Source organism: Gammaproteobacteria bacterium (assembly GCA_016716465.1).
Taxonomy (GTDB): Bacteria; Pseudomonadota; Gammaproteobacteria; order SZUA-140; family SZUA-140; genus JADJWH01.
The window spans coordinates 914,476-971,328 of record JADJWH010000001.1 but is presented as its reverse complement, the minus strand read 5'-3'; the positions used below and the strand labels follow the sequence as shown (position 1 = coordinate 971,328).

The following is a 56,853-nucleotide window of genomic DNA, read 5'->3' as shown; positions in this document are numbered from 1 at the left end:
CTAAAATCGCCGGCTTTCGTCGTCCACTAGCAGGGGAAGAAACCGGAGTTGATATGACCAAGAAGATTGAATTTGCCCAGTGGCGCCCGCATCCCTGGCACGGCCTGGAGACCTGGGCCGGAAAGAAGGGCACCGTGCTTGCCTATATCGAGATCACGCCCTTCGATACCATCAAATACGAAGTGGACAAGACCAACGGCTACCTGCGCGTCGATCGTCCCCAGCGCACGTCCTCGCTGCCGCCCACACTGTACGGATTCGTCCCGCGTACGTATTGCGGGCGGCGTGTTGCCGGATTGGCGAGCAGCGTCACCGAGGGCGACGGTGATCCGCTCGACGTCTGCGTCATCAGCGAACGGCCGATCAGCCGGTCCGAAGTCATCATGAGCGCCAAGGTGATCGGTGGCATGTGCACCATCGACGGCGGCGAGGCCGACGACAAGATCATCGCCGTGCTGGAAAACGACTGTCTGTGGGACAAGATCGACAATGTCGACAATCTGCCGAGCCGCATGGTTGAGCGGCTGCGGCATTACTTCACCACTTACAAGTATGATCCGACCAAGCACGACCGCAGCCCGGTGGTGGTGGAGAATATCTACGGCCGCGATCACGCCATCAAAGTGGTTGAAGCCGCCGTGCAGGATTACAACGAGATCTACGCATAACAACCCGCGCGGGTGCACCGCTGGCGGCGGTGCGCCCGCATATCAATCTGTCCAGCCATGCTTGTGCGGGCGGGATAGTGTGCATAAAATTTCCTCTTTGTAGATCTTAAGATTCGCTTAAGTCGCACGCTCTAGAATTGCCCGTTTGGCAGCTTTGCATGATGCAGGCTGGGGGGGGGATGGAGCTGTCCGTAGTCATTCCGGTTTTTAACGAGCACGAGAGCATCAGGCTGCTGCTCGAGGAAGTCGGGCGGGCGATTGATCCGGGCGTGCATTATGAAATCATCGTGGTCGATGATGGCAGCACCGATGCGACCGCGGCTACCCTGGAAAAACTCGCTGCTGAGAACCCGCGCTTGCGCGTCCTGCGGCACCGGAGCAATCACGGCCAGAGCGCCGCGCTGGTGACGGGGATTGCCGCTGCCCGTTCACCCTGGGTGGTGACCTTGGACGGGGATGGACAGAATGACCCGCAGGATATCGGTCTCCTGCTGGAGGAGTGCGCCCAGGACGGGTTTCTCAAGCAGGATCGGCTCATCACCGGTCTGCGCCGGTACCGCAACGACAATCTTGTCCGCCGCGCCTCCTCCCGCGTCGCCAACGCGATCCGCGCCCGCCTGTTGCGTGATGACTGCCCGGATACTGGCTGCGGTCTCAAGTTGTTCCCGCGCGATGTCTTTCTGGCCCTGCCGCGTTTTGATCATATGCATCGCTTTCTGCCTGCGCTCTTCCGCAGCTACGGTTGCCGCGTGGTTTCTGTCGATGTTAGCCACCGGCCCCGTCTGCATGGGGTGTCGAAATACGGCTTGTTCGACCGTTTGTGGGTCGGTATCGTGGATATGCTGGGAGTGATGTGGCTGCAGCGTCGCTCGTGCCGTGCTGAAACACGGGAGGTCGCACAATGAGCAGAATGGAAATCGTGTGGCTCGGAATCGGGCTTTTCGGTCAGGCGCTCTTCTCGATGCGCTTTATCGTGCAGTGGTTTCACAGTGAGCGAGAAAAAAGGTCTGTTGTTCCGGTTCAGTTCTGGTACTTCAGCCTCGCAGGCGGGATCACCCTGCTGTGTTACGCCATCTACAAGCAAGATCCGGTATTCATCATCGGGCAGCTCTCCGGACTCTTCATCTACGGCAGAAATCTGTATTTCATCCACCGCGCCGAGGCACTAAGCGACAAATACGACCACCTTACGCGCTCCGGATGAGCGATCGTTTTCATTACTTCTTCTGGATCGGTCTGTGGCTGATCCTCACAGTATGCTCGCTGCTTTCCCGGCCGCTGTTGCCACTGGACGAGAGTCGATATGTGGGCGTGGCATGGGAAATGTGGACGCACGGGGATTTTCTCGTCCCGCATCTGAATGGGGAGCCCTACAGTCACAAGGCCCCGCTGCTGTTCTGGCTGGTTCATGTCGGTTGGTTCGCTCTGGGCGTCAACGACTGGTGGCCAAGGCTGATGCCGGCGCTGTCCGCACTGGGATCGCTATTTCTTGCCGCGCATATCGCCCGTCACCTTTGGCCCCATCGACCTGATGTGGCGCAACTGGTTCCGATCGTGCTGCTCGGTACCTCGATCTGGATCATTTACACCCCAGCGATGATGTTCGACATGATCCTGGTATTCTGGGTGCTGGCGGCGCTGGCAGGCCTGCTGGCGGCTGCGCAGTCAAGACGCACACGAGGCTGGATCGTCTTTTCGCTTGCGATGGCACTCGGCATTCTGACCAAAGGCCCGGTCATGCTGCTGCATGTGCTGGTGCCGGCGCTCTTGTTGCCGTTCCTGCTGCCCGAGTTTCGGCGCCGTGGCTGGTATATCAGGCTGACCGTCGCCACCGGCGCCGCGGTACTGCTTGTTCTGCTGTGGGCGGTTCCGGCGGCATTGGAAGGCGGCGCGGAATACGCCCGCGCGATTTTCTGGGGCCAGACCAGCGGACGCGTGGTCGATTCCTTTGCGCATCAGGCGCCATGGTGGTGGTATCTGGCATATCTGCCTGTAGTGCTGTTTCCCTGGCTGTATTGGCCGCGCTTGTGGTCGGCGCTACGCCAACTCTGGCGGCAGGATCATGATCGCGCCGCAGCGTTCTGTGTTGTCTGGTTCGTTATTGTTCTGGCCGTCTTCAGCCTGATCAGCGGAAAGCGCCTGCATTATCTGTTGCCGGCGTTTCCGGCGCTCGCGCTGCTTGCGGCCCGCGCGCTGGCGGCACTGCAGACGCGGACCAAGTCGGGCGGGGGGGTGTGGCCGGTCGTTTTTATGTTCGTTTCACTCGGTCTCGGTCTGATGGTCGCGCCGGAGTTTCTCCCGCGGCATGAAACGCCAGACTGGCAGGGGCTATTGATGACAAGATTGGGGGTCATCATGCTCGGCGCGGCTGTCGTGCTGACAGTGTTGGGCAAAAGGCAATCCGTCCCGAAGACACGTGCGCTGCAGCTGAGTACAGTCACGGTCATCACATTAAGCGTGGTGGAAGCAACGCTGATGTCCTCGGCCTTACCGTATTACGACCTGCGACCGGTAAGCCAATATCTGCACGAACAGCAGGAAAAAGGCGTTTCTCTGGCAACCGTTGGAAAGTATCACGACCAGTTTCAGTTCTATGGACGTCTCACGAGACCGCTGGACGCAGTGATGGAGAAAGATGCGCAGGATTGGGGGCAATCCAATCCCGAAGGATTGATCGTGTCCTATTACGACGCCGAAGTTCCCGCAGCTTCCGTGGAGCCTGTGCTTCGCGCCCATTATCGCGGCGGGTGGCTGGCCGTTTGGCGGGGGGCGGACCTCGCCGGCTACCCGGAGTTGGCGCGCGCCGATTGAATTCCACGGCGCATTGCCCGCGCCGTCAGACAGGAGTTGGGATAGTTTTCAATGGCCGAGCATCCAGGGCCGCTTGACCCCGCTTTGGGCCTTCAGGGCCGTACCGGTACTGGTGGCAGCGTTGTGGCTGCATCCGGGACCGCACTGGTGGCGTCGCGAGACCCGTGGTTCGTGAGCACTGCGCTCGTTTATCTGGTGAGCCTTGCGCACACCCGGATCCATCATGCTGAGGCGGGGCGCGGACAGCAGGCGCCCGGCGGTGCCGCCGCATCCAGGGCAGGCTGCGCCAGCCTTGTGTTCCGACATCGGGCGGAGCTGGGTGAATTCGTGATTGCATTCATGGCAGAAGTATTCGTAGACCGGCATGGAAGATTCTCCTCGATGACCGGCGGACGGCCATCGCCGTCCGCCGGTATGCGTTCAGGTTGATATCGGCTGTTCAACGATCCTTCCAATAGGACACCGGGATGTCCGCGCCGCCGGAGATGTACTTCTTTGGCCCTTCCTTGCACGGATTGATGTCGAACTCGAAGATTTCGGTAGGCAGCATCAGTGTGGCGCAGACATTGGGGATGTCGACGATGCCGCTGATGTGGCCCTCGACCGGCGCGCAGCCGAGAATGGCGTAGGCCTGGGCCCCGCTGTAGCCGAATTTCTTCAGGTACTCGATCGCGTTCAGGCAGGCCTGGCGGTAGGAGATGTGGGCGTCCAGGTAGTGCTGCTTGCCCGATTCGTCGACCGAGATGCCTTCGAAGATCAGGTGCTGCTTGTATTCGGGCTTGAGCGGGCTGGGCTTGAAGATCGGATTCTTCACGCCGTACTTCGCCACGCCATCCTTGATGATGTCGACCTTGATGTGGATCCAGCCGGCCATCTCGATGGCGCCGCAGAAGGTGATCTCGCCGTCGCCCTGCGAGAAGTGCAGGTCACCCATCGAGAGTCCGCCGCCCTTGACGTAGACCGGGAAATAGACCTTCGACCCGCGCGTGAGATCCTTGATGTCACAGTTCCCGCCGTGCTCACGCGGCGGAACCGTACGCGCGGCCTCCATCGCTGCGGTCTTCGCGGCATCCGGTTTCATACTGCCCATATGCGCCGTTTCGGGCGCTGTCGGAGCGATCAGCGGCGGCACGCGATCCGGGTTGGTGGCGAGCAGGGCGCCTTCGCGCTTGTTCCAGGTATCCAGCAGCGCCTTCGAGGGCAGGCAGCCGATCAGGCCGGGGTGAATGATGCCGGCGAACTTGACCCCCGGGACATGACGGGAGTGGGCGTAGATACCGCTGTATTCCCAGATCGATTTGCGCGCATCGGGGAAATGCTCGGTGAGGAAGCCGCCGCCGTTCTCGCGCGCGAAGAAGCCATTGAAGCCCCATTCCGAATTGGGCACGGTACCGATGTCGAGGATGTCGACCACCAGGAGGTCGCCCGGTTCCGCCCCTTCCACCCCGATGGGTCCGGACAGGTAGTGGACCTTGGTCAGGTCCACATCGCGCACATCGTCCGCGCTGTCGTCATTATGAATCTGCCCGCCGGTCCAGTCGACGCACTCGACCTTGAAGTCGTCCCCCGGCTTTACCCAGGCGATGATCGGTATGTCGGGATGCCAGCGGTTGTGTATACAGGGGTGCTGCTCGGGGGTTTTGGAAAAATCGATCTTGATCAGCGTATCTGTCATGTCCGTCTCCAGAATATATGTGGATCGAGCGCATCGGCTCCGCGTACCGCCGTGACTCACGGAAGCAAATGCCAGTGTGTGAAGCCCGCAGGATTGCGTGTTCCAATCAGCTATCAGCACAGACCGTGCCAGAGGTTGTCTGCTCTATTGATGGGCAGGGAAATGCACTGAAAACGGGGATTTTTGTTCATTCGCGCTCCATTCTGGTTGGCTGAGTCCGCGCGGGTCGATAATTGTCAGATGACAAAGATGACAATGTCATTTGACATTTCGCGCAATGACAGATCGGAACAATATGCTGGAACGTTCTGCTGCACAAAAAATCACCACGCCGATTGATCGCACGATCCCTATCGCCACCGGATTTCATGCGTAGAAATTTTCTCTGGAAATATTTATAGACGATTTCGATCAACAAGTTGTCACGTGCTTCTCGAAGTCATCGAGGAATCATCCGGAGAGTTCACGCACGACTCCGCCAGTGCGAATTCCGGGTGTGGCATGGTCGTTGCTCTTCAGGATTTAACGCGCTGTGCTTTCACGATTCAGAGACACGCGTTCAAGGCAGCATCGGTAATTTGAGACTCATAAATAGCTAAAGCAGAGCGGAGGAATGGCAACGATGTATTTTCTAGATAAGGCGAGAGATGTACTCAAGAAGAAGCGGCTGGTGGCGGCGCTGGGCGCTTCCATGCTGCTGGGCGCAGTATCAGCGGTGTCCGCGGCGACACTGCCCACGGCCCAGGTGAATACCACCGGTCTGGCGGTAACGGACACCACGGTCAAAGTCGGTATCCTGCATTCAACCACCGGCACCATGGCCATCAGTGAAACCGGTTCCGTCGAGGCGGAGATGCTTGCCATTGAGCAGATCAACGCAATGGGCGGTATCCTCGGACGCAAGATCGAGGTGATCCAGGAAGACGGCGCCAGTGACTGGCCGACCTTCGCCGAAAAGGCGAAGAAGCTCCTGGAAAAGGACAAAGTAGCCGCGGTTATGGGCTGCTGGACCTCGGCCTCACGCAAGGCGGTGCTTCCGGTATTCGAGAAGGACAACGGTCTGCTCTACTACCCGACTTTCTATGAAGGTCTGGAAGAGTCCAAGAACGTGTTCTACACCGGACAGGAAGCGACACAGCAGATCCTGGCGGGTCTCGACTGGGCGAGCAAGGAACTCGGCGCCAAGACCTTCTATCTCGTCGGTTCGGACTACATCTGGCCGCGCACTTCGATGAAGATTGCGCGCAAGCACATCGAGAATGTCCTGAAGGGTACCGTAGTGGGTGAGGAGTATTACCCATTGGGCAGCACCCAGTTCGGTTCGCTCATCAACAAAATCAAGCTGAAGAAACCTGACCTGGTCTTCGGCGCGGTGGTGGGCGGAAGCAACGTGGCCTGGTTCAAGCAGCTCAACGCGGCCGGATTGACCTTCAAGAAGCAGCCCATGCTGACCATTTCGGTGACCGAGGATGAAGTGCTCGGCATCGGTGGCGAGAACGTCGAAGGCCTGTATTCCTCGATGAAGTATTTCCAGGCCCTGGATCTGCCGGGAAACAAGAAGTTCATCGACGCGTTCAAGAAGAGGTGGGGTGATGACTCGGTCATCGGCGACGTGACGGAATCCGCCTATCTGGGTCCGTGGCTGTGGCTACGCGCGGTTGAAGCGGCCAAGAGCTTCGATGTCGACAAGGTCGTGGCGGCTTCTCCTGGTATCGAGTGGGAGGACTCCCCGCATGGTTACCTCAAGGTCGACAAGAACCACCATCTGTGGATGAAGACCCGCATCGGTGAGTGGCAGAAGGATGGTCAGGTCAAGATCGTGTATGAGTCCGACGTGATCAAGCCGGATCCGTTCCCGGCGGGCTATCAATAACTGTGTAATGGCTGCGGCGGCGTAGTGCCGCCGCAGCATCACTCGGCGCGTAGGGTCTGAACAGGGCACAAACTGGGGGTCGTGATGGACGGATATTCAGCTTCAGAACTTCTAAATATTTTCGCAATGCAGGCCTTCGCGGGCGTCAGTCTGTTCTCGGTGTTCGTGCTGATGGCCCTGGGTCTGGCGATCATCTTCGGTCAAATGGGCGTGATCAACATGGCGCATGGCGAGTTTCTCACCATCGGCGCCTACAGCACGGTGATGATGTCGATTCTGGCCGAAAAATACATGCCGGAATTCCTGCCTTACTACTTTATTTTCGCGGTTATCGCAGCGTTTATCGTGGCATTTACTATCGGATATCTGGTCGAGTTCCTGATGATCCGGCATTTATATCGGCGGCCGCTCGACACGCTGCTGGCGACCTGGGGCCTCAGCCTGATCATGCAGCAGATCTTCCGTTCATCATTCGGCGCGCGAGAGGTCAGTGCTACCTTGCCGGATTGGCTGATGGGATCGTGGCAGCCGGTCGAGGGCGTGGATATCCCGCTCAATGGATTGTTTGTACTTGGACTGACATTACTGCTGTCACTTGCCGTATTTATTTTCCTGTTTAAGTCGCGCTGGGGACTCAAGGTGCGTGCCACCACGCAAAACCGCCTGATGGCCGGTGCGGTGGGCATAAGTACCCCCATGGTCGACCGGCTTACCTTTGCGATCGGCTGCGGGATCGCGGGCGTGGCCGGTGCGGCGTTCACGACCATTGCCTCGACCGGGCCGACCAGCGGATCCCTCTATATCGTCGATACCTTCCTGGTGGTGGTGTTCGGCGGCGCTGGAAGCCTGCTTGGTACCTTTGCCTCGGCATTCACCATTGCTCAGGCACAATCGGTAATGGAATTCTTCATGAGCGGTTCGATGGCCAAGGTCCTGACCTTGCTGACGGTGATCATCATCCTGATGATTCGCCCGGAAGGCCTGTTCTCGGTCAAGGTTCGTAAATAGTCGGGGAGAGGTGATATATCATGCAAGTCGCAATGGATAAACTGTTCGGCGGACGCGAGGGCCTGGTGGGCCTCGTGATTCTCGCGGCCGTGATCTTCATCATCATGCCGCTTACCTTCGATATCTTCCGGCTCAACCTCGTCGGCAAGTACTTGACCTATGCCTTCGTCGCGATCGGTCTGGTGCTGTGCTGGGGTTATGGTGGAATCCTCAGTCTGGGACAGGGAATATTCTTCGGGCTGGGCGGTTACTGCATGGCCATGTTCCTCAAGCTCGAGGCTTCGGACCCGGAAAGCACGAAGATCCAGTCCACCCCCGGGATACCGGACTTCATGGACTGGAACCAGCTGACGTCCTTGCCGTGGTTCTGGGAGCCCTTCCATAGTCTGTCGTTCAGCCTGGTAGCCGTAATCGCGATACCCTGTATCTTCGCCTTTATCATCAGCGTAGCGATGTTCAAACGGCGAGTGGGCGGAGTCTACTTCGCCATCATCACCCAGGCGATCGCGCTGATCCTGACCATCCTGATCGTTGGACAGCAGGGCTATACCGGCGGAATCAATGGTATGACCGACCTGCGTACCCTGAAGGGATGGGACATCCGGACCGATGAAGCGAAGTACATACTTTACTTCTTCAACGGCGCGCTCCTCATCGGCTGTATCCTGATCGGTCGGCTGATCATCACGTCGAAACTGGGCAGGCTTCTGCTGGCGATGCGTGACCGGGAGGATCGCGTGCGGTTTTCCGGCTACGATGTTTCCAGCTTCAAGGTCTTCGTGTTCTGCGTGGGCGCGATGATGTCGGCGATCGGTGGCGCGATGTTCACCCTGCAGGTGGGTTTCATGTCGCCTTCTTTCGTCGGCATCGTGCCGTCGATCGAGATGGTGATATTCGCCGCGGTCGGCGGGCGCATGTCCCTGATCGGAGCGGTGTACGGGGCCCTGATCGTGAACTTCGCCAAGACCTTCTTCTCGGAGAGCTTCCCGGCCTTGTGGCTGTTCCTGATGGGCGGTCTGTTCATCGCGGTGGTCATGCTGTTCCCGAACGGACTGGCCGGTATCTACACCAGCTATATCAGACCGAGGATCGAGGCATGGAGACAGTCGAAACGTGGAGGCGGTGGCCTGCCGCCGACTGTGCCGGCAGAACCCCAGGCGCCGGTCCCGCCCAAACCGGTGGAGCGGGCGCCGGCATCCGCGGTGCCCCGTTCGCTCGCGGCCGGGATCCAGTCTGAACCGTCCCGTTCATAAACTCGGAGGATGACATGAGCAGCAATACAGACTTCGTGCTGTCGATAGAAGACCTGACCGTCTCCTTCGATGGATTCAAGGCAGTGGACAAGCTCAATCTGTACGTGGACAAGAACGAGATCCGTGTCGTGATCGGCCCGAACGGGGCAGGAAAGACCACGGTGCTTGATCTGATCTGTGGAAGGACCAAGGCCACCTCGGGGAGTATCAAGTTCAAGGGTCTGGAGCTTACCAGGATGTCCGAGCACCAGATCGTCCGCGCGGGTGTAGGGAGGAAATTCCAGAATCCCTCGATCTACGAGAACCTCACCGTGTTCGAGAACCTGGAAATCTCCTATCCCAAGGGGCGCTCGGTGTTCGGCGCCCTGGCATTCAAGCGGACCGCCGAGGTAATTGCCCGGGTTCAGGAGATTGCCAGAGAGATCATGCTGGAGGAGTTTCTCGGTACCGAGGCCGGCCTGCTCAGCCATGGCCAGAAGCAATGGCTGGAGATCGGCATGCTGCTGATCCAGGACCCCGAACTGCTAATGCTGGACGAGCCGGTGGCGGGAATGAGCGCCCGCGAACGCGAGCTGACGGGACAGCTGCTCAAGCGCATTTGCAACAATCGTTCCGTTCTGGTGATCGAGCATGACATGGAGTTCGTCAAGAACATCGCGCACAAGGTGACGGTTCTGCATCAAGGCAAGATCCTCAAGGAGGGGTCGATGGATATGGTGCAAAGCGATCCCAAAGTCATCGAAGTCTATCTGGGGCATTGATCATGAGCGCAAACCTGAAATACAGCGAAGAAATCCCTCCGACGAGTACGGCAGAAGGTGAATCCATGCTGAAGGTCGAGGATCTGGTGGTCTGCTATGGCCAGAGCGAGATCATTCACGGCCTCTCCTTCCAGGCCAGACCCAAGGAGACGCTTGCCATCATGGGCCGCAACGGCATGGGAAAGACCACCCTGTTCAAGTCACTGATGGGCGTGATCCCGAGCAAGAGCGGCAAGGTATCGGTGGCGGGCAAGGACATCAGTGGTCTGCCCAGCTACAAGCGCGTGGCAGGCGGCATCGCCTACGTGCCCCAGGGACGCATGATATTTCCAACCCTGACAGTGAAGGAGAATATCGAGACCGGTCTGGAAACAAACAAGAACAAGACCGTTCCTGACGAGATCTATGAGTTGTTTCCCGTGCTATGGGAGATGCGCGGTCGCAAGGGTGGCAATCTCTCCGGCGGCCAGCAGCAGCAGCTCGCCATCGCCCGGGCCCTGGCCTCGGATCCGAAGGTCCTGTTGCTGGACGAGCCTACCGAGGGCATCCAGCCGTCCATCATCAAGGACATCGCCAAGATCCTGAATGAGATCCGCCGCATGCGCGATATCACCATCATCGTCTCGGAACAGGTGCTGAGCTTCACCCTGGAGATCGCCGATCGCCTGCTGGTGATCGAGCGCGGCAGTTTCGTGCATGAGGACCTGCGCGCCAACGTCGACGCCAAGAAGATCACCGCCTACCTGTCGGTATGATCGGATCCTTTCCCTTCCTTTCCCTCCCTCTGCGCCTTACCGGCGAAGGGGGAGGGTTTTGCCGCTCCGAATCCTGTCCAGTGGCGGTGGAGCCACCGCGATACGGGCCGGAACCCTGCGGCTGGTGGCGAGATCCGGGACAAAACAGGGGTTCCCCGGCTCGAGCTGCGCATGTTCCGGGCGCCATGACGGACGTTGTCCTTGATGCGCCAGAAGGCTGCAGCGAGACACGGGTATCAGGTGACCGGTCCGGACTCCAGCTTGGCCAGACGGTAGCGGAACTGGCGCAGCGTCATGCCGAGCAGTTCGGCGGCGCGGGTCTGGTTCCCGCCGGTACGCTTCAGTGCCTCCATCAGGCGGGAGCGCTGCTTGATATCGACGCGCTCATAGGGCCGGTAGCGGATATCCGTCTCGGGCGTTGCTGGAAGCGGCGGAGATTTTGCGGCGACTGCGGCTGGTATGGACATCGCAGGCGGCGGCGTTTCCTCGGCGTGGTGAAGTGAACCCATGCCGGCTTCCTCCACCAGCATGGCGGCGATCTGTCCCTCGGTGATGAGAGAATCTTCGGCCTGGAGCACGGCGCGTTCCACCACGTTCTGCAACTGGCGGATATTGCCATGCCAGTAGAATGCCTGCAGCCGCTCCATGACGCCGGCCGAGAAGCTCACATGGCGCCGGTACATGGATTGGTAGCGGTTGAGGAAGTGTTCCGCCAGCAGCGGGATATCGCTGCGACGTTCGCGCAGCGGTGGTAGATAGACCGGCAACACGTTGAGGCGGAAGAACAGGTCGAGACGGAACTCACCCTGTTCCACGGCCCGTTTCAGATTAATGTGCGTCGCGGTGATGATGCGGAAATCGACCTCGACGGGGCGCTCCCCGCCCACCGGCTCCACCTGGCGGTCCTGCAGAACGCGCAACAGCTTGGTCTGCAGGTCGGTCTGCAGATCGCCGATCTCGTCCAGGAACAGGGTGCCGCCCTCGGCCTGCTGGAGCTTTCCCTTCTTGTTCTTGTGCGCCCCCGTGAAGCTGCCTTTCTCGTGACCGAACAGCTCCGATTCCAGCAGCTGTTCCGGGATGGCGGCGCAGTTGAGCGCGATGTAGGGACCGTTACGGCGATGGCTCAGTTTGTGCATCATCGCCGCGAACATCTCCTTGCCGGTGCCGGACTCGCCGAGCAGCAGTACAGGTGCATCGCTGTGCTTGGCATTGTCGAGCTGTTTCACTGCAGCGAGCAGCACCGGGCTGTTGCCGATGATGCCGTGTTCCTCGCACAGCTTCTGCAGGCGATCGCTGCGATTGTCGAGTGTTTCCATATAGGCCTGGAAGTGATCCTGCTGGCGCATCATGACGAGAATGAATCCGATCATCGAGGCGATGATGCGCATCAGGTCAACGTCCTGCGTGTAGAGCCGCTGCGTATTCGTTTCGCGTTGCGCGGACAATACCCCGATCGGCCTGCCCTCGATCACGATCGGTACCGAGATAAAGCCCACGCCTTCCTTCTTGCCGTCGATCGGTTCCGCGATCCGCGTGAGGAAGATCGGCTCGTCGGTGACATCGGTGACCAGCGCGAGCTGACCGGAGCGCCAGACGGCGCCGGTCAGGCCCTGGTCGAAAGGCACGTTGTAATCACCCTGCAGCAAGCGCTCGCGGATCAGCCCGTAGGAGTAGGTGATCTGTAATTCATTGGTGGTGTAATTCGGCAGCAGTACGCGGCCATAGTGCAGGCTGGCCCACTCGGACAGCAGGCGCAGCACCCCGGTGATCTTCTGCTCCGGTGGAACGGAACGCGTCAGGAGCCGGGTAGCCTCCAGAATCAGGGCGTCGTTGATTTGAAATTTCGAATGCATTGTGGTCATGGCACTATCCGCTTTGATTTATTGAGCTGCTCGATCCGCGGTCAAACGGTGCCGGCATGGGGCGCATATTTGTATCATCTCCCCATGTGATAGGTAGCAAGCCACATACCATTCGGAACTAAATAATAAAAATGTATTTAAAATAGTCAGTTGGTTTAGTAATAGAAGGTTTATTCTCAATTATTCGGGCGCTGACTCGCACCATTTTGGGCGGCTTGCCTGACCAGACCGGCAAATAGAGTGCAGATAACGGGAGTCCAGACGGACAGAATATACGATCTTCGGTGAGATCAATTCCCGCCGGACTCCTTGTTTCCGTTACTTCCGCCAGTACACCGGAGAAAACAGCACCAGTAGCGTGAAGATCTCGAGGCGTCCGAGCAGCATGGCCAGGGTGCAGAGCCACTTGGCGACGGGGTTGACATCGTGGAAGGTGGTGGCGACATCGCCCAGGCCGGGGCCGATATTGGTGAGGGTGGCGGTGACGGCGCCGAAGGCGGTCACCTGGTCTACGCCGGTGGCCATCACCAGGATCATCAGACCGATGAATACAGCGACGTAGACCGAGAAAAAGCTCCATACCGCATCGAGCACCGGTTTGGGTACGACACGGCCGCTGATCTTGATCGGGCGGACCATGCTCGGGTGGATGAGCCGCAGCATTTCACGGATGCCCACCTTGCCCAGCACCATCGCGCGGATGACCTTGATGCCGCCCGAGGTCGAGCCGGCGCAGCCGCCCAGATGGCCGGCGAACATCAGCAGCAAGGGCAGGGCGAACGGCCAGAGCGAGAAGTCGGTCGTGGTGTAGCCGGTGGTGGTGATGATGGAGACCACCTGGAACGCGCCATATCGCAGGGCTTCGAGCAGGCTGCCATAGCTGCCACCAAGGTATAACAGCATGGCGGTGGTCGCGATCAGGCACGCGATGACGATAAAGAACGTCCTGACCTGCGGATCACGCCAGTAGCACGAAATACCCCTGCCATGAAAGAACAGGAAATGCACGTTGAAGCTGATGCCGCCCAGGACCATGAATATGATCGCGACAGTTTCGACGGCCGGATTGTCGAAAAACCCCAGGCTGGCATCATGGGTGGAAAATCCCCCGGTCGAGACCGTGCTGAAGCTGTGCGCGATCGCGTCGAAGACCGACATGCCGGCGAGCCAGTAGGCCGCGGCGCAGATCAATGTCAGTGACAGGTAGATGATCCACACGGCGCGCGCCGTATGGGCGATGCGCGGGGTGAGTTTCTCGTCCTTCATCGGTCCGGCGGTTTCGAGCCGGTAGAGCTGCATGCCGCCGACGCCCAGCATGGGCAGGATGGCAACGGCGAGCACCACCACCCCGATGCCGCCGACCCACATGAGTTGCTGCCGGTATATCAATATGGAGGGGGGGAGGTTGTCGATCCCGACGATGACGGTCGCGCCGGTGGTGGTGAAGCCGGACACTGCCTCGAAGACCGCGTCGGTGATGCTGAGGTGCGCCCCCAGCAGCAGGGGCAGGCTCCCCAGCATGCCGAGCAGGATCCAGAACAGCGCGACCACGAGAAAGGCCTCGCGGTTATGCAGTTCGGCCCGGCGCCGGCGGTTGGGATACCACAGCAGCAGCCCGGGCACGGCGATCAGCAGGATGCTCTGCACAAAGTGGAGCGCCTCCCCGTCCTGGGTATAGAGCGCCACCAGCAAGGTGGGGATGAGGGTGAGGCTGAACAGCAGCAGAAAGATCCCGACGATGCGGGTAACGATGGGGAAGCGCATGGCGGATAGTTCGGTCTGTCTCGCCCACGTCGGCAGGCAACATGTTCCCTGTTATGGAGTCCCTTCCGGGTGGGACAGATTAGATGTTATCGGGTACGGGCTGTCAAACGGGGCGCGATAGGCCGGATCATGTACCGGCCCGTCACGATTGAGTCCGGCGAGTTAATTATTGATAATGATAGATCAATATTGTATTCTTGCGGCCAATTCAGGGGCTCCGATGCAAGAACGCAATACGAAACAGAAGCAGACCATCGCACGCCTGATTCGCGAGACCGGCCATCCGCTCACCGTCCAGGAGATCCTGGATCTGGGGCGTGGGCACATGTCGCGCCTGGGCATCGCGACCGTGTACCGGACCCTCAGGCGCTTGCTCGATGCGGGTGAATTACAGACCGTGGTCATTCCGGGAGACGTGGTCCGCTACGAGGCGGCGATGCCTCATCACCATCATTTCAAATGCCGCCGGTGCGACAGGGTGTATGACCTCGACGGTTGTGTGAAGGCACTGAAGAGCATGGTGCCCAAGGGCTTCAAGGTGGAAAACCATGAGCTGACGTTGTACGGCTGTTGCCGGAGCTGCGCCTGACCATGAGGGGATTCTTCCGCACGGACGTGCTCAGAAGGGCCGTGGGCATGGCCTGGATCCCAGGATCGGGCGCCGGTTCCATGGACATCACGAATCGACGGTCCTTGCGGCTGTTCCCGCTGTTGCTGGCGGGAATGCTTTTCCTCTGGCAGCTGTGCCTGGTCCATCACCAGGCCGAGCACAGCCTGGGCGAGCCGCACGAGATATGTCAGTTGTGTCAGGCGGCGGATCACATGCAACACGGTTTGTCCGCCGCGGTTCTCCCTCCCATTACTCCTCCCTCGTTTCTTCCTCTCCGCACTGACTTTTCTACCCGGTATACCCATCCCACGCGCAGCCCCTCCGCCCGCAGTCCGCCCGTCCATCGGACGGCCTGAGTTTTCCCATATGTTCTGTCTGCCGGCAGCAGGCGATAGCCCGCCGCCAATCCACAATCCGGAGGAATGTAATCGTGATACGAGAAAGAATCGCAGTGTCGTGCGTCTTGCTGGCAGGCGTCACCGTCGCCCTGGCGCACGAAGACAGGCATGAACATGGCGCCCATGAGCACGGCGTCGGACGCATGGACATTGCCGTGGAGAAGGATTCCATTGATATCGACCTGGACAGCCCGGCCGTCAATTTTATCGGGTTTGAACATGAACCCGGCGATGCGAAGGAGCAGGCCGTAGTGGACGAGGCCGTCGCCGATCTGAAACGGGGGGATGCATTGATGGCGTTCTCGCCGGCAGCCGAATGTACCCAGAAACGGGTTCGGGTAAGCAGTTCCCTGCTCGGCGATGGAGAAGAGGCCGGGCATGATGACCATGATCATGAGGATCATCACCATGGTGATGAGGCGGATCATGATCACCATGACGAGGCTGGCGACGAGCACGAGCACGCCGACATCAATGTCACCTGGGAAGTGACGTGCGCACACCCGGAAAATCTCCACGAGATCGATTTTTCGGGATTGTTCCGCCGTTTCAGTGGGACTCACAGCCTGCGTGTTCAGGCGGCCCTGCCGAAAGGCCAGACGGCGTCCGAATTGACAGGCAAGTCTCCCAAGTTGAAATGGTAGATCCGGGAAGAGGCGGGGCAATACCCCGCCTCAGACCTGGGGAGGATCAATCGATATGAATCAAGCGGTCATCGATCTTCAGAATGTGGAATTCGCCTGGACACCCGCCGGTGCGCCCGTGCTGAGACTTGAGCATCTGAGCGTGGCTAAAGGTGAGCGCATGTTCCTGAAAGGCCCGAGTGGCAGCGGGAAGAGCACGCTGCTGAATCTGCTGGGTGGGGTGACGGTCCCGCGGCGAGGTACTGTAAAGGTGCTGAACCAGGATTTGGGGGCACTGTCCGCCGCGGCGCGCGATCGCTTCCGCGCCGAGCATGTCGGCTATATCTTTCAGTTATTCAATCTGGTGCCCTATTTGAGCGTGCTCGACAACGTGTTGCTGCCGCTGCGTTTCTCCCGGGCGCGGCGCGAGCGTGTCCGGCAGCGCGGCGGTCCGCGTGCCGAGGCGGGCCGCCTGATCATCCAGCTGGGTCTGGGCGCGGATCTGCTCGATCGACCGGCGACGGAGCTGAGCGTGGGGCAGCAACAAAGAGTCGCCGCCGCCCGCGCGCTGATCGGCGGTCCGGAGCTGGTAGTGGCGGACGAACCGACCTCGGCCCTCGACGCGGACACGCGTGCGCTGTTCATCCGGCTCCTGATGGACGAATGCGCGACCCAGGGCGCAACACTGGTGTTCGTCAGCCACGATGCCTCTCTGGAGCCCTTGTTCGACCGCGGCGTGGCCCTCAACGATATCAATCATGCCGGGAGGAGTCCTCATGTCGTCGATGCTTGATCTGGCGGTGAAGAGTCTGTGGAACCGCCGACTCGCGGTGGTGTTCACCCTCTGTGCGATCGCCTTCAGCGTCACCCTGCTGCTCGGGGTCGAGCGCCTGCGCACCGAGGCCCGTAACGGCTTCGCCAATACCATCTCGGGCGTGGATCTGATCGTGGGCGCGCGCAGCGGGGGCGTGCAACTGCTGTTGTACTCGGTGTTCCACATTGGCAACGCCACCAACAACGTCGACTGGCGCAGCTATCAGGACATCGCCGCCCAGCCGCAGGTCGCCTGGACGGTGCCGATCTCACTCGGCGATTCCCATCGTGGCTACCGCGTCGTGGGCACCGACCGCTCGTTCTTCGAGCATTACCACTTTGCGGGTGACCATGCCCTCTCGTTCGTGCAGGGAAGTGAATTCACAACGCCTTTCGAAGCGGTGCTCGGCGCTGAAGTTGCCCATAGTCTGAATTACCGCCTTGGACAGCAGATCGTGCTCGCCCACGGCGCCGGCGAGGTGAACCTGATGGAACATACCAATATGCCGTTCCATGTCGTCGGGATACTTGGCCGCACCGGCACGCCGCTCGATCGAACTGTCCTGGTGAGCGTGGAGGGTATCACGGCGATCCACGTGGGCTGGGAGGCCGGCGTGCCGACGCCGGGTCTGCATGTCACGGAGGACCAGGCCATGCACATGAACCTGACGCCCAAGACCATCACCGCCATGATGGTCGGCCTGAAGTCGCGTATCGCAACCTTCCGGGTGCAGCGTTACATCAACGACTATCGAGACGAACCGCTGCTGGCGATCCTGCCAGGCGCGACACTGCAGGAATTGTGGGACCTGGTCGGCGTCGGCGAGCGTATGCTGCTCGCGGTGTCCGCCTTCGTCGTCGTTGTCGGGATGGCTGGGCTGCTGACCGTCCTGCTGGCGGGCCTGGAGGCGCGCCGGCGCGAGATGGCAGTGCTGCGCTCAGTCGGGGCGCATCCGCGCCAGATTCTGGGCCTGATCCTGGGCGAGACCGCCGCGCTGACGCTGGCGGGGATCGTGCTCGGCGTGGTCCTGCTGTACGGTTTGATCCTGATCCTGAAGCCGGTACTGGAATCACAGTGGGGACTGTATCTCGGTCTCGACCTCCCGACCGCGCATGAATGGATCCTCATGGGCGCGGTGTTCGTGGTGGGGTTGGCGAGCGGTTTGTTGCCCGCCTGGCTTGCCTATCACCGCTCGCTGGCAGACGGTCTGACCGTGCGACTTTGAAAACGGGGTAACGTCATGAATATTTTATTTACACTGGGTCTATCGACCGTTTCAATCCTGCTGGTCTCGGTGTTATCAGGGTGTGATGACGCCGGCCAGGCCGCGAACAGTCTGCACCAGGTGGTGGATATGCGCGGTGTATCCGCAACGCCAGTTTCGGATAACGACACCGCGGCGACGGGCGAGGTCAAGGTTCTGAGCTGGGACAACCTTCTCCCGGAGGACTTCCATCCGGAGAAGCTGCTGGAGGACCCCGGTTTGCAGAATCTGAGCGACGATGATCCACGTGCGCAGGAACTGATGAAGAAGCTGCAGGCGATGTGGAAAGAGGCGCCAGTGGTGAACGCCCTGAATGGCCAGAGCGTGAAGCTGCCGGGATTCGTGGTCCCGCTGGAGGGCGACGGCCGGGTGGTGAACGAGTTTCTGCTGGTGCCGTACTACGGCGCCTGTATCCATGTCCCGCCGCCGCCCGCCAACCAGATCGTCTACGTCAGGGCGCAGGGGCGCAATGTGCAGGTGCGGCGACTGTTCGATACCGTGTGGGTGACCGGTGTGATGAAGGTGGAGCATGCCTCGAGCGAACTCGGCGAGGCGGGCTACACGCTGGATGCGCTCGAGGTCGAGCCTTACGAGATGGAACAGTAATGCTACGACGGTGTTTTCATCTTGATGCGCGATCACTCCAGATGTCATACGGCTACCGTAGCGTGATCCGGGTCCTGAGTTCCTTCATGCCTTACCGCTTGCGCACATTTTGTGCGGCGTTTCTGCTATTGGCTGCACTGCCGGCCGGTGCGCATCCCCATGCCTGGATCGACGTCGAAGTCGAGGTTCGCTTTGACACCGCGGGCCGGGTCACATCACTGCACATGGTCTGGCTCTTCGATGATATCTATTCCGCCTATGTCACCCAGGGGCTCTCGTTCACCGGCAAGGTCGCTCTTGATCCGGAGCGGACCGCCCGGATACTCGCCGTGATGATGAAGAACCTCGCCCGCTTTCACTACATGACCACGATTGAGGGTGGATCGCGGCCGATGGAGTTCGCGGCGCCGGTAGAGGCATCGATTGTGCTCAGGGGCCGCCGCCTGGAACTGGAGTTCACGCTCCCGCTTGCCGAGCCGGTCCCGGTGCGCCAGGGGCCGGTGACCTATTCCGTCTATGATCCGAGTTATTACATCGAGATGCTGCACGCGGAAAAGGCCGATGCCGTACGCCTGCAGGGCGCGCCGGCAGGCTGCCGGCCCGAGTTGGTTTCCCCCCATCCCGACCCGGAACGCGTGCGCGAGGCCGCGGCGCTGGATCGTACCCAGAGCGGATCGGAAGGTCTCGGCGCCTTCTTCGCCGAGCGGGTTGAAATAGTATGCGATACGGGCCGCTGAGCCGGTTTTTCCCTGGTATGCCCGGATGGGGATATTACTGACGGGGTTATTGATGGTCGGGGTTGCTGCCGGGACGTCCCCGGTGTGCCACATTCATCCTCCGGCGGGTGATTCCGTGCAGACACCGCCTCCGATTGTAGGACCTTATCCCTCCGGAGAGGCGTGCGAGCTGGCGAATGAGCGCCTGTTCGCCGGCCAGGGCCGCTGCCACTGCGCCTTCGAGCGGGGCGCGGCCGGCGCCAACCCATTCCTGCCTGCGCCGCCCGGCATGCCGGAAGATCCGGCGCTCGACGTCCACCCGTTGCGCTGAGTCGCGGCTATTCCTGATGCGCAGAGGGGTGCGTACGATCGACCACAAAGCCGCTTTTTGCCGCCAGGCGGCGGAGGTCCTCCAGGATCATGTAGTTGACCGGGATCATGAACAGGGTGACGAAGGTGGCGAACAGGACGCCGAAACTCAGCGACACCGCCATCGGGATCAGGAACTGGGCCTGGGTCGATTTCTCGAAGACCAGCGGGATCAGGCCAAAGAACGTCGTCAGCGAAGTCAGCATGACCGGGCGGAAACGCGCGGTGCCGGCGGCGAGCACCGACTTGAGCAGCGCCCGCCGGGTGTCATGCGCCTCGCGTCGGCGCCGCTTGTTGATGTAATCCACCAGCACCAGGCTGTCGTTCACCACCACGCCGATCAGGGCCATCAGCCCCATCAGGCTCATGATGGTCAGATCCAGTCCCATGATCCAGTGCCCGGCGACGGCGCCGATCAGGCCGAACGGGATGACCGACATGACGATGAACGGCTGCGCGTAGGAGCGGAACGGGATTGCCAGCAAGGCATAGATGACGAACAGGATGAATAACAGGCCGAGCTCCATCGAGCCGAAGGTCTCCGCCTGTTCGCGCGCCTCGCCTTCGAGCGAGTAGGAGACGCCCGGATACTGCCGCATCAGACCGTCCAGGTAGGTGCTCAGGTCGTTCTGCAGCACCGTCATGTTGGTCGCTTCCTTGTCGATATCGGCCGTCACATTGACGGTGCGCGCCCGGTTGATGCGATAGATCGCCGCGGCGCTCTTGCCCGGTTTGAGTGTGGCGACGTGCTCGAGCGGGATCAGGCGGCCGTCGGGGCCGGCGATGCGCATCTGCTGGAGTTCGGCCAGTGCGGTGCGTTCCTGGCGCGGAAAGCGCACCATGACCCGCACGTCGTCGCGGCCGCGCTGGATGCGCTGGACCTCGATGCCGTAAAACGCGTTGCGCACCTGGCGGATGAGATCCGAGCGTGTCAGGCCCAGGGCCTCGCCTTGCGCATTGAGCTCGATCTGGAACTCCTGCTTGCCGTCCGACAGGTTATCGACGATATCGAACACCGTCGGATAGGTTTCGAGGCGCGCGCGGACACGCTCGGCGACCTCCGCCAGCATCCTGAGATTCTGTCCGCTCAGCTGTACGTCGATGGGCTCGCCCGCGCGCCCGATCTCGGCACGGTAGGTGAGTGATTCCGCGCCCGGCACCGTGCCGATCATACGCCGCCATTCCTCGACGAGTTCCGAGCTGGTGATGTCCAGAGTGCGCTCCTCGGGGGAGGTGATCTCGAAGCGGACCTCGCCCTTGTGCGAGCTGCCGCCGGCCGAGCCGGTGGAGGCGAAGATGTTCAGGATGACGCTCTTGCCGCTGCCCTGGTCGCGGTATTTGTCCTGCAGGTGCTGCGCGGCCTCGGTCATCTTCACCACGTAGCGGTCGGTGATGTCGAAGGCGGTGCCGGTCGGCATGAGCAGGGTCGCGGTCGCCGTCTCGCTCTGGATGCGCGGGAAGAAGATGAATTTGGTCCAGCCGCTGACGATCAGACTCACGATCACGATGAAGAGACCGGCGAACAGTGCCAGCGTGGTGTAGCGGTGGCGTACGCTCAGCGACAGGATCGGGCGGTAGTAGCGTACGATGGCGCGCTCGAAGCCTTCCGCGAAGCCGCGCTGCCAGCGCGCCAGGACCGAGGGATTGTTTTCATCGCGCGGCAGCGTGATGGTCTTGAGGTGGGCGGGCAGCACCAGCTTCGATTCGATGAGAGAGAACAGCAGCACCGGAATGACTACTGCCGGTATCTGTGAGAAGAAGGCCCCGCGGTCGCCTTCGATGAAGGCCAGCGGCAGGAACGCGGCCACCGTGGTCAGCACGCCGAAGGTCACCGGCACCGAGACCTCGCGCGTGCCCTGGATCGCGGCGTGCAGTCCGCTCTCCGCGCGCCGCAGGTGAGTGTAGACATTTTCGCCGGTGACGATCGCGTCATCCACCACGATGCCGAGGACGAGGATGAAGCCGAACAGGCTGAGTATGTTCAGCGTGACACCCAGGGCCGGCAGCAGGATGAACGCGCCGAGAAAGCTGATCGGGATGCCGATGAACACCCAGAAGGCGATGGCGGGGCGCAGGAACAGCATCAGCAGGATCAGCACCAGCGCGCCGCCCTGCACGGCGTTCGTCGCCAGCGTGTTCAGGCGCTTCTTCACGATCTCCGAGTCGTCGTCCCAGTAGCTCAGATTCAGGCCGCGCGGCAGCAGCGCCTGCTGTTCGTCGATATAGGCGTGTACCTTGGTGGCGACGTCGATCGCGCTCTGGTCGCCGATGCGGTAGACCTCGATCAGCGCGGCCGGCTTGCCGTTGAAGCGGGTGCGCAGGGCGGTCTCCTCGAAACCGTCGTCCACGGTGGCGATGTCGCCCAGCCGGATGATCGCCCCGCTGGCCTCGCGTTTGACCACGATGCGCTCGAATTCATCGCGGTGGTAGGCCTGTCCCTTGGAGCGGATCAGGACATCGCCGCCCTGGGTCCGGATGTTGCCCGCGGACAGGTCGAGCGAGCTGCCCTCCACGGCGGCGGCGATGTCGGCGAGCGTGAGACCGTATTCGTTCAGGCGGTCCTGCGATACCTCGATCGCCACCTCGTAGTCGCGCACGGCGTCGAGATCAACCTGGGTGATGCCGGGGATGCGCGCCAGGTCGTCGCGGACCTTCTCGGCGTATTCGCGGATCTCCCGTTCGGACAGGTCGCCCGCCACGGTGACCGAGATCACCTCGCGCGTGCGCTGCGCCAGGCTGATGGAGGGCCGTTCGGCCTCGAGCGGGAAGGTATTGATGGCATCCACCCGGCTCTTGATGTCGGCCAGCAGTTCACGCGCGTCGTAACTCTCGTCGATCTCGATATTGATCGTGGTGAAGCCTTCCTCGGAACGGCTCTGGATCTCCTTGATGCCCTCGAGATCCTGCACCGCCTCCTCGACCCGGATGGCGACCCCCTGTTCGACGTCCTCCGGGGTGGAGCCGGGTAATGACACCGTGACGGTGACGACGTGGGTCTCGAAGGAGGGGAACACCTCGAGCGGCACGCGCGTGCCGAGCGAGATCAGCCCGAGCAGCACGACGGTGAGCATCAGCAGGTTGGCGGCGACGTGATTGCGGGCGAACCAGGCGATCATGGCAGATTCATCCGCTCAGGGTTTGCGCGCGGGTTCTGCGGCGTTCGCCGCGCCGGCGACGATCGCCGGGGTGCCCGAGATCACCTGTCCCAGCGGGGTCAACACCAGCGCGTCGCCGGCGGCGAGGCCCGCGCCGATGATCGCCTCGGTGTCGTTCTGCCAGGCAATCCGGACCTCGCGCCGGCGCAGTACGCCGTCCTCGACGACGTAGACATAGGAGCCCTGGTAGATCGCGCTGTTGGGTATGACCAGGGCGCCGGGAACGATGTCACCCTTGATGGTGGCGGTGACGTATTCATTGATCTTGAGCGGCCGGCGGCCTTGCGCCTTGCGGCCGTAAGGGTCATCGATGCGGGCCACGACGTAGAGCTGCTGCGTACCGGTATCGATCGCGCCCTCCGTGCGCACGATCCTGCCCGCCCAGCGCTGTTCACCCACCAGCTCGGAGATGAGTGTCACCTCCGGCAGGTTCGCGGCCGTCGAGGCGTTGTGGCGGTAGGATTCGGGCAGGCGGATATAGGCGAGGTCGCGGTTCTTGACCGGCAGGCGTATCTCGACCACGTCGACCGCGTAGATCTGCGCCAGCTCGGTACTCGTATTGATGATCTGGCCGACGTCGGCCGTGGCCTGGAGGACGCGGCCGGCATAGGGCGCCCGGACCTGGGTGCGCTCGAGGTCGAGTTCGGCCCGCGCGAGTGTCGCGCGCGCCGAATCGACCGCCGCCCGCGCGGCCTCGAGCTGGGGTTTGCGCAGCACCAGGGGTGAGGCGGCTTCGCCGTTGCCCAGGCGCTGCCAGTCCTGCAGTACCTGTTCCGCCTGCGCCTCCTCTTCCTGCAGCGCCTGCTCCGCCGCGACGAGATTCGCCCGCGCGGAAGCCACGGCCGCCTCATAATCGCGCGGATCGACGCGCAGCAGCGTCTCGTCCTTCTCGAAGAACCCGCCGGCGCGGAAGTTCGGGCTGACCGCGGTGACCTGGCCCGCAACCTGGGCATACAGCGTGTTTTCCGTGCGCGGACGCACGGTACCGTAGCTCTGCAGCATGACCGGGTAGTCGACCGGGATCACGGTCAGGGTCTCGACCGCGATCCCGGCGGGCGGCGCCCCGGGCAGGCGCGGCGTCTCGGGGCGGTTCAGAATGAACAGGGCGGCGAGCGCGACCAGGCCGCCGAAAACGAGGATGGGGAGCAGTTTCTTCATCATGTGCTATTGCCTGCCGGTAGGTCGGATGGGCGCGACTCCGGAGGGAAGGGGTCTCCCCCCAGGGCGCGATAGAATGCGATGCGGTTGCGCAGGAGTTCGCCGCGCAGGGCGATCACGCTCGAGCGGGCCTCCAGGGAGCGCCGCTGGGCCTCCAGCACCGTGGTGTACGTTGTCAGCCCCTTGCGATACTGCTCGAACGAAAGTTCCTCGGCGAATCCGGCGTTTTCCTCCGCGGCGAGGAGGTGGCGATAGCGTTCCTGCAGCAGGGTTTCCCGATCGAGCGCGTCCTCCACCTCGGCGAAGGCCGAATAGACGTCGGCCAGATAGCGCTGTTCCAGCTCCTCCACGCGGGCCCGCGCCTGCGCCTCGGCGGCGCGCAGGCGCCCGGCGTTGAACAGCGGCTGGGTGATGCCCGCCGCGAGCGACCAGGCGAGGCTGCCGTCGAGCAGGTCGCTTACCCGTTCCGCGCTGTCCCCGGCGCGCGCGGTGACGGTGAAGGACGGGAAACGCTGTTTATGCGCGATCGCCAGGCCGGCGTCGGCCGCGAGCAGTTCCAGCCAGGAGGAGCGGAGGTCGGCGCGGTGGCGCAGCAGATCCCCCGGGATGCCTATGGGCGTGTCTGCCGTCAGCGCGGGCAGGTCGGTGACGGACGCCAGGCCGCCGTCAGGGTAGTCACCGAGCAGGAGCTGCAGCGCGCGCGCGGCCTCGTTGCGTGCGCGCTGGCGCTCCTCCACATTGGCGGCCTGGGTCCGTACATCGCTGCGGGCGAGGTAGACATCCAGCGCCGGGTTGAGTCCGCGGCGATAGCCGGCCTCGATGATCTCCAGGTTCTGTTGCAGATTGGCCAGGGTGTCGCGGTTGAGCTGGAGCAGGAGTTCCGCCTCGGTCAGCGTATAACGGGCCGCAGCGACGTCGGCGGCGAGCGCGTTCCGGGCCGCGGCGTAATCCGCCTGTCGCGCCGCCAGTGTCAGGCTCGCCTGACGCTGGGTCGCGCTCAGCTTGCCCCACAGGTCGATCTCCCATTGCAGATTGAGATCCGCGCCGGCCACGGTCGAGACCGTCGAGGGGGGCGTCGCATCGTCGTCGCTCCGGCCGCGCGCGACGTCCACGCTCAGGTCGAGTTCCGGGTAGCGGCCCGAGCCGTCGATGCGCAGCTGATGTTCCGCCTGGCGCACCAGGGCAGCCTGCTGGGCGAGGGTGAAATTGCCGTCCAACGCGCGTTGCACCAGTCCGGCCAGTTCGGTGTCGTTCAGGCGTCCGATCCAGCCGTCGGCCAGCACGCTCGCCGTCAGGTCCGTGCGTCGTTCCGCCGGTGCTGCGGCCGCATCGGGTTTGATGGCGATGCCGCTGGTTCCGCAGCCGCACAGCAGCAGGAGCATGGCGACGGGGGGTAATCCTCGCGCGATCGATACCGACATGAAGTGTCCGGGTTGGCTGGGCGTAGGGCCGTTATTGTGAGGGATAGTTTATCGCGTGAACGAAGCGGATTCAGTGGCTTTTGCAAATTTTTACACAACAGCGGGGACTTATCGGCGCTGACAGCGGGCCGCGCCGGCATACGGGCCGCAGGTCTGTTGTGCTATCCTGTGCCGACGGTTTGAACGGTCCATGGTAACCCGTATCGGTCCCCTCGCAACGATAGGTTGTAAACCCCGTCAGGCCCGGAAGGGAGCAGCGGTAGCAGCCGATGCGTGTGCCGGGGTGTGGCGGGTACGGGTTGCCTCCTTTACGGAGGAGGCAGGGCCGATTTCAGACGCGGTATCTGCTTTGGAATACAATGCACGCCTGTCGGGGGCGGCCGTCACGGCGCCGCGACCTGGGAAGAACGACGGAATGGGCGATCGATGAGTTATCAAGTGCTTGCGCGCAAATGGCGTCCGCGCGCCTTCACCGAGATGGTGGGGCAGGAGCACGTGCTGCGCGCGCTGATCAACGCGCTCGATCATGACCGCCTCCACCACGCCTATCTGTTCACCGGGACGCGCGGGGTCGGCAAGACCACCATTGCGCGCGTGCTGGCCAAGGCCCTGAACTGCGAGCGCGGGGTCAGTTCGAAGCCCTGTGGCGAATGCGCCTCCTGCCGCGAGATCGACGAGGGCCGCTTCGTCGACCTGATCGAGGTGGACGCCGCCTCCCGCACCAAGGTGGAGGACACGCGCGACTTGCTCGACTACGCGCAGTACGCGCCCACCCGCGGCCGCTACAAGGTGTACCTCATCGACGAGGTGCATATGCTGTCCAAGCACAGTTTCAACGCCCTGTTGAAGACGCTGGAGGAACCCCCGCCGCACGTCAAGTTCCTGCTCGCGACCACCGATCCGCAACGGCTGCCGGTCACCATTCTGTCGCGCTGCCTGCAGTTCAATCTGAAGCATCTGCCCGCCGAGCTGATCGCGCGCCATCTGGGCAGGATCCTCGAGCAGGAAGGCATCGAGGCCGAACCCGCCGCGATCGCGCAGATCGCCCGCGCCGCCGCCGGCAGCGTACGTGACAGTCTGAGCCTGCTCGACCAGGCCATCGCCTATGGCGGCGGGCGCGTGGTGGAGGCCGAGGTACGCGCCATGCTTGGCACGATCGAGCAGGGCTACGTCATCGAACTCCTCGAGGCGCTGGCCGCGGTGGACGGCGCCGCGCTGCTGCAGTGCGTACAGCGTGTGGCGGAACACACCTTCGAGTTTTCCGACCTGCTCGACGAGTTGATCTCCGCGTTACAGCGCGTCGCACTGGCGCAACTGGTCCCCACCGCGGTGGACGACAGCCGCGGCGATGCCGAACCGATCGCGGCGCTCGCACGGCGCATGAGCCGGGAAGACGTCCAGCTCTATTACCAGATCGCCGTGCTCGGCCGGCGCGACCTGCCGCACGTGCCCGACCATCGCGGCGGTTTCGAGATGATCCTGCTGCGCATGCTCGCCTTCCGTCCGGCCGGTCCGGGGGAAGCCACGTCAGCCGAACCGCGCACCCTGCCTCCGGCCAGGACCGTGACGGCGGCGCCAAAGCAGCCGCGGACGGCGCCGCCGGCCGATCCCGCCCCGCCGCATCGGACGGCGCCCGCGGGCGAGTCCGGCTGGAGTGATGTCGTGAGCGCCCTGGGCCTGCAGGGGATGGCGCGCGAGCTCGCCGCCAACTGCGTGCTGCTGGGGCGTGACGGCGGGGTGATCCGCCTGATGGTCGACAAGGCCCATGCCCATCTGTACAACAAGGGCATGGAAGAGCGGCTGCAGCAGGCATTGTCCAGGCACTATGGCGCCGATGTCCGCCTCGCCGTACAGATCGGCGAGCCCGAGGCGGCGACGCCCGCGCGCCTGCGTCGGCAGCAGGAAAGCGACCGCATGCAAGCCGCCATCAGCTCGCTCGAGAACGACGCGGAGGTGCGGACGCTGAAGGAGACCTTCAACGCCCGCATCATGACCGAGACGGTGGAACCGCTGGATTGATCGCAAGGCTGGCGCGCAGCGTCCCTGCGCCGCCATCACAACAGAGGGGATGAGTCATGAAAGGTGGTCTGGGAAACCTGATGAAGCAGGCGCAGAAGATGCAGGAGGATCTGCAGAAGGCGCAGGAGGAGATCGCCGCCATGGAGGTCACCGGCCAGGCCGGTGGCGGCATGGTCAGCGTGGTCATGACCGGCCGCCACGACGTCAAGCGCGTCAGCATCGACGAGAGCCTGCTGAAGGACGACAAGGAGATGCTGGAGGACCTGATCGCCGCCGCCGTCAACGACGCGGTGCGCCGGATCGAGAGCGAGTCCAAGGAAAAGATGGCGAGCATGACGCGCGGCATGCCACTGCCGCCCGGAATGAAGCTGCCGTTCTGACGGATCGCCGGTGTCCGACAGCCCGCTTATCGACCGCCTGATCGAGGCGCTGCGCTGCCTGCCGGGCGTTGGCCCGAAGTCCTCGCAGCGCATCGCCTACCATCTGCTCGAGCGTAATCGCGAGGGCGCACGCAGGCTGGCCGTCGCGCTGCAGGAGGCCGCCGACAAGGTCGGCCGCTGCGGCGCGTGCCGCACCCTGAGCGAGACCGCGCTGTGCCGCCTGTGCGCGAATGAAAAGCGCAACCCGGCGCAGCTGTGCGTGGTGGAGAACCCGGTGGACGTTCAGGCCATTGAGCAGACCACGTCCTACCAGGGGCGTTATTTTGTCCTGATGGGCCATCTTTCGCCGCTCGACGGCATCGGCCCGGAGGACATCGGCCTCGATCAGCTGGAGCAACGCTTCCGGGAAGGCGCGGTGCAGGAAGTGATCCTTGCCACCAACCCCACGGTGGAAGGCGAGGCCACCGCCCATTACATTGCCGACATGGCGCGCGAGCATGGCGTCCGCGCCAGCCGCATCGCATACGGTGTGCCGTTCGGCGGGGAGCTGGAATATGTCGATGCTGGGACGCTGTCGCATGCGATCGCCGGGCGGCGCGATATCTGACACCCGCCCCATGCGGTGGCGCGCCGGCGGCGCGTTCCTGTTGCTGTGCTGGCTGTGCGCCGCGCCCGCCGCTGCTTCGGAGGCGTGCGAGGAACCGGTCGGCGCGGAAATTCCTTCCATCACGCTGCAGAAGTGGCTCGATGGCTTCGAGCAGCCTGTGCATCTCGCGCACGCGGGGGATGACAGCGGCCGGCTCTACGTGGTCGAACAGGCCGGGCGCATCCGCGTCATCGAGGACGGACGGCTCCGGCCCGATCCGCTGCTCGACATCCGCGGGCGGGTGACCAGCGGCGGCGAGAAGGGCCTGCTGAGCGTCGCGTTCCACCCGCGCCATGCCGACAACGGCTATCTTTACGTCGATTACACCGCGCGCGAGGGCGGTCTGCATACCGTCATCGCGCGCTTCACGCGCGGCGCCGATGGACGCGCCGACCCCGCCAGCGAGCAGGTGCTGCTCCGGATTGCCCAGCCCTACGGCAATCACAACGGGGGGCAGTTGGCCTTCGGTCCGGACGGCTACCTATATATAGGCATGGGCGACGGCGGCAGCGCCAACGACCCGCACGGACATGGCCAGAATCTCTCGACCCTGCTCGGCGCGCTGCTGCGCATCGATGTCGATCGGGCGGCGGAGGGCAGGCCATATGCCATTCCGAAGGACAACCCTTTCCTGGCCGTGCCGGGCGCACGGCCGGAGATCTGGGCCTACGGGTTGCGCAATCCCTGGCGCTTTTCCTTCGATACGCGGGACGGGCGCGCTCTATCTGGCGGATGTCGGCCAGGACCGCGTCGAGGAGATCGATATCGTCACGGCGGGGGCGAACCTCGGTTGGTCCATCATGGAAGGCGACCGCTGCAACGCGAGGTCCGCCGAGCTCTGCGCGCACGACGACCTGAGCGCGCCGATCGCCAGCTACGGCCATGACGAGGGAGTCGCGGTCACCGGGGGGCATGTCTACCGCGGCCGCCGGATTCCGGGCCTGTGCGGGGTGTACCTCTATGCCGATTACGGGTCCGGACGGCTCTGGGGCCTGCGTTATCGTGACGGCCGCGTGCGGGCCGCGCGGCATCTGCTCGATACCGGTTTGAACATCAGCTCGTTCGGGCAGGACGGAAAGGGCGAGATGTATGTGATCGATCTGAATGGCCGGATCCTGCGTGTCGCGGATGCGGACGGATCGCGTGAGTGACCGGCCCCAGGCCGGAAGGAGGATGCCCCGATGATTCCAGGGACCGTGCTGTTCGCCTCGGTGACGTTTGCGCTCATGCTGGCGGCGTTCTTTCTCGCCCGGATGCGCCGCGTGCATATCCCGATCATGGTTTCCATCATGGTCGCCGATCTGTTCTTCCCGATCTATCTGTACCTGACGCGTGACTGGCACAAGAAGCTGATCGAACACGGAGAGATTCTCTCTTTCCTCATGTGGATGCATTTCCTCCTCGTCATCACGCTGTACGTGCTCTACGTCGTGCAGATCCAGACCGCGCGCCGCCTGCTGGGCGGCGATGATTCAGTGCGAAAGGATCATCGTAGCCAGGGCATCGGGATCCTGATTACGCGCGGGCTGGTGATCTTCACCGGCGCGTTGCTGGCCGAGCCGGTGGCCACTCCAATTTTCTGACCGCCGCGAATTCCGGCGCCGCAATGGCAGCGCCGTTTCATTCGGCAATCGCCGCCGCACAGGGCGCCCTCTGCGCGAATCCTGAATTTGGCAGACCAGGTCAGAGTCTTCACCGCTGTCGTTTCCCGCTTGCCGGTAAGGCCGTCGGCGATGCGGTCAGTCACGCGCTAATACCTGAGCGATAAGGTCAGGATATATCAGGAAAATATGTCTTGACACAGCGATGCAATCGGTTTAAACATGCATCCTAAATACACATTATAAATCCGCACCACCGGGATGGAGCGTAACAGGCGAGAAGGAGAAAAAAATCAGGCTCAACGCGGATTCGTGTGAATGATTATCGCATGATTTGGGAGCGCGGGTAAGAAATGAGTGATGATTTTCATGGCTAGGTATTCCTCGTCGCGAAAGCCGTACGCCTTGCGTTGGATGACACGGATGGCGTTATTCAATCCCTCGACGCAGCCAAGCGAGACTTTGTTCTCGGGTTTGCAATAAGAGACGATGCCATCCCAATGACGTTCGATCATGGCCGCGAATTTCTCGAAGGGCTCCAGCCGCTGCCAGCGCAGGCTGCTCTTCCAGTTCTCGAAGAAGCGTCGTGCCCAGCCTTCGCGTTCGTAGTCCCAGAGCTGGCCGAAGGACTCCTTGAGCAGGTAGGCGGTGTTGAGCCGCTTGTTGGCCGCGAGCAGTGTCTTGAGCGCTCTGCGACCTTCCAGCGACAGGTTGTCTCGATGCGACAGCAAGGTATAGCGGTTGCCCTTGATGAAGCGGCGCTGGTCACCCTGCACCCGTGCATATTCGCTGCGGCGCACCGCATCCAGGGCATCGTTCAGATGGCGCAGGATGTGGAACTTGTCAAACACGATCTCGGCGTGCGGCGCATACGTGTGCGTCGCTTCACGAAACGGTTTCCACATGTCCATCACCGCCACCCGAATCCCCTTGCAGCGCCGTTCTCCGTAGGCCGCGAAAAACTGCTCAAGGTCCACCTGTTTGCGACCTGTACCCCCGAACCAGATCGGCCGCTGGCCAACGAGGTCGCTGACCACCACTCGGTACTCGTGCCCCTTGCGGATCGCGATTTCATCCACACCGATCGCCGTGGTGGCCGGCATCGGATGCCGGCGCAGTTGTTCGGCCATGTACAGCTTGTCCAGGTCTTTGACCGTGGCGTGATGCAGTCGCTCGGACTGAGCCACATCCTTGACGGTCATCTTGCGACACAATGCCCCCACCTGCAGCGCATAGCGGGCCGTGTAACGCGGATTACGGGCCAGCCAGTCCAGGTACTCCATGCGCACCCCGCAGTCCGGACAGCTTACGCGGACCCGCTCGAACTCCAGCACGATGCGAAAGCCGCCAGCCGAAAGATCCCGCGTCCGCGACAGGCGCCGGTCATAGACCGGACAGCGCTGCCGATTACAGCACGAACAGGTACCGGTCTTTTTTACGCCGCAATCGCACCACGCGCACATCCGGATCGCCGAAGACACCCTTGAGTTGCGCCGCTGCCCTGAACCCGGGAAACGAATACAACTCACAAAACGTCCGTGCACGCTTCATCGGCGTTCCCATTCAGCAAGGAGTATAGATACATGAAAAACGCTATCCTACAGCTACGAACCTGGACAATACTACGTAAAATCGTTCACACGAATCCGCGTTGACCCAAAAATCATGGCGCTGACTTCCAAACGACACCCACTGCTGTCCCCCTCCGGATTCATATTCACAGCCATGCTCGTGGTATCCGCGTTTCAGGTGAACGCGGAGAACCGGGAGTTCGATTTCACCATCGAAGAAAGGAAGATCCAGGTGGCGCCGGACCTGGAGTATCAGGTGTTCGCGTTCAACGGTCAGGTTCCGGGGCCGCTGATCCACGTGAAGGAGGGCGACGACGTCACCGTGCACGTCGCCAACAACACCACCCTCCCACATACCATCCACTGGCATGGCCAGTATCAACGCCACAACCTCACCGATTCCGGCGACAGCAGCAACTGGAAGATGGATGGGGTGCCCGGCGTGACGCAGAAGGCGATCGAGCCGGGTGAAACATTCACTTACAGATTCAAGGCGGAGAAGACCGGAAGTACCTGGTATCACTGCCATGTCAACGTGAGCGAGCACGTCGGTATCCGCGGCATGTGGGGTCCGCTTATCGTCGATCCGATCAAGCCCACCAAGCTGGAGAAGAAGGTCACCAAGGACGTGATCATGATGCTGAGTTCGTGGGATTCCGACTATGCGGAGAAGCTCGGCTCGGGCGGCGGCCCGCGTGACCACGCCAATTACTTTTCCATCAACGGTCGCTCCTTTCCGCTGACGCAGCCCATTAATGTCAGGAAAGGCGACGTGGTGCGGCTACGCATGTTCGGCGCCGGCGCGGAGCTCCATGCCATCCACACCCATGGTCACGACATGCTCATCACCCACAAGGATGGCCTGCCGCTACCGGCGCCGTATCACGTCGACACCATTCTGATCGGTCCGGGCGAGCGCTACGACGCCATCATCGAGATGAACAATCCCGGTATCTGGATGGTGCACGACCATATCGACCCGCACGTCACCAACAACGGCAAGCACGGCGGCGGTCCCATGACGGTCATCGCCTATGAAGGCCTGTCGCCGGTCGTTGCGGATGATCCGCACAGCCAGCTGCCCAATGACGATCCCGATTTCTACTACAGCGAGTCGATGAAAAAGCCGTATGGCATGCACAACAACGAGCATTTTGCCGGGGTTGAGCTGCAGACAGAAGGCCGGCGCGAACGGAGGAGGGAGCAGCATGGTACGCATTAAATATTTGGCTGCCGCCATCATGCTGGCGGGCGCGAATATCGCCGGCGCCGAGGACGGCGCGGCCATCCTGAACGGACAGTGCGCCTCCTGTCACAACCTGGCGGGGCCGGCACCCGGCACACTGCAGGAGCTGTGGAATCGCAAGGGCCCGGATCTGTTCTACGCCGGCCTGAAGTACAAGGCGGCCTGGATGGAGGCATGGCTGCAGAACCCGACACGCATCCGCCCCGCCGGCATGTTCTATGCCGACCATGTGAAATCCGGCGCCGAAGGCGGCGATGAGATCGACGACTCCACTCTCGTCGCGCATCCCGTCCTGCCCGCGTCCGAGGCCAAGGCCGTCACCGCGGCCCTGATGGAGCGTAAGGGAAATACGGAGCTGGTCACGACCGGAGCCTATACGCCCGGCACCATCTCGCGCAGCTCCGGCGAAATGCTGTTCGACAAGTTCAAGGGGTGTCTGGCCTGTCACGAGATCGAGCCGGGTTACGGCGGACTCTCCGGCCCCGAGGTCTATACCGCCGGGCAGCGCCTGCAGGAGGACTGGCTGGCAAGCTACCTGCGCGACCCGCACGCGTGGGATCCCAAGGTATTCATGCCTGACAAGCATATCAATGACACCGATGCGCGAAAATTCATCGATTACTTCCGCCTGCTGAGCGAGGAGGGCGTGCAATGAAGATCGTGAAGGTGATCGTGGCCGAGCTCTGCGTGGCGGGCCTGTTGCTGGCCTGGTCGATAGCGGTGCCCGCGGCGGAGAAGGCCGCGGACAATTACCGTACCTACTGTACGCAATGCCATGGCGTGCATGGCAACGGCAAGGGCATCAACGTGCGGGACATGTCCGTGCAACCGCGCGACCACACCGATGCGAAGGAGATGTCCGCCCGTTCGGATGATGACATCTACAAGGTGATCCGCGACGGCGGCGTCGCCATTAACAAGTCCGTATTGATGCCGCCGTGGGGGGATGTCTTCAGCGACGAGGAGATTCATGACCTTGTGGCCTATCTGCGGGAGCTATGCCGGTGCAGTTATGGAAAATAGTGGATGTGCCGGATTTTGCAACAAGTGGCAGTGGGGATGACAACTTAAGACAACGGAGGAGAGTGACGTGAACTATAAAAAGACAGTATTGGCGTTATCTATTGGCTGCGCATTCGGTGCCTGCGTCCAGATCGCCAGCGCCGAGACCGTGAAGGTAAAGATGCATGCCAAGGAAGTCATGCTGGACATCGATAACAAGGGCACCAAATACCCGGCCTGGACCTTCGAGGGGAGGATTCCGGGGCCGGTCGTGCGCGTGAAGGAGGGCGACACCGTCGAGTTCGAGCTCGTCAACGAGAATACCAACAAGAACAGCCATTCGATGGACTTCCATGCGGCGCAGGTGGATGTGCTCAATGAGTTCGCGCCGATCAAGCCGGGCGAGACCAAGAAATTCACCTTCGACGCGAAATATCCGGGCGTATGGATGTATCACTGTGGCGCGGATCCGATGCACCAGCATATCGCCCGCGGCATGTACGGGATCATCATCGTCGATCCGAAGGAAGGCTACAGCGATAAATTCCCCAAGCCGGACCGTGAATATGTGCTGGTGCAGGGACAGTATTTCGCCGACGCTGAAAATCACCATGCCATCATGGAGGATCAGGGCTACACCGGCTCGCTGATCAACGGCAAGATGTTCCACTATGACCCCGTGCACGATCAGAATGCCAGTCAGGTGCTGGAGGCAAAACCGGGTGAGCGGGTGCGTATCTATTACGTCAACGCCAACATCAACCGGCCCGCCGCCATCCACCCGATTGCGGGGATCTGGGACCGGGTGTATCTGAACGGGAATCCCAGGAACGTGATTTATGGCATGGCGACATACAATCTGGGCGTGTCTGAGGCGGTAACGCTGGACATCGTATCGCCCAAGGACCGGCCGACGAACAATGCCATCGTGGATCATTCCATGAAGGCGGCGATGAGCGGCGCCATCACGGTCCTGATGAACAAGCCCGACGCCGACCCTGCGGCTGGCAAGGGCGACAATATCCTCATTCGCTGATACGGCGGGCCTGGTTTCTTCCACGCTTACCCCCGGCTTTCGCCGGGGGACTTTTTTTGATATCACCAGGAGTTGCAGGCACTGGCGGGTTCGAGGTAACGTGCCGGTATGCAGCTCACGATGTACACCGATTATTCCCTTCGCGTCCTCATCTATCTGGGGCTTCAGCGCGACCGTCTGTCGACCGTCTCCGAAATCGCGGAAAGTTACGGGATCTCGCGCAATCACCTGGTCAAGGTGGTGCATAACCTGTCCAGCCTCGGTTTCGTACATTCGATTCGCGGCAAGGGTGGCGGCCTGAGCCTCGCGCGCCCGCCCGGATTGATCAACATCGGTGATGTGGTGCGGAATACCGAGGCGAATTTCGATATCGTCGAGTGCTTCGACGGCAAGCAGCGCAATTGTCCGATCACGACGGTTTGCCGGCTGAAAGGCGTTCTGAGCGATGCCGCCAATGCCTTTCTGGGCGTGCTGGACGGCTATACCCTGGCGGACGTATTGAAGAACGAGCAAAAGCTGTCCGCCGTGTTGCGGGTGGTCAAACGCTGACTGCGGGTCGGTTCCCTCGTCGTGGTGCTCAGCCGAGCAGTCTGGACTCCGCCTGCCGGAGGTCCTCCGGACTGCCGAACAGCACGATGGCATCGTCTGATTCCAGCCGGGTGTCGCCGGGTGGGGACAGGTGCCGCTCGCCGCGCCTGACCAGTGCCGTGATCACTACACCTTGGAGCCCGAGTTCGGACAGCGTGCGACCGATCGCCGGGCTGTCCGCCGGGAGCAGCACGGGCCGCAGGCGGTCCGCGTCCGGGTTCTCCGTATCCCCGGCGAGACTCCCGTCACCCCGGTACAGTTCGCGTAGCAGGCGGTAACGGGTCGCGCGTTGCTGCTGCATGCGGCGTACCACGCGCGTGAGCGGTATGTTGAGTAGCAGCAGGGCATGCGAGGCGATCATCAGGCCGGCCTCCAGGGTTTCCGGCACGACTTCCGAGGCGCCGGCCTGTTTCAACTCCTCGACGTGGGTTTCATCGCGCGTGCGCACCATCACCGGCAGGTCCGGCCGCAGCTCGCGGATGTGGTGCAGCACTTTGTGCGCCGCTGCGGTGTCGGCGTGGCTGACGACCACCAGCCGCGCCCGGTCGATGCCCAGCGCGTCGAGGATGTCGCGTTCGGCGGCATCGCCATAATAGACGTGTTCGCCCGCGAGGTGAGCCTCCTTCACCCGCGCGGGATCAAGGTCCAGCGCCACATGGGGGATCTTTTCCTCCTCCAGGAAATGAGCCACGCTCTGGCCAACCCGTCCGTAACCGCAGATGATCACATGGTCGCGCAGTTGCGCGACCATCTCGATATCGATCCGCGGCGCCTCGTTGTCCGGCCCCGCCGGGCGGCGCAGCAGGCGGGCCGCCAGCGCATGGTTGTAGCGAATCAGGAAGGGCGCCGCGATCATGGAGAACAGCACGGACGTCAGCGCGATCTGTCCGGCATTCTCCGCGATCACGCCGGCATCCAGTGCGATGGCGAGCAGGGCGAAGCCGAATTCCCCGCCCACCGCGAGCAGCAGGCCGGTGCGCCAGGCAGTGAAGCTGTCGATGCCAGCGCGGCGCACGATCCAGGCCACCAGCACGATCTTGACCAGCAGCAGGGTCGCCGCGCCCGCCAGCGCCCAGTACCAGATGTGTAGGACCGCGCGGGGATCGAACAGCATGCCGATGCCGACGAAGAACAGCCCGAGCAGCATGTCGCGGAAGGGTCGGACGGTGGATTCCACCTGATGGCGGAATTCGGTTTCGCCAAGGATCATGCCGGCGAGAAAGGCGCCGAACGCCATCGACAGGCCGAGGCGATGGGTGGTCCAGGCCGCCGCGAGCGAGACGAACAGCACGGTGAGTGTGAACAGTTCGGCCGAGCGCCGCGCCGCGACGGCGTGGAACAGCGGTCGCAGGAAACGCCGCCCGATCACGAACACCAGCGCGAAGGCCAGTACCGCCTTGGCGAGCGCCCAGCCGAGGGCGCCGCCCAGAGCCGTGGCGCCGCCCGCCACGCCGAGCACGGGGATGACGACCACGAAAGGGACGGCGGTGACATCCTGGAATACCGACATGGCCGTGCTCAGTCGCCCGTGCCGGCTGTGCTCCTCGCCCTGTTCGGCGAGCTGTTTGCTGATGATGGTGGTGGAGGACTGCGCGAAGACGGCGCCGACCACGAAGGCCGCCGCCGGTGGCAGTCCGGCGAGCCAGCCGGCGACGCTGACCACCAGCGTGGTCAGCAGCACCTGACTGGTACCCAGGCCCAGTACGAGATGGCGCAGGGCATGGATCTGCGGCAGCGAAAAGTTGAGACCGATGGTGAACAGCAGGAAGACGACGCCGAATTCGGCCAGCACCCGGATCTGCCCGCTCTCGATGACCGGGCCGGCGGTATACGGACCGAGCAGGAGTCCGACCAGAAGATAGCCAAGACTGGACGGGATCCGCAATCGCTGGAAGGCGATCACGACGACGACCGCGGTTCCGAGCAGCAGCAGCACCTGGGTGAACGGAATATCGGTCATGGGCGTGTGGCGGCGCGCAGGGGTGAATCGGTGCGGGCGGTCGCATGACCTTTGAGCAATCCCTTCGAAGCCATGGCGTCCATTCCGGTTCGTGACAGCAGGCGGCGCCGCGGCCCATGGTAGAGTCCCGGGGGAGGATGCGCGGTGCTTCCCCTCACGGCAGACCCATAGGCCTTGTCTTGCGGTGCCGATGAAAATGCTTAAGAATTCTATCGATTACCCGGTTCGGGTGTCTAGCCGGGATCCCGCGCGATGCGCGGCGGAACCTTTGACATGGGGATTATGCGATGACGCGCATCAAACGTATACTGGCCGCCACCGATCTGTCGGCGCCCGCGCGCCATGCGGCGGAACGGGCGGCGCTGCTTGCTGGTACCGCGCAGGGAATGCTCGACCTCATGCATGTCATTCCCGCGGCTCCCCTGGACAAGCTGCGCCGGCTCGTGCGCGAGATTCCTGCGGAGGCCGGACAACGCCTGTTCGACGCCGCGCGGGAAGACCTGCGGCACTTGGCGGAAGGCCTGCTGAACAAATATGGAGTGGCCGCGGGTACCCACGTCATGCCGGGGGCGATCCTGCGCTGTCTGAACGAAGAGGCGGATGCCCTGGGGGCGGATCTGATCGTGCTGGGTGCCCGCGGGGCGAGTTTCGTCCAGCGCCTGCTGCTCGGTTCGACTGCGGAAAAGATGGTGAGCCGCGCCGCGCGTCCGCTACTGGTGGTTAAACAGCCACCGCGCGAGATTTATCGCAGGCTGCTGGTACCGGTGGATTTCTCGCCCGCGTCCCTGCCCGCGCTCAGGCTGGCGCGTGCCCTGGCCCCGGAGGCGGAGCTGATCCTGCTGCATGCCTTTGACGTTCCCTTCGAGGGAAAATTGCGCCTGGCCGGTGTGACGGAAGACACTGTCGAGGTTTACCGCGTCGCCGCACGGGAAGAGGCCTTGCAGAAAATGGGCGAGCTGCTCGCCGGCGCGGGCATGGATCCGCACGCGGCGCGCCGGCTCGTGCTGCATGGCGATCCCTGGCGGCATATCGTCGAACAGGAACAGGAGCAGGACTGCGACCTGATCGTGATGGGGCGGCGCGGCGAAGGCCTGCTGGAGGAGTTTCTCCTGGGCAGCGTGACCAAGCGCGTGCTGATGGATTGCCAGGGGGATGTGCTGATATCAATATGAACCCCGCGGCGCGATGGTCGCGGCAGGTGACTCGTCGGTTCGATAATCGTGTGAGAGGGGGAGTATGGGCGGGAAAGAGGAAAAACTGGCAAAGATAGGCGCGTACTTCGTGGATGGATTCCACTATCTCGCGCTGTTCGCCATCGGCGCCACGGTGGTGTGGTCGGCGGTGCATGAATACATCGACATCGCCGCCAAGGGCTATGCCGACCTGAAGGACATCCTGCTGCTGTTCATCTATCTGGAATTCGGCGCGATGATCGGCTGCTATTTCAAGAGTAACAAGCTCCCCGTGCAGTTCCTGATCTTCATCGCCATCACTGCGCTGGCCCGGCACCTGGTGATCGACGTGCACAAGGAGCTGACGGAGTTCGGGCTCTACCTCTATCTGGCGGTCACCGGCGCGATCCTGCTGCTGAGCGCGGCGCTGTTCATCATTGCCTATGCGGAAAAGAAATACGGCAGCCCGGAGGATGGCGTTGAGCGCAGACCGAGGCTACCCGGGAGATCCGCCGCGACTGATTGAGTTGCAGGCCGGGGACAGATTTGAAAATCTGTCCCCGGGTCGCTCTAGTCATATTTTTCCGCCGGAAGCCCGTGCAGGATGGCGCGATAACTCTCCAGGCGCTGGCGGCTGATCTTTCCCTGTTCGCAGGCGTGATTCACCGCGCAGTCCGGTTCTCCATCGTGGACACAGTCGCGAAACCGGCAGTCATCGAGAAACGACCTGAATTCACGGAAGCCCTGCGCCAGTTCCGCGGCGCGGATGTTCCAGAGGCGGAATTCGCGTACGCCGGGAGAATCTATGATGTCGCCGCCGTGCGGGAGATGGAACAGCAGGGTGCTGGTCGTGGTGTGACGACCCTTGCCGCTGGCCTCGGAGAGGGCGCCGACACGGATCTCGTGGTCGGGCAGCAGGGCCTGCAGCAGCGAGGATTTTCCGACCCCGGATTCGCCGACGAACACGCTGGTCCTGTCTTTCAGCAACGCGTCGAGTTCAGGCAGGCCGCGTTGCGTTCTCGCGCTGACCAGGCGAAGTTCGTAGCCCATGGCGCGATAGCCGGCCATCTCGTCCCTCAGCTTCATTGTCCGCGTCTCATCGGCGAGGTCCATCTTGTTCACGACGAGCACCATGCCGAGACCGAGCAGTTCGGCCGTCACCAGGTAGTGATCGATGAGGGAGTGATTGATGACGGGGGAGGTGACCATAATCAACTGGTCGATGTTGGCGCACAGCGGCCGGGATTTCCCGCGCGCGTCGGTGCGCGCCAATAGCGAATGGCGGGTTTCAATGGCGATCACGGCGCCATGCGCACCGCCGCGTCCCGCCTGCCACAGCACGCGGTCGCCGCAGACCGCCTGACCGATGGATTTCCGCGCCACGCAGGGCCGGCTGGTGCCATCGCCGGCCTCGACCAGCAGGGTCTGGCCGAAGTTCGCGATGACCAGGCCCGACTGCGCCGTCATGCGGGTTTGTCGTCCGCGAGCGCGGCGAGCCGGGCGATGCGCGCGTTTGCCGGGGGATGACTGTAATGAAAGGCGGAGTAACAGGCGTCCGGTGTGAGTGTCGCGGCATTGTCCTCGTAAAGCTTGACCAGCGCGCTGATCAGATCGGCCGCGTTCGTCTCGTGCGCCGCGAATACATCGGCCTCGTACTCGTGGCGGCGCGAGAGCATGGCCGTCAGCGGGCCGAGAAAAGTCCCGAATACCGGCGCGACGAACAGGAACAGCAGCAGGGCGCCGTGATTCGAGGCCTGATCCAGCCCAAGGCCGGCGTAGAAGCCCGGCTGGCGCAGCAGCCAGTCGAGGATCAGGACGGCGGCCAGTCCACCGAGCGCCGCCACGGCGACGCGCCTGGCGATGTGGCGGCGCTTGAAGTGCCCGAGTTCGTGCGCCAGCACCGCCTCGATCTCTTCCGGCCGGAGCAGTTCCATCAGGGTATCGAAGAATACGATGCGCTTGCCGCGGCCGAAACCCGTGAAATAGGCGTTGCCGTGCGCTGAGCGGCGTGAGCCGTCCATCACGAAGACGCCGCGACTGGTGAATCCGGTGCGCTCCAGCAGTGCGCTGATGCGTCGTTCGAGGTCGGCGTTCGGCAGCGGGGTGAATCGATTGAACAGCGGGGCGATCACCAGCGGGTAGAGCCAGCTCATCAGCAGCGTGAAGGCGAGCCAGCCGGCCCAGACGTAGAGCCACCAGAGCGGGTCGGTCCGGTCGCCCGGGGTCGTGGGCGCCATCAGCCACAGCGCGGCGCAGATCAGCGGGACGCCGATGCTCGCGGCGAGCAGAAGTCCCTTCATCAGATCGGCCGCGAACAACGCGGGAGTCATGCGATTGAAGCTGAAGCGTTGTTCGATGGCGAAAGTATGGTAGATTGCGAAGGGCAACTGGAGCAGCGCGTTGATCAGCAGCGCACTCGCGATGACGCCGACCCCGGCCGCCAGCGGCGGGATGGCCGGTCCGCGCCAGGCGAGATCGATGAACGTCAGTCCGCCACCCAGGGTCCAGCCCAGGAGCAGGAGGGTGTTGTATACCAGCGCGACGCGGTTCGCGTCGATCCGGGCGGCGGTATAGTCCGCCGCCTTCCGGTGGTTCGCCAGACTGATCCGTGCCGCGAAGGGATCGGGCACGCGATCGCGATGGGCGCGCACGCTGCGCAGCTGGCGGCCGTCGAGCCACCACTCCACGGCGACGGCGAGCGCGAGGGCGATGAGAAAGGCGATGGTGTAGCCGTTCATCGGCGGGCGGTGTGGCACGGGATCCCGGCCGTTAGACCAGGCGCATCAGGCGAACATAACGCGATACGGGAAGCACAGCCATGACACAGGATGCAAATCATCTGATCTGGATCGACCTCGAAATGACGGGTTTGAACCCCGCCAGCGATTATATCATCGAGATCGCCACCATCGTGACGGACAGCGCGCTGAATATCCTGGCCGAAGGCCCGGTGATCGCGATCCATCAGCCGGATTCGGTGCTGGACGGTATGGACGACTGGAACACGCGCCATCACGGACAGTCCGGCCTGATCGGCCGCGTCCGCAGCAGCACGATCGGGGAGCGCGAGGCGGAACGGCTTACCGTGGAGTTTCTGCGCCAGTATGTCCCGGCCGGCAGGTCGCCGATGTGCGGCAACAGCATCTGCCAGGACCGCCGCTTCCTGGCGCGCGGCATGCCCGAGCTCGAACGCTATTTCCATTACCGCAATCTCGATGTCAGCACGCTGAAGGAGCTGGCGCGCCGCTGGTCCCCCGAGGTCTACAACGGTTTCACCAAGGACAGCACCCATCAGGCCCTGGACGACGTGCGCGACTCGATCAATGAGCTGCGTTATTACCGGGAACACTTTATAAAGACAGGCCTGAGGACTTAGGGCTCAGGGCTGGGTGATACATGTAGCCCGGATGGAGCGCAGCGCAATCCGGGAAAGTCTACATTCCCGGATTCCGGCGCTCGGCGCCTTCATCGGGGCTACGATGCAATTCGTCCACCCAACGAGGGCATAACGCCCCGCCCGTGTTTTCACTTAGTCCTGAGTCCTGTCCTTTCAGAATTCACCACCACTTCCCCACCGACCCGTGCGGCACGCTGTGGCAGCGTTCGCAGGTCCAGAGCGAGAATGAGACCTTGTCGTGGCAGCGGCCGCAGTACTGGCCGTTGAGGATCTTGGTCATGGTGATCGGGTTGGCGTCCTTTTGCGGGATGAAGATCTCCGTATGGCAGTTGCTGCAGGCGAGCCACTCGGTGTGCTGGCGGTGGGGGAACAGCACGTACGGCATGTCGGCGGTGGCGGTCATCAGGATGTTCATGTCCATGGGCTGCATCAGGGCGTTTTCCCAGGGATCGTCGGTGCGGCTCTTGCGCGGATTGATGATGCCCTGATCCAGCGCCTTGACCCAATTGACCTCGCCACGCTTGTCCTTGGGGAAGTCCTTCATCGACTGAGCCGGGTCCTGCAGGATGTTGATGGCCTCACCGGTCGGGTCGTGGATGCCGTCCTCGGCGAGGGGCGAGAGCGGCGGCGCCTTCAGGTCGAGCGCGAAGGCCTCGGACCAGGGCGCCGTGTGCGACGCCAACGCGATCGTGGCGCAGATCGCCAGGAGGGCGAAACTACGAATCCATCCCGCGGACCGTTGCCGCGGTTTGCCGTGTCTCATGTTCGATCTCCCTCCCGGTTGCCGGCTAGGCCGGCACGGCCTGCTGCTCCAGCGCCCAGCGGACGTGTTCCCGCACGAGTTGCGAGGGATCATCGCCGCGCGCTGACAGGCTTTCTATTATGGCTGTTTTGTCCGGTTCCTTCGCGGTGCGCAACGCATTGCCCAGCGCAACCGCGATATTGCGTCGCCAGCCGTCGTAGCCGACGCGCCGGATGGCGGAGCCTGTGGTGTATTGTATGAACTCCGCCTCGTTCCATGCAAACAGGCTGCACAGGCCGGTGGAGTCGAGGCCGTGGCGCGGCCTGAAGTCCGCCTCGCTGGTCGGAACGGCGAAGCGATTCCATGGACACACCAGCTGGCAGTCGTCGCAGCCGAAGACGCGGTTGCCGATCAGAGGGCGCAGTTCGACCGGGATCGGGCCGCGCAGTTCGATGGTGAGATAGGAGATACAGCGGCGCGCGTCGAGTTCGTAGGGCGCGATGATGGCCTGCGTCGGGCAGACGTCGATGCAGGCGCGGCAGCTGCCGCAGTGGTTCGCACCCGGCGCGTCGGGCGGCAGCGGCAGGTCGGTATAGAGTTCGCCGAGAAAGAACCAGGATCCGCTGCGGGCGTTGATCAGATTGGTGTGCTTGCCGATCCAGCCCAGCCCGGCGCGCTCCGCCAGCGCCTTCTCCAGCACCGGCGCGCTGTCGACGAAGGCGCGATACCCGAACGGACCGCTGACGGCGGCGATGCGCTCCGCCAGCGCCTGTAGCCGGGCGCGCAGTACCTTATGGTAGTCGCGCCCGAGGGCGTAACGCGAGACATAGCCGAGCCGGGGATCCTCCAGCACGGTCCAGGGATCGGCGCCGCCCGGCGGCAGATAATCCATGCGCACGGAGATCACGCGCAGCGTGCCGGGCATCAGGTCGGATGGGCGGCTGCGACGGGTGCCATGGCGCGCCATATAGTCCATTTCGCCATGGCGGCCCTGGTCGAGCCAGTTGAGCAGATGGGCTTCATGCTCATCCAGCACGGTGTCGGTGATGCCGGCCTCAGCGAAGCCGAACTCGCGTGCCCAGGTCTTGATGCGCTGGGCGAGATCGGCGAAGAAGGCCGCGCCGGATTCGGGGTCTCGGTTCTGTGCGCTGCCGGGCATAACCGCTATCATAGCGCGTATGCAAGAACGATTGCCCCTGCAGCTCTACCGCGCCGCCCAGGTGCGGGAACTCGACCGCCTTGCGATCGAGCAGCATGGCATCCCGTCACAGACGCTGATGGAACGCGCCGGCGCGGCGGCGTTCCGCCTGCTGCGTGCGCAATGGCCACAGGCGCAGCGCATCGGCGTGGTCTGCGGGCCGGGCAACAACGGTGGTGACGGCTATGTGCTCGCGCGTCTCGCCCATCAGGCCGGACTGGGCGTGGCCGTCTATGCGGTGGGTGATGCGAACCGGCTGCGCGGTGCGGCGCGTGAGGCCGCGGATGGCCTGCGCGCGGCCGGCATCGAGGCGGTGGCCTATGCCGGTGGCGCCGTGTCGGGTCACGAGGTCGTCGTGGATGCGCTGCTCGGCACCGGGCTCGACCGCGCGCTTGAGGGTCTGCCGCGCGCTGCGATCGAGGCGATGAACGCGTGCGGCGCGCCGGTGCTCGCGCTCGACATCCCCTCCGGCCTGGACGCGGATACCGGCCGCATGCGCGGCGTGGCGGTGCGCGCGGATCTCACCGTCAGCTTCATCGGACTCAAGCAGGGTCTGTTCACCGCGGACGGTCCCGACTGCTGTGGACGCGTCCATTACAGCAGTCTCGGGGTGCCGACCCAGGTGTTCGCGCGAGTCGAGGCGGCTTCCAGCCGCTTTTCCTACCAGACCCTGGCCCATCGCCTGAAGCCGCGCGGGCGCGGCGCACACAAGGGGCAGCATGGCCATGTCCTGATCATCGGCGGCGATCACGGCATGAACGGCGCGGCGCTGCTGGCCGGCAAGGCCGCCCTGCGCACCGGCGCCGGTCTGGTGAGCATCGCAACCCGCTCCGTCCACGCGGCGCTGCTGAGCTTGGCGCAGCCGGAGTTGATGTGTCACGGCGTGGAGGACGCCGCCGCGCTGCAGCCGTTGATCGAACGCGCCACGGTGATCGCCGTCGGGCCGGGCATGGGCCGTTCGCCCTGGGCGCGGGGACTGCTCGGCCGGGTGCTGGAGCAGTCCAGGCCGCTGGTGGTCGACGCCGATGCGCTGAATCTGCTGGCCCAGGATCCGGTGCGGCGCGACGACTGGGTCCTGACGCCTCACCCCGGCGAGGCCGCGCGTCTGCTCGGGGGCACAGCGACCCAGGTGCAGGACGATCGCTTCCATGCAGTCGCGCGCCTGCAGGCGCGTTACGGCGGCGCCGTGATCCTGAAGGGCGCCGGCACCCTGGTGTGCGGGCCGGACGGCGCGATCGGGCTGTGCCACGGTGGCAATCCCGGCATGGCCGGCGGCGGCATGGGCGATCTGCTGACCGGTGTCGTCGCAGGCCTGATCGCCCAGGGCATGGGCAGCGCCGAGGCGGCGCGTTTCGCGACGGCGGTGCACGCCGCGGCGGGCGATCTGGCCGCCGGGGAAGAGGGCGGCGAACGCGGGTTGCTCGCCAGCGATCTGCTGGGCCCGATCCACCGGCTGATGAACCCGCGCCCGGGCGCCTGATGGAGTTCCAGGCCGCCTCCGAGCAGGAGATGGAGGCCTTCGGCGCCCGGCTGGCGCGCGGCCTCACGCCCGGTCTGGTCATTCATCTGAGCGGGCCGCTCGGGGCGGGCAAGACCACGCTGGTGCGCGGTCTGTTGCGCTCGCTGGGCTGGGCCGGCGCGGTCAAGAGCCCGACCTACACCCTCGTCGAGAGCTATACCTTCGGCGAACAGGTCATTCATCATTTTGATCTGTATCGGCTTTTAGATCCGGAGGAGCTGGAATTCATCGGCCTGCGCGACTTCCTCGACGGGCACGCGGTTTGCTTGATCGAATGGGCGGAGCGCGGGGCGGGGCTGCTGCCCGCGCCTGACCTCGGTGTGGAGATCGTGTTCCGGGACGGCGGCCGGGACATACGTTGTGAGTCCGTTACCGAGGCGGGGCGCCGTCTGTTGAACCGGCTGGGGCAGTAAGCGCGTGCAATCCAGGGGGCTGGCCTCCGTCGTCTTAAGGGGATGACGTAATTCCGCCGCTAAGATTGCTGAGGTTTCCGGGAAAGTGACAGCGATCTTCAAGCGCTTACCCGGCGGTCATCATGGCATCTGCAAGCATGTGCGGATATCCCTTTAAAATGCTTGCAATTGATGATGCTTTGTATAAACATTGCCCCTACTTCAAGAGAGGGTGGTAACAGGCGTTCGATGAAGAGGTTGCTCGCCAGTCTGGTCATGGTCTGCGCCCCTGCGGTTGTGTGGGCGGGACAGGTCGCGATCGAGGCGGTGCGCGTATGGCCCGCGCCCGACAACACCCGCGTCGTCTTCGACGTGAGCGCGCCGGTGGACTACAAGGTCGAGCGGCTGTTCAACCCGGACCGGCTGGTGGTCGATTTCTCGAACGCATCGATCGCCAAGGCGATCGAGCAGCCCGTCGCGACCGACGCCATCATGAAGTCGATCCGGCATGCGCGCCGCAACGGCAGCGATCTGCGCATCGTGCTCGATCTCAAGCAGAAGTCCGAATACAAGGCCTTCCTGCTCAAACCCAACGAAGAATACGGACACCGCCTGGTGTTCGATCTGTTCGGCCCGGAGCAGCAGGCCCAGCAGGCGCAGCTCGATCATCTGGTGCAGCAGGCGCAGTCCGGGCAGGTGGCGCCGACGCCGTCGAAGACCGCAGCCGCCCCGGCCGCTGAACGTCCCGCGGTCAAGACGGTTGCCCCGGAGGCGAAGCCGCGCGATATCGTGATCGCCATCGATGCCGGTCACGGCGGCGAGGATCCGGGGGCGCGGGGCTATTCCGGCGTCTATGAAAAGGACATCGTGCTCGCGATCGCGCGCCGCCTGAAGACGATGGTGGAACGCGAGCCCGGCATGAAGCCGGTGATGACGCGCGACGGTGATTACTACCTCAGCCTGCGCAAACGCACGGTGAAGGCGCGTGACAGCCGCGCCGACCTGTTCGTCTCGATCCACGCCGATGCCTTCCGCGACCGTAATGTGCGCGGCTCCTCGCTCTACGTGTTGTCCCAGAACGGCGCCACCAACGAGGCGGCGCGCTGGCTGGCGGAGAAGGAGAACGCCTCCGACCTGATCGGCGGCGTCAGCCTGGACGACAAGGACAACCTGCTCGCTTCCGTGCTGCTCGATCTTTCGCAGACCGCGACCCTGCAGGCCAGTTTCGAGGCCGGCGACGCGGTCCTGCGCAACATGCAGCCCGTAACCCCCCTGCACAAGCGCCAGGTCCAGCAGGCAGGCTTCGTCGTGCTGAAGTCGCCCGACATCCCGTCGATCCTGGTGGAGACCGCGTTCATCTCCAATCCGCAGGACGAGAAACGGCTGCGCAGCGGGGACTACCAGGAACAGATGGCGAGCGCGATCTTCAGCGGGATCAAGGATTATTTCGCCAAGCATCCGCCCGCCGGCACGCAGATCGCCGCGGTCAGCCGCCACCACACCATCTCACCGGGGGATACCCTCTCCCAGCTGGCCGCGCAATACCGTGTCAGCGTCGAGCGCCTGCGCGCCGCCAACCGCCTGAAGAACGACCGCATCCGCGTCGGTCAGGTGCTGACCATCCCGGGCGACAGCGAAGGCTGATTCTCGACCCTCGATTTCCCACGTTTCCCGCTATTTGAACCCTGAGGCAGGCTGGGTACAGACGACCTGTCCCCGGATCGGGGCGCATGATCTCCCCCCGGGCTGTGTTTTGTCCGGCGGGGCGGGTCATCGCGGGACATTCTCTTTCCTATATAATCCCGACTGACCCAAGCAACCGGCCTGTCCCGTGACTCCATGAGAATTCATCGACTTTCAACCCAGCTCGCCAACCAGATCGCCGCGGGCGAGGTGGTGGAACGGCCGGCCTCGGTGGTGAAGGAGCTGCTGGAGAACAGCCTCGACGCCGGCGCCCGCGAGGTCACGATCGATATCGAGCAGGGCGGGCTGCGCCTGATCCGCGTCGTGGACGACGGGGGCGGTATCCACCGGGACGACCTCCAGCTTGCGCTGAGCCGGCACGCCACCAGCAAACTGTCCGAACTCGACGGCTTGAGCCACATCGCGACGCTCGGCTTCCGCGGCGAGGCGCTGCCGAGCATCGTCTCGGTCGCGCGGCTCAGCCTGTGCTCGCGCGAGACCGGGGCGGAGACCGCCTGGCGCGTCGACAACGACAGCCAGGGGAATCTCGCCGCGCCCGCCCCGGCCGCGCATCCGCCGGGCACCACGCTCGAGGTGCGCGACCTGTTCTTCAACGTCCCCGCGCGCCGCAAGTTTCTGCGCAGCGAGCGCACCGAATTCGGCCATATCGAGGAGGTCTTCCGCCGCATCGCGATGAGCCGCTTCGACGTCGCCTTCCGCCTCACCCACAACAAGCGCACGGTCTACACGCTGCGGCCCGATGCCGGCGACGGCGCGGCGCGCGTCGCGGAGCTGTGCGGGGGCGAATTCATCGAGCACAGCCTCGCAATCGCGGGCGAGGCGGGCAGATTGCGCCTGCGCGGCTGGATCGGCCTGCCCACGCATTCGCGCGGCCAGGCGGACCTGCAGTACTTCTATGTCAACGGCCGCGTCATCCGCGACCGCCTGGTGAGTCACGCGGTGCGCCAGGCCTATCGCGACGTGCTCTACCAGGGCCGTCATCCGACCTATGTGCTGTTTCTGGACATGCCGCCGGAAGAGGTCGACGTCAACGTGCATCCGACCAAGCACGAGGTGCGCTTCCGCGAGAGCCGCCTGATCTACGATTTTCTGTTTCACACGCTGCACCGGGCGCTGGCGCAGGACCGGCCGGGGGCACGGGAAGAAGAACTTGCGTCCGGACCGGAGTCCGGCGGCGCCGCACGTCCGCCGTCCGCGGTATCGGCCTATCCGTTCACGTCGCGCGATCGTCAGCCCGCGTTTCCGTTCCGGGCGGCCGAGTCCATGCCGCAGAACTTTTATGCCGTCCTCGACGCCGCCGTGGCGGAGGCCGTGGCTGCGCCGGTCGCCAACGCCGAGGCGGCCGGCGTGCCGTCGGCCGGGTTTCTCGGCCGCGCCCTCGCGCAGATCCACGGGGTCTATATCCTGGCCGAGAATGCCGACGGCCTGGTGCTGGTCGACATGCACGCGGCGCACGAACGCATCGTCTACGAGCGCATGAAGGCGACCCATCATCAGGGCGGCGTGCGCACGCAGCCGCTGCTGGTGCCGCTGACGATCCGTCTCGCGGCGCGCGAGGCCGCGCTGGTGGGGGATCATCAGGAATTGTTCGCGGAGCTCGGCCTCGAGGTGCGGCGCATCGCGCCCGAGGCAGTGGTGGTGCGCGCGATCCCGAGCCTGCTGTGCGAGGCCGATGTGGAGAAGCTGGTGCGCGACATCATCGCCGACATCAATGTCCACGGCGACAGCACGCGCGTGCGCGAGCATCTGGACGATATGTTCGCCACCATGGCCTGTCACGGCGCGGTGCGCGCGAACCGCCGCCTCTCGCTGCCCGAGATGGAGGCCCTGCTGCGCGACATGGAGCGCACCGAGCGCAGCGGCCAGTGCAACCACGGCCGCCCGACCTGGATCCAGCTCGATATGAAGGCGCTGGACAAGCTGTTCCTGCGCGGGAGATGAAAATCAGGATTCAGGAGCGGGGAGCGCGTGAAATTGTATAACATGTAGCCCGGATGAAGCGCAGCGGAATCCGGGGATGTTTTGTTTTCCCGGATTAAGGCGCTCCGCGCCTGCATCTGGGGCTACGGGTGTCATGTGGCTGACGAATGAGTGCAGATGGGGATGGATTTGAAATCCATCCCCGACAGAGGTGCTACTTGTTCATGTCCTTCAGCGCCTTCCCGCTTTTTTCCAGCATCTCGCCGCCGGATTCCATCAGGTCGCCCGCGAGGTCTTTTCCGGCGAACGGATTGGCGTAGAAGTCCCGGCCCTTGCCAATGTTCACGCCGAACCACAGGCCGACGAGCAGGCCAATGATGATGCCGAGGATTATGCTTTTGAACGTACCCATGTACTGCTCCTGCGGATGAGAGATGGGTGATGAGTGATGACCGCGAACATTCTAGTCACCCATCACCCATCTCCCATCACCCGCTTCCGCCATCCACCATCCGCGCGCGCCAGTGCAGGATGTGGCCGGGAGCGACCAGCGCGCCGAGGTGCTCCAGAACCGCTTCGATTCGGGCCGGTTCATCGAAGAATTCCACCACCACCGGGAGATCGAGCGAGAGGTCGAGCAGCGATGCGGTGTGCACGACCCCGGAGGGGCCGAAGCCGGTGATGCCGCGGAAGACCGTGACGCCGCGCAGTTTTTCCTGGTTGCGCAGGCGCTCGATCAGCGGGTTGAGCCTGGTCTCCGCCTCCGTGAGATAGATCCGGACCACGGTCACTTCGATCGATTTCATAGTTGTCTCCCGGCATAAAGTCCGAGCAGCGTGGCGGCCAGACAGACCGCGACGCTGAGGGCGATGTTGAGCACGGCCTTGAAGTGTTCGGCCTGTTGCAGCAGCAGCGCGGTTTCGAGCGAGAAGGCGGAGAAGGTGGTGAAGCCGCCGAGGAATCCGGTGATCAGTACGGCGCGCCATTCCGCGCCGAGGCTGCTGCGCTCCACCAGCAGCACGTAGAGCAGGCCGATCACCAGCGAGCCCAGCACGTTGACCGCCAGCGTGCCGTACGGAAAGCCGCGTCCGAACAGGTGATGGACACCGAGCGAGGTCCAGTAGCGCAGGACGGAGCCGACGGCGCCGCCCGCCGCGATGGCCAGCACCTGGTTCATTTCATCTCCATCCGTGAACGGTCTTCAGGATTTTCCATGTTTGTCGTCCAGCTCGCGCAGGTGCGCCAGCTTCTCGCCGATCTTCGCCTCCAGCCCGCGCGGCACCGGGAAATAATAGCGCGGCTGACCCATCGCGTCCGGAAAATAATTTTCCCCGGCGGCGTAGCCTTCCGCCTCGTCGTGCGCGTAGCGGTAGTGCCGGCCGTAATCGAGGTTCTTCATCAGGGAAGTGGGCGCGTTACGCAGCTGCAACGGAACTTCGAGCGAGCCGTGCCGCCGCGCGTCCTGCACGGCGGCGTTGTACGCCGCGTAGACGGCGTTGCTCTTGGCGGCGCAGGCCAGATAGACCACCGCCTGCGCCAGCGCCAGTTCGCCCTCGGGACTGCCGAGCCGTTCCTGCACGTCCCAGGCGTTCATCGCCAGCGCGAGCGCGCGCGGATCGGCGTTGCCGATGTCCTCGCTCGCCATGCGCACCACCCGGCGGGCGATGTAACGCGGATCGCAACCGCCGTCCAGCATGCGGCACAGCCAGTACAGCGCGGCATCGGGTGCGGAACCGCGCACGGATTTGTGCAGCGCGGAGATCTGATCGTAGAAGATCTCGCCGCCCTTGTCGAAGCGCCGGGTGCCGCCGGCGATCACTTCGTTCACCAGCGCATCGGTGACGACCCGGCGCCCCTCATGCTCCGGGGCCAGATCGGAGAGGATCTCGAGCAGGTTAAGCGCGCGCCGGGCGTCGCCGTCCGCCGCCTGCGCGAGGCGGTCGCGCAGTTCGGCCGCCATTTCGATGTGCAGCGCGCCGAGGCCGCGCACGTCATCGCCCAGCGCCCGGTCGATGACACGGCGCAACGCCGCCGCATCGACGCTTTTCAGCACGTAGACGCGGGCGCGCGAGAGCAGCGCGTTATTGAGCTCGAACGAGGGGTTCTCCGTGGTGGCGCCGATCAGGATGAAGGTGCCGTCCTCGACGTGATGGAGCAGGGCGTCCTGCTGCGCCTTGTTGAAACGATGCACCTCGTCGATGAACAGGACGGTGCGCCGGCCTTCCTCCCGCAGCGTGCGCTCGGCCTCGGCGACCGCGGCGCGGATCTCCTTCACGCCGGCGAACACCGCCGACAGGCTGATGAACGGCGCGCCGGCGCGCGCGGCCATCAGGCGCGCGAGCGTGGTCTTGCCGGTGCCCGGCGGCCCCCACAGGATCATGGAGTGCAGGCGCTCGGACTCGATGGCGCGGCGCAGGGGTTTGCCCGGCGCGAGCAGGTGATCCTGGCCGGCTACGTCGTCCACTGCGGCCGGGCGCATGCGATCGGCCAGCGGCTGCAGGCCCGGGTCCGGTCTGCGGGCCTCGCTCGTCATCTCGGTGTCCGGATCTGCGGCGGCATACGGGGTCTCCGGGGGCTGCCCTTATCCGTCCCCGATGACGTCCACGCCGGCCGGCGGCGTGAATCTGAAATCGGCGGGGGTGAGGGCGGGATTGCGCCTGAGGCCGAGAAAGCGGATGTTCATGGTCTGGCCGAAACCGTCGACGATCTCCATGGCGTACAGCGTTTCGCGGTCGAAGGCGAGACGGACACGCGTGAAATTGGCGTCCTCCTGCCGGGGGTCGAGCTGTACCCAGGCGATGTCGTCCTGCGCCGGCAGCTCGGTGATCAGGAACAGTTCGTCGAGCGGCCGTTCGGTGCTGAGCAGCAGGGCGGGTGTATTGCCGATGGAGGTGTCGAGCCTGGAGATCGTGACCTGGGCGAGGTCGGGGTCGTAGACCCACAACTTGGCCCCGTCGGTGACGATGAGCTGTTGATACGGTGCCTCATAGGTCCAGCGGAAGCGGCCCGGACGCAGGATCTGCAGTCGGCCGCGGGTCTGCTGCGTCGGCCGCTGGGCGTTGTCGGTGACGGTCTGTTCGAATCCGGTATCGAGGCCCCTGAATCCCGCGAAGAACCGGTCGAGGCGGTCCAGGCCCGACCCCGCTGCGGCGACGGGCGGGAGCAGGAGCGCGCAGATGAGCGCCAGGCAGGGAGGCAATGCGCGCCGCCGTGCGCGGGCAATGGGGAGGCGCGGGATTCGCATGGTCACGGCGCGGTGCACTAGTCCGCGGGGGGCGGCGGGGCGAACACCTCGCGGCTGCCGTTGGACTCCAGCGGACCAACGATGCCGGCCTTTTCCATCTCTTCCACCATACGCGCGGCGCGATTGTAGCCGATCTTGAGACGGCGCTGGACGCCGGAGATGGAGGCCTTGCGGGACTCGGTGACGATGCGCACGGCCTGGTCATAGAGGGGGTCGGTCTCGCCGTTCTCCTCATCGCCGTAGCCGTTGCCGCCGCCCTCGCCGTCGGAATCGCCGGCGTGCAGCAGATCATCGATATACTCCGGCTCGCCCGACTTTTTGAGGAAATCGACCACCTTGTGCACCTCGTGATCGTCGACGAAGGCCCCGTGCACGCGCGTCGGCACACTAGTGCCCGGCGGCAGGTAGAGCATGTCGCCGTGGCCGAGCAGGGACTCCGCGCCCATCTGGTCGAGGATGGTGCGTGAATCGATCTTGGACGAGACCTGGAACGCGATACGCGTGGGGATATTGGCCTTGATCAGGCCCGTGATGACGTCCACCGACGGACGCTGGGTGGCGAGCACCAGGTGGATGCCCGAGGCGCGCGCCTTCTGCGCCAGGCGGGCGATCAGCTGTTCGACCTTCTTGCCGACGATCATCATCATGTCGGCCAGCTCGTCGATGACCACCACGACATACGGGATGGGCTGCAGCGTCGCCGGTTCGGTGCCCTCCGGCACCTTGGTGAACGGATCCGGCAGCGGCTGCTTTTCCTCGATCGCCGCGGCGACCTTGCGGTTGTAGTTGGCGATGTTGCGCACGCCGAGGTGCGCCATCAGGGCATAGCGCCGGTCCATCTCCGCCACGCACCAGCGCAGGGCGCCGGCCGCCTCCTTCATGTCGGTCACCACCGGCGTCAGCAGGTGCGGGATGCCCTCGTAGATGGAGAGTTCCAGCATCTTGGGATCGATCATGATCATGCGCATCTCGCTCGGAGAGGCGTTATAAAGCATGCTCAGGATCATGGCGTTGACGGCCACCGACTTGCCCGAGCCGGTCGTGCCGGCGATGAGCAGGTGGGGCATCCTGGCCAGATCGACCACCACCGGATTGCCGCTGATGTCCTTGCCGAGCGCGAGCGAGAGCGGCGACGCCGCCTCGTCATACTGCCTGGACTGCAGGATCTCGCTCAGGCGCACGATCTCGCGGTGCTCGTTCGGGATCTCGAGGCCGATCACCGATTTCCCCGGGATGACGTCGACGATGCGCACGCTGACGGTGGAGAGCGCGCGCGCGAGGTCCTTGGACAGGTTGCTGATCTGGCTCACCTTCACGCCGGGGGCCGGCTGCAGCTCGAAGCGCGTGATGACCGGCCCCGGATTGACCGCGACCACCTGGGCCTCGATGCCGAAATCCTGCAGCTTGATCTCGACCTGGCGCGACATGGCCTCGAGCGTCGCGGTGGACAGGGCGTGCTGCGACGGCTGGGCCGCGTCGAGCAGCGACAGGGGGGGCAATTCACCATTGGCGGGCGAGGTGAACAGGGTCACCTGGCGCTCCTTTTCGACGCGTTCGCTGGGCTCGATCTGCCGGATCACGGGTTCGATGCGCGGCGGTACGCGCGTCTTCTTCAGTTCCTGTTCCTCCCTGACGGCCTCGGAGCGCTGCTGGCGGAGTTCGCGTACGCTCTGCTGTTCGCGCCACTGGCCGATCAGATCCTGCAGACGTCCCGCCAGGCTCATCGTGGCGGCGCCGACGCGGTCCATCAGCGCGAACCAGGACAGCCCGGTGGCCAGCGTCACGCCGGTCATGAACAGCGCCAGCAGGAACAGCGTGGTCCCGATGAAACTGAACGGCGTGATCAGGCTGGTGCTCAGCACGCTGCCGAGGATGCCGCCGGGGCCGGAATCCGTGGGGTGCGGATCGTGACCCAGGCCGAAATGGAGGGCGGCGATGCCGTCCCCGGCGAGGATGGTCAGCACGAACCCGATGCCGGTGAAGAGGTAGCGCCGGAGGGCGAACGGTGATTCGCTCTCGGGCCAGCCGCGATACGAGAGCCAGCCGCCGTAGGCGATCAGGATCGGGAACAGATAGGCGAAATAGCCGAACAGATGCAGCAGCACGGAGGCCAGCCACGCGCCGACGAAGCCCCCCGCATTGGCGACATGATCCGGGCTGGTGCTGTAGGACCAGCCCGGGTCGTCATTGCTGTACGTGACGAGCGAAAGCAGCATGTAGATCGCGATCGCGCCCAGCACGAACAGCGCGCCTTCCCGCAGGCCATGGTGATGCGGCGCCGTGACGGCGGCTGTCCTCGTATTTTTGCGTGTTGCCTGTGCCATTCAGGGTCTGCGGCCCGCAGCCGGGCGTCGGGTTTTGATCAGGGGCAGATTATGCCACATATTGGCGCAGGGCCGGATGGATGACTTCGCCTGCGCTCAGATTGATGCCGCGCCGCAGTTCAGGGTGCTCGCGCCAGCCGTCGCGGGCGATCAGGTGCGCATAGGGCAGCAGGGCCGCGGACAGCGCCCGGGAGGCGCTCATCGGGACGGCCCCGGGCATATTGGTCACGCCGAAATGGAGCACGCCTTCCGCGACGAAGGTCGGATCCGCGTACGTGGTCGGCCGGGTCGTCTCGATACAGCCGCCCTGATCGACGGCGACGTCGATGACGACGCTGCCGGGCTGCATCGTCCGGATCATCGCGGTCGAGACGAGGTGGGGCGCGCGTTCCCCGGTGATCAGGATCGCGCCGATCAGCAGGTCGGCGCGGGCGACCTCGCGCGCGAGCGCATCGCTGTAGGGATACAGGGCGGTCACGTTGCGGCCGAGCGCGCGCAGCGCCTCCAGGCGGGCGCGCCGCCGTTCGAAGACCACGACCTCCGCGCCGTAGCCGGCCGCGACCTCGGCGGCGCTGCCGCCGACCACGCCACCGCCCAGAATGACCACGCGCCCGCGTTCCACGGCCGGCAGACCGCCCAGCAGCAGTCCCTTTCCACCGGCGGGTTGCAGCAGCAATCCGGCGCCGATCTGGGCCGCCAGACGGCCCGCGATATCGCTCATCGGCGCCAGCAGCGGCAGCTGGCCGTCCTTGTCCTCGACGGTTTCGAAGGCGACCGCAGTCAGGCCGATCTCCCGCAGGCGGTTCAGCAGCGGCAGGTTCGCGGCCAGATGGAGATAGCTGAACAGCACATGATCGCGCCGCAGCAACCCCAGTTCGGGTCCGATCGGTTCCTTGACCTTGATGATCAGCTCGGACTCGCCGTACAACGTGGCGGCATCCGGGACGATGCGCGCGCCGATATCCCGGTAGGATTGATCGCTGTAGCCGCTCAGGCGGCCGGCCTCCTGTTCAACCAGGATCTCATGACCCTCGCGCGCCAGCTCATGGGCGGCCGCCGGGATCAGGCCGACGCGGCCTTCCAGGGTCTTGATCTCGCGGGGGATACCGATGCGCATACGCGGGGGCGTCGTCCTGACCGGGGAGGTTCTCTATTCAGTCAATGAGTTGAACCACGATGAATCGTTGGGACTATAATGTACTGGACTTTGGGTTTTGCGGGCAATTCCGGGTCTGATCCCGAGGTAAATGACGCCGCGACCGGCTTTGTCTGCGACGAAAAGCCGTGGGCGGTGGCGTGCCGCGAGTCGCCTGTGAAGGCCGGTCGTCTGAATACACCTGGTACGGAGAGATTATGAGTGAAAACAAACATTGCCGCCTGTTGATCCTGGGTTCGGGTCCGGCCGGCTATACGGCGGCTGTCTATGCGGCGCGCGCCAATCTGCGCCCGGTCCTCGTCACCGGTCTGCAGCAGGGCGGACAATTGATGACCACCACCGATGTCGATAACTGGCCCGCGGATGCCGACGGCGTGCAGGGGCCGGAGCTGATGGAGCGCATGCGCCGGCATGCGGAGCGCTTCGAGACCGAGATAGTGATCGATCACATCAACGCGGTGGATCTGAAGCG

At 63.6% G+C, this 56,853-nt stretch carries 54 protein-coding genes and 1 other RNA gene (1 of these 55 only partly in view); 35 read left to right on the top strand and 20 right to left on the bottom strand.

The features are described 5' to 3' along the window. Window positions 1-53: 53 nt before the first annotated feature. The 4 genes from IPM20_04595 (at window position 54) to IPM20_04580 (ending at window position 3,479) form a co-directional block, all read left to right on the top strand. Window positions 54-668: an inorganic pyrophosphatase gene (locus IPM20_04595; protein ID MBK9130910.1), complete on the top strand. Its 615-nt coding sequence runs from the start codon at window positions 54-56 to the stop codon at window positions 666-668. A 179-nt stretch (window positions 669-847) separates the two neighbouring features. After that, window positions 848-1,573 (top strand): glycosyltransferase family 2 protein, encoded by a 726-nt coding sequence (locus IPM20_04590; protein ID MBK9130909.1) that lies wholly within the window; start codon window positions 848-850, stop codon window positions 1,571-1,573. After that, complete coding sequence (locus tag IPM20_04585; protein ID MBK9130908.1) at window positions 1,570-1,872, top strand: lipid-A-disaccharide synthase N-terminal domain-containing protein; 303 nt, start codon at window positions 1,570-1,572, stop codon at window positions 1,870-1,872. The genes IPM20_04590 and IPM20_04585 overlap by 4 nt, the downstream gene beginning before the upstream one ends. Beyond that, window positions 1,869-3,479 carry a glycosyltransferase family 39 protein gene (locus tag IPM20_04580; protein ID MBK9130907.1) on the top strand — a complete coding sequence of 537 codons (1,611 nt, stop codon included), beginning with the start codon at window positions 1,869-1,871 and terminating at the stop codon, window positions 3,477-3,479. Before IPM20_04585 ends, IPM20_04580 begins: the two co-directional genes overlap by 4 nt. A 48-nt stretch (window positions 3,480-3,527) precedes the next feature. On the opposite strand, the gene IPM20_04575 is transcribed toward IPM20_04580, so the two are convergent. After that, a complete protein-coding gene (locus IPM20_04575; GenBank protein MBK9130906.1) occupies window positions 3,528-3,845 on the bottom strand; it encodes a zinc ribbon domain-containing protein in 318 nt (105 codons plus the stop codon). Between the two features lie 73 nt (window positions 3,846-3,918). After that, window positions 3,919-5,154 carry an acetamidase/formamidase family protein gene (locus tag IPM20_04570; protein MBK9130905.1) on the bottom strand — a complete coding sequence of 412 codons (1,236 nt, stop codon included), beginning with the start codon at window positions 5,152-5,154 and terminating at the stop codon, window positions 3,919-3,921. Window positions 5,155-5,845: 691 nt separating this feature from the next. Here IPM20_04570 and urtA point away from each other — a divergent pair. The 5 genes from urtA (at window position 5,846) to urtE (ending at window position 10,804) form a co-directional block, all read left to right on the top strand. Then, entirely contained in the window at window positions 5,846-7,027 is a 1,182-nt protein-coding gene (urtA, locus tag IPM20_04565; GenBank protein ID MBK9130904.1) for an urea ABC transporter substrate-binding protein, read from the top strand. Between the two features lie 84 nt (window positions 7,028-7,111). Continuing rightward, a complete protein-coding gene (urtB, locus tag IPM20_04560) occupies window positions 7,112-8,035 on the top strand; it encodes an urea ABC transporter permease subunit UrtB (protein MBK9130903.1) in 924 nt (307 codons plus the stop codon). A gap of 20 nt (window positions 8,036-8,055) precedes the next feature. After that, the gene (gene urtC / locus IPM20_04555; protein ID MBK9130902.1) at window positions 8,056-9,288 is read left to right on the top strand and encodes an urea ABC transporter permease subunit UrtC; all 1,233 of its coding nucleotides are present in this window, start codon (window positions 8,056-8,058) and stop codon (window positions 9,286-9,288) included. Between the two features lie 14 nt (window positions 9,289-9,302). Continuing rightward, on the top strand, window positions 9,303-10,049 hold the full coding sequence (gene urtD, locus IPM20_04550; protein ID MBK9130901.1) for an urea ABC transporter ATP-binding protein UrtD: 747 nt from the start codon (window positions 9,303-9,305) through the stop codon (window positions 10,047-10,049). A gap of 65 nt (window positions 10,050-10,114) precedes the next feature. Then, window positions 10,115-10,804 carry an urea ABC transporter ATP-binding subunit UrtE gene (gene urtE, locus IPM20_04545; GenBank protein ID MBK9130900.1) on the top strand — a complete coding sequence of 230 codons (690 nt, stop codon included), beginning with the start codon at window positions 10,115-10,117 and terminating at the stop codon, window positions 10,802-10,804. A gap of 236 nt (window positions 10,805-11,040) precedes the next feature. Here urtE and IPM20_04540 read toward each other — a convergent pair whose 3' ends face one another. Continuing rightward, window positions 11,041-12,666 (bottom strand): sigma 54-interacting transcriptional regulator, encoded by a 1,626-nt coding sequence (locus IPM20_04540; GenBank protein ID MBK9130899.1) that lies wholly within the window; start codon window positions 12,664-12,666, stop codon window positions 11,041-11,043. A 318-nt stretch (window positions 12,667-12,984) separates the two neighbouring features. Then, the gene (locus tag IPM20_04535) at window positions 12,985-14,430 is read right to left on the bottom strand and encodes a potassium transporter (protein ID MBK9130898.1); all 1,446 of its coding nucleotides are present in this window, start codon (window positions 14,428-14,430) and stop codon (window positions 12,985-12,987) included. A 220-nt stretch (window positions 14,431-14,650) separates the two neighbouring features. Between IPM20_04535 and IPM20_04530 the strand changes: the two genes are divergently transcribed. The 7 genes from IPM20_04530 (at window position 14,651) to IPM20_04500 (ending at window position 19,792) form a co-directional block, all read left to right on the top strand. After that, window positions 14,651-15,019, top strand: a complete 369-nt coding sequence (locus IPM20_04530) for a transcriptional repressor (protein ID MBK9130897.1) — start codon at window positions 14,651-14,653, stop codon at window positions 15,017-15,019. A gap of 484 nt (window positions 15,020-15,503) precedes the next feature. Then, window positions 15,504-16,082 (top strand): DUF2796 domain-containing protein, encoded by a 579-nt coding sequence (locus tag IPM20_04525; protein MBK9130896.1) that lies wholly within the window; start codon window positions 15,504-15,506, stop codon window positions 16,080-16,082. A gap of 55 nt (window positions 16,083-16,137) precedes the next feature. Continuing rightward, entirely contained in the window at window positions 16,138-16,854 is a 717-nt protein-coding gene (locus tag IPM20_04520; protein MBK9130895.1) for an ABC transporter ATP-binding protein, read from the top strand. Further along, the gene (locus IPM20_04515) at window positions 16,838-18,100 is read left to right on the top strand and encodes an ABC transporter permease (GenBank protein MBK9130894.1); all 1,263 of its coding nucleotides are present in this window, start codon (window positions 16,838-16,840) and stop codon (window positions 18,098-18,100) included. The genes IPM20_04520 and IPM20_04515 overlap by 17 nt, the downstream gene beginning before the upstream one ends. A 15-nt stretch (window positions 18,101-18,115) precedes the next feature. Then, entirely contained in the window at window positions 18,116-18,745 is a 630-nt protein-coding gene (locus IPM20_04510) for a DUF3299 domain-containing protein (protein ID MBK9130893.1), read from the top strand. Window positions 18,746-18,786: 41 nt separating this feature from the next. Next, window positions 18,787-19,482 carry a DUF1007 family protein gene (locus IPM20_04505; protein ID MBK9130892.1) on the top strand — a complete coding sequence of 232 codons (696 nt, stop codon included), beginning with the start codon at window positions 18,787-18,789 and terminating at the stop codon, window positions 19,480-19,482. A gap of 115 nt (window positions 19,483-19,597) precedes the next feature. Next, complete coding sequence (locus IPM20_04500; GenBank protein ID MBK9130891.1) at window positions 19,598-19,792, top strand: hypothetical protein; 195 nt, start codon at window positions 19,598-19,600, stop codon at window positions 19,790-19,792. 7 nt (window positions 19,793-19,799) lie between these two features. On the opposite strand, the gene IPM20_04495 is transcribed toward IPM20_04500, so the two are convergent. Genes IPM20_04495 through IPM20_04485 form a run of 3 tightly spaced genes read right to left on the bottom strand, consistent with a single transcriptional unit; the run spans window position 19,800 to window position 25,564 of the window. Beyond that, entirely contained in the window at window positions 19,800-22,946 is a 3,147-nt protein-coding gene (locus tag IPM20_04495; protein ID MBK9130890.1) for an efflux RND transporter permease subunit, read from the bottom strand. Window positions 22,947-22,961: 15 nt separating this feature from the next. Next, a complete protein-coding gene (locus IPM20_04490) occupies window positions 22,962-24,146 on the bottom strand; it encodes an efflux RND transporter periplasmic adaptor subunit (protein MBK9130889.1) in 1,185 nt (394 codons plus the stop codon). Continuing rightward, window positions 24,143-25,564, bottom strand: coding sequence for an efflux transporter outer membrane subunit (locus IPM20_04485; protein MBK9130888.1), 1,422 nt, complete (start codon window positions 25,562-25,564; stop codon window positions 24,143-24,145). The genes IPM20_04490 and IPM20_04485 overlap by 4 nt, the downstream gene beginning before the upstream one ends. A gap of 201 nt (window positions 25,565-25,765) precedes the next feature. Between IPM20_04485 and ffs the strand changes: the two genes are divergently transcribed. The 6 genes from ffs (at window position 25,766) to IPM20_04455 (ending at window position 30,192) form a co-directional block, all read left to right on the top strand. Continuing rightward, window positions 25,766-25,862: signal recognition particle sRNA small type (ffs, locus tag IPM20_04480), an RNA gene on the top strand. A gap of 128 nt (window positions 25,863-25,990) precedes the next feature. Then, on the top strand, window positions 25,991-27,583 hold the full coding sequence (gene dnaX, locus IPM20_04475; GenBank protein ID MBK9130887.1) for a DNA polymerase III subunit gamma/tau: 1,593 nt from the start codon (window positions 25,991-25,993) through the stop codon (window positions 27,581-27,583). A gap of 56 nt (window positions 27,584-27,639) precedes the next feature. Further along, window positions 27,640-27,963 (top strand): YbaB/EbfC family nucleoid-associated protein, encoded by a 324-nt coding sequence (locus IPM20_04470; protein MBK9130886.1) that lies wholly within the window; start codon window positions 27,640-27,642, stop codon window positions 27,961-27,963. Window positions 27,964-27,973: 10 nt separating this feature from the next. Next, window positions 27,974-28,570, top strand: coding sequence for a recombination protein RecR (recR, locus tag IPM20_04465; protein MBK9130885.1), 597 nt, complete (start codon window positions 27,974-27,976; stop codon window positions 28,568-28,570). 644 nt (window positions 28,571-29,214) lie between these two features. Beyond that, entirely contained in the window at window positions 29,215-29,760 is a 546-nt protein-coding gene (locus IPM20_04460) for a PQQ-dependent sugar dehydrogenase (GenBank protein MBK9130884.1), read from the top strand. Window positions 29,761-29,793: 33 nt separating this feature from the next. After that, window positions 29,794-30,192: a hypothetical protein gene (locus IPM20_04455; GenBank protein MBK9130883.1), complete on the top strand. Its 399-nt coding sequence runs from the start codon at window positions 29,794-29,796 to the stop codon at window positions 30,190-30,192. 317 nt (window positions 30,193-30,509) lie between these two features. Here IPM20_04455 and IPM20_04450 read toward each other — a convergent pair whose 3' ends face one another. Beyond that, complete coding sequence (locus IPM20_04450) at window positions 30,510-31,673, bottom strand: ISL3 family transposase (GenBank protein ID MBK9130882.1); 1,164 nt, start codon at window positions 31,671-31,673, stop codon at window positions 30,510-30,512. 202 nt (window positions 31,674-31,875) lie between these two features. Between IPM20_04450 and IPM20_04445 the strand changes: the two genes are divergently transcribed. The 5 genes from IPM20_04445 to IPM20_04425 all read left to right on the top strand — a co-directional run bounded on the left by IPM20_04445 (window position 31,876) and on the right by IPM20_04425 (window position 35,614). Next, window positions 31,876-33,003 carry a multicopper oxidase domain-containing protein gene (locus tag IPM20_04445; protein MBK9130881.1) on the top strand — a complete coding sequence of 376 codons (1,128 nt, stop codon included), beginning with the start codon at window positions 31,876-31,878 and terminating at the stop codon, window positions 33,001-33,003. Between the two features lie 19 nt (window positions 33,004-33,022). After that, a complete protein-coding gene (locus IPM20_04440) occupies window positions 33,023-33,682 on the top strand; it encodes a c-type cytochrome (GenBank protein MBK9130880.1) in 660 nt (219 codons plus the stop codon). Next, a complete protein-coding gene (locus IPM20_04435) occupies window positions 33,679-34,050 on the top strand; it encodes a cytochrome c (GenBank protein MBK9130879.1) in 372 nt (123 codons plus the stop codon). The genes IPM20_04440 and IPM20_04435 overlap by 4 nt, the downstream gene beginning before the upstream one ends. 160 nt (window positions 34,051-34,210) lie before the next feature. After that, the gene (locus IPM20_04430) at window positions 34,211-35,065 is read left to right on the top strand and encodes a multicopper oxidase domain-containing protein (protein ID MBK9130878.1); all 855 of its coding nucleotides are present in this window, start codon (window positions 34,211-34,213) and stop codon (window positions 35,063-35,065) included. Between the two features lie 108 nt (window positions 35,066-35,173). Beyond that, window positions 35,174-35,614, top strand: a complete 441-nt coding sequence (locus IPM20_04425) for an Rrf2 family transcriptional regulator (GenBank protein MBK9130877.1) — start codon at window positions 35,174-35,176, stop codon at window positions 35,612-35,614. Window positions 35,615-35,642: 28 nt separating this feature from the next. Here IPM20_04425 and IPM20_04420 read toward each other — a convergent pair whose 3' ends face one another. Further along, window positions 35,643-37,613 (bottom strand): cation:proton antiporter, encoded by a 1,971-nt coding sequence (locus tag IPM20_04420; protein MBK9130876.1) that lies wholly within the window; start codon window positions 37,611-37,613, stop codon window positions 35,643-35,645. A gap of 287 nt (window positions 37,614-37,900) precedes the next feature. Here IPM20_04420 and IPM20_04415 point away from each other — a divergent pair, with 287 nt between their 5' ends. After that, window positions 37,901-38,785 carry a universal stress protein gene (locus IPM20_04415; protein MBK9130875.1) on the top strand — a complete coding sequence of 295 codons (885 nt, stop codon included), beginning with the start codon at window positions 37,901-37,903 and terminating at the stop codon, window positions 38,783-38,785. A 64-nt stretch (window positions 38,786-38,849) separates the two neighbouring features. After that, window positions 38,850-39,311, top strand: a complete 462-nt coding sequence (locus IPM20_04410) for a phosphate-starvation-inducible PsiE family protein (GenBank protein ID MBK9130874.1) — start codon at window positions 38,850-38,852, stop codon at window positions 39,309-39,311. A 44-nt stretch (window positions 39,312-39,355) separates the two neighbouring features. On the opposite strand, the gene rsgA is transcribed toward IPM20_04410, so the two are convergent. Then, entirely contained in the window at window positions 39,356-40,252 is an 897-nt protein-coding gene (gene rsgA, locus IPM20_04405; GenBank protein ID MBK9130873.1) for a ribosome small subunit-dependent GTPase A, read from the bottom strand. Further along, window positions 40,249-41,523 (bottom strand): M48 family metallopeptidase, encoded by a 1,275-nt coding sequence (locus IPM20_04400; protein MBK9130872.1) that lies wholly within the window; start codon window positions 41,521-41,523, stop codon window positions 40,249-40,251. Before IPM20_04400 ends, rsgA begins: the two co-directional genes overlap by 4 nt. Before the next feature lie 80 nt (window positions 41,524-41,603). Between IPM20_04400 and orn the strand changes: the two genes are divergently transcribed. Beyond that, on the top strand, window positions 41,604-42,161 hold the full coding sequence (gene orn / locus IPM20_04395) for an oligoribonuclease (protein MBK9130871.1): 558 nt from the start codon (window positions 41,604-41,606) through the stop codon (window positions 42,159-42,161). A gap of 181 nt (window positions 42,162-42,342) precedes the next feature. Here the strand turns inward: orn and IPM20_04390 are convergent, their stop codons facing one another. Beyond that, entirely contained in the window at window positions 42,343-42,945 is a 603-nt protein-coding gene (locus IPM20_04390; GenBank protein ID MBK9130870.1) for a hypothetical protein, read from the bottom strand. 25 nt (window positions 42,946-42,970) lie between these two features. Beyond that, a complete protein-coding gene (gene queG, locus IPM20_04385) occupies window positions 42,971-44,083 on the bottom strand; it encodes a tRNA epoxyqueuosine(34) reductase QueG (protein ID MBK9130869.1) in 1,113 nt (370 codons plus the stop codon). Window positions 44,084-44,102: 19 nt separating this feature from the next. On the opposite strand from queG, the gene IPM20_04380 reads away from it, so the two are divergent. The 4 genes from IPM20_04380 to mutL all read left to right on the top strand — a co-directional run bounded on the left by IPM20_04380 (window position 44,103) and on the right by mutL (window position 49,678). Further along, entirely contained in the window at window positions 44,103-45,602 is a 1,500-nt protein-coding gene (locus IPM20_04380; protein ID MBK9130868.1) for an NAD(P)H-hydrate dehydratase, read from the top strand. Further along, complete coding sequence (gene tsaE, locus IPM20_04375; protein ID MBK9130867.1) at window positions 45,602-46,054, top strand: tRNA (adenosine(37)-N6)-threonylcarbamoyltransferase complex ATPase subunit type 1 TsaE; 453 nt, start codon at window positions 45,602-45,604, stop codon at window positions 46,052-46,054. Before IPM20_04380 ends, tsaE begins: the two co-directional genes overlap by 1 nt. A gap of 174 nt (window positions 46,055-46,228) precedes the next feature. Further along, window positions 46,229-47,677, top strand: coding sequence for an N-acetylmuramoyl-L-alanine amidase (locus tag IPM20_04370; protein ID MBK9130866.1), 1,449 nt, complete (start codon window positions 46,229-46,231; stop codon window positions 47,675-47,677). A gap of 195 nt (window positions 47,678-47,872) precedes the next feature. Continuing rightward, window positions 47,873-49,678: a DNA mismatch repair endonuclease MutL gene (mutL, locus tag IPM20_04365; protein MBK9130865.1), complete on the top strand. Its 1,806-nt coding sequence runs from the start codon at window positions 47,873-47,875 to the stop codon at window positions 49,676-49,678. Between the two features lie 193 nt (window positions 49,679-49,871). Here the strand turns inward: mutL and IPM20_04360 are convergent, their stop codons facing one another. The 7 genes from IPM20_04360 to ald all read right to left on the bottom strand — a co-directional run bounded on the left by IPM20_04360 (window position 49,872) and on the right by ald (window position 56,342). After that, a complete protein-coding gene (locus IPM20_04360) occupies window positions 49,872-50,069 on the bottom strand; it encodes a hypothetical protein (protein ID MBK9130864.1) in 198 nt (65 codons plus the stop codon). A 76-nt stretch (window positions 50,070-50,145) separates the two neighbouring features. Continuing rightward, window positions 50,146-50,463: a DUF190 domain-containing protein gene (locus IPM20_04355; GenBank protein ID MBK9130863.1), complete on the bottom strand. Its 318-nt coding sequence runs from the start codon at window positions 50,461-50,463 to the stop codon at window positions 50,146-50,148. Further along, window positions 50,460-50,834, bottom strand: coding sequence for a fluoride efflux transporter CrcB (gene crcB, locus IPM20_04350; protein ID MBK9130862.1), 375 nt, complete (start codon window positions 50,832-50,834; stop codon window positions 50,460-50,462). Before crcB ends, IPM20_04355 begins: the two co-directional genes overlap by 4 nt. A gap of 24 nt (window positions 50,835-50,858) precedes the next feature. Continuing rightward, the gene (locus IPM20_04345) at window positions 50,859-52,190 is read right to left on the bottom strand and encodes a replication-associated recombination protein A (GenBank protein ID MBK9130861.1); all 1,332 of its coding nucleotides are present in this window, start codon (window positions 52,188-52,190) and stop codon (window positions 50,859-50,861) included. A gap of 48 nt (window positions 52,191-52,238) precedes the next feature. Next, complete coding sequence (gene lolA, locus IPM20_04340) at window positions 52,239-52,856, bottom strand: outer membrane lipoprotein chaperone LolA (protein MBK9130860.1); 618 nt, start codon at window positions 52,854-52,856, stop codon at window positions 52,239-52,241. 62 nt (window positions 52,857-52,918) lie between these two features. Beyond that, window positions 52,919-55,225, bottom strand: coding sequence for a DNA translocase FtsK 4TM domain-containing protein (locus IPM20_04335; GenBank protein MBK9130859.1), 2,307 nt, complete (start codon window positions 55,223-55,225; stop codon window positions 52,919-52,921). A gap of 49 nt (window positions 55,226-55,274) precedes the next feature. Further along, complete coding sequence (gene ald, locus IPM20_04330; protein MBK9130858.1) at window positions 55,275-56,342, bottom strand: alanine dehydrogenase; 1,068 nt, start codon at window positions 56,340-56,342, stop codon at window positions 55,275-55,277. A gap of 236 nt (window positions 56,343-56,578) precedes the next feature. On the opposite strand from ald, the gene trxB reads away from it, so the two are divergent. Continuing rightward, a protein-coding gene (gene trxB / locus IPM20_04325) for a thioredoxin-disulfide reductase (GenBank protein ID MBK9130857.1) crosses the window boundary here: on the top strand, window positions 56,579-56,853 show its 5' end (the start). The gene runs 685 nt beyond the window's last position; the window shows 275 of its 960 coding nt (coding positions 1-275); the start codon lies at window positions 56,579-56,581; the stop codon falls past the right edge of the window.

Coding starts and splice junctions, on each gene's coding strand:
- IPM20_04595 (MBK9130910.1), top strand. CDS start 54: ATGACCAAGAAGATTGAATTTGCCCAGTGGCGCCCGCATCCCTGGCAC.
- IPM20_04590 (MBK9130909.1), top strand. CDS start 848: ATGGAGCTGTCCGTAGTCATTCCGGTTTTTAACGAGCACGAGAGCATC.
- IPM20_04585 (MBK9130908.1), top strand. CDS start 1,570: ATGAGCAGAATGGAAATCGTGTGGCTCGGAATCGGGCTTTTCGGTCAG.
- IPM20_04580 (MBK9130907.1), top strand. CDS start 1,869: ATGAGCGATCGTTTTCATTACTTCTTCTGGATCGGTCTGTGGCTGATC.
- IPM20_04575 (MBK9130906.1), bottom strand. CDS start 3,845: ATGCCGGTCTACGAATACTTCTGCCATGAATGCAATCACGAATTCACC.
- IPM20_04570 (MBK9130905.1), bottom strand. CDS start 5,154: ATGACAGATACGCTGATCAAGATCGATTTTTCCAAAACCCCCGAGCAG.
- urtA (MBK9130904.1), top strand. CDS start 5,846: ATGCTGCTGGGCGCAGTATCAGCGGTGTCCGCGGCGACACTGCCCACG.
- urtB (MBK9130903.1), top strand. CDS start 7,112: ATGGACGGATATTCAGCTTCAGAACTTCTAAATATTTTCGCAATGCAG.
- urtC (MBK9130902.1), top strand. CDS start 8,056: ATGCAAGTCGCAATGGATAAACTGTTCGGCGGACGCGAGGGCCTGGTG.
- urtD (MBK9130901.1), top strand. CDS start 9,303: ATGAGCAGCAATACAGACTTCGTGCTGTCGATAGAAGACCTGACCGTC.
- urtE (MBK9130900.1), top strand. CDS start 10,115: ATGCTGAAGGTCGAGGATCTGGTGGTCTGCTATGGCCAGAGCGAGATC.
- IPM20_04540 (MBK9130899.1), bottom strand. CDS start 12,666: ATGACCACAATGCATTCGAAATTTCAAATCAACGACGCCCTGATTCTG.
- IPM20_04535 (MBK9130898.1), bottom strand. CDS start 14,430: ATGCGCTTCCCCATCGTTACCCGCATCGTCGGGATCTTTCTGCTGCTG.
- IPM20_04530 (MBK9130897.1), top strand. CDS start 14,651: ATGCAAGAACGCAATACGAAACAGAAGCAGACCATCGCACGCCTGATT.
- IPM20_04520 (MBK9130895.1), top strand. CDS start 16,138: ATGAATCAAGCGGTCATCGATCTTCAGAATGTGGAATTCGCCTGGACA.
- IPM20_04515 (MBK9130894.1), top strand. CDS start 16,838: ATGTCGTCGATGCTTGATCTGGCGGTGAAGAGTCTGTGGAACCGCCGA.
- IPM20_04510 (MBK9130893.1), top strand. CDS start 18,116: ATGAATATTTTATTTACACTGGGTCTATCGACCGTTTCAATCCTGCTG.
- IPM20_04505 (MBK9130892.1), top strand. CDS start 18,787: ATGTCATACGGCTACCGTAGCGTGATCCGGGTCCTGAGTTCCTTCATG.
- IPM20_04495 (MBK9130890.1), bottom strand. CDS start 22,946: ATGATCGCCTGGTTCGCCCGCAATCACGTCGCCGCCAACCTGCTGATG.
- IPM20_04490 (MBK9130889.1), bottom strand. CDS start 24,146: ATGATGAAGAAACTGCTCCCCATCCTCGTTTTCGGCGGCCTGGTCGCG.
- IPM20_04485 (MBK9130888.1), bottom strand. CDS start 25,564: ATGTCGGTATCGATCGCGCGAGGATTACCCCCCGTCGCCATGCTCCTG.
- dnaX (MBK9130887.1), top strand. CDS start 25,991: ATGAGTTATCAAGTGCTTGCGCGCAAATGGCGTCCGCGCGCCTTCACC.
- IPM20_04470 (MBK9130886.1), top strand. CDS start 27,640: ATGAAAGGTGGTCTGGGAAACCTGATGAAGCAGGCGCAGAAGATGCAG.
- IPM20_04460 (MBK9130884.1), top strand. CDS start 29,215: ATGCCATTCCGAAGGACAACCCTTTCCTGGCCGTGCCGGGCGCACGGC.
- IPM20_04450 (MBK9130882.1), bottom strand. CDS start 31,673: ATGTGCGCGTGGTGCGATTGCGGCGTAAAAAAGACCGGTACCTGTTCG.
- IPM20_04445 (MBK9130881.1), top strand. CDS start 31,876: ATGGCGCTGACTTCCAAACGACACCCACTGCTGTCCCCCTCCGGATTC.
- IPM20_04440 (MBK9130880.1), top strand. CDS start 33,023: ATGCTGGCGGGCGCGAATATCGCCGGCGCCGAGGACGGCGCGGCCATC.
- IPM20_04435 (MBK9130879.1), top strand. CDS start 33,679: ATGAAGATCGTGAAGGTGATCGTGGCCGAGCTCTGCGTGGCGGGCCTG.
- IPM20_04430 (MBK9130878.1), top strand. CDS start 34,211: ATGCATGCCAAGGAAGTCATGCTGGACATCGATAACAAGGGCACCAAA.
- IPM20_04425 (MBK9130877.1), top strand. CDS start 35,174: ATGCAGCTCACGATGTACACCGATTATTCCCTTCGCGTCCTCATCTAT.
- IPM20_04420 (MBK9130876.1), bottom strand. CDS start 37,613: ATGACCGATATTCCGTTCACCCAGGTGCTGCTGCTGCTCGGAACCGCG.
- IPM20_04415 (MBK9130875.1), top strand. CDS start 37,901: ATGACGCGCATCAAACGTATACTGGCCGCCACCGATCTGTCGGCGCCC.
- IPM20_04410 (MBK9130874.1), top strand. CDS start 38,850: ATGGGCGGGAAAGAGGAAAAACTGGCAAAGATAGGCGCGTACTTCGTG.
- rsgA (MBK9130873.1), bottom strand. CDS start 40,252: ATGACGGCGCAGTCGGGCCTGGTCATCGCGAACTTCGGCCAGACCCTG.
- IPM20_04400 (MBK9130872.1), bottom strand. CDS start 41,523: ATGAACGGCTACACCATCGCCTTTCTCATCGCCCTCGCGCTCGCCGTC.
- orn (MBK9130871.1), top strand. CDS start 41,604: ATGACACAGGATGCAAATCATCTGATCTGGATCGACCTCGAAATGACG.
- IPM20_04390 (MBK9130870.1), bottom strand. CDS start 42,945: ATGAGACACGGCAAACCGCGGCAACGGTCCGCGGGATGGATTCGTAGT.
- queG (MBK9130869.1), bottom strand. CDS start 44,083: ATGCCCGGCAGCGCACAGAACCGAGACCCCGAATCCGGCGCGGCCTTC.
- IPM20_04380 (MBK9130868.1), top strand. CDS start 44,103: ATGCAAGAACGATTGCCCCTGCAGCTCTACCGCGCCGCCCAGGTGCGG.
- tsaE (MBK9130867.1), top strand. CDS start 45,602: ATGGAGTTCCAGGCCGCCTCCGAGCAGGAGATGGAGGCCTTCGGCGCC.
- IPM20_04370 (MBK9130866.1), top strand. CDS start 46,229: ATGCTTTGTATAAACATTGCCCCTACTTCAAGAGAGGGTGGTAACAGG.
- mutL (MBK9130865.1), top strand. CDS start 47,873: ATGAGAATTCATCGACTTTCAACCCAGCTCGCCAACCAGATCGCCGCG.
- IPM20_04360 (MBK9130864.1), bottom strand. CDS start 50,069: ATGGGTACGTTCAAAAGCATAATCCTCGGCATCATCATTGGCCTGCTC.
- IPM20_04355 (MBK9130863.1), bottom strand. CDS start 50,463: ATGAAATCGATCGAAGTGACCGTGGTCCGGATCTATCTCACGGAGGCG.
- crcB (MBK9130862.1), bottom strand. CDS start 50,834: ATGAACCAGGTGCTGGCCATCGCGGCGGGCGGCGCCGTCGGCTCCGTC.
- IPM20_04345 (MBK9130861.1), bottom strand. CDS start 52,190: ATGACGAGCGAGGCCCGCAGACCGGACCCGGGCCTGCAGCCGCTGGCC.
- IPM20_04335 (MBK9130859.1), bottom strand. CDS start 55,225: ATGGCACAGGCAACACGCAAAAATACGAGGACAGCCGCCGTCACGGCG.
- ald (MBK9130858.1), bottom strand. CDS start 56,342: ATGCGCATCGGTATCCCCCGCGAGATCAAGACCCTGGAAGGCCGCGTC.